Below are 57,671 nucleotides of genomic sequence, written 5' to 3' on the forward strand. Positions count from 1 at the left end.
CGCCAGGTCGTTACCGACCATCGACACCCGGCTCATCGCCTCCGGCCCGTTGCCGATCAGGGTCGCCCCCTTCACCGGCGCGGTAATCTTGCCGTCTTCGATCAGGTAGGCCTCACTGGTCGAGAACACGAACTTGCCGCTGGTAATGTCCACCTGGCCACCGCCGAGGTTGGCGCAGTAGATACCCTTCTTCACCGAAGCGATGATTTCCTGCGGGTCGCTTTCGCCCGCACGCATGTAGGTGTTGGTCATGCGCGGCATCGGCAGGTGCGCGTAGGATTCGCGGCGGCCGTTGCCGGTCACCGCCATGCCCATCAGGCGCGCATTCAGCTTGTCCTGCATGTAGCCCTTGAGCACACCGTTCTCGATCAATGTGGTGCACTCGGTCGGGGTGCCTTCGTCATCCACGCTCAGCGAGCCACGGCGGCCTTCGAGGGTGCCGTCGTCGACAATGGTGCACAGGCTCGACGCCACCTTCTCGCCAATGCGGCCGCTGAACGCCGAACTGCCCTTGCGGTTGAAGTCACCTTCCAGGCCATGGCCGACAGCCTCGTGCAGCAGCACGCCCGACCAGCCCGAACCCAGCACCACCGGCAGGGTACCAGCCGGTGCCGGGATCGCCTCCAGGTTCACCAGGGCCTGGCGCAGCGCTTCGCGGGCATAGCCCATGACCCGTTCTTCGGTGAAGAAGCGGTAGTCGGTACGCCCGCCACCGCCCTGCCCGCCACGCTCGCGGCGGCCGTTCTGCTCGACGATTACGCTGACGTTGAAGCGCACCAGCGGGCGCACGTCGGCGGCCAGGCTGCCATCGGCCGCAGCGATCAGGATGCGTTCCCAGACCCCGGCCATGCTCACACTGACCTGCTGGATACGCGGGTCAAGGGTGCGGGTGGCGGCGTCGACACGCTTGAGCAGTTCGACCTTTTCGGCACGGCTGAGCACATCCAGCGGGTTGTCCGCCGGGTAAAGCGCGGTCACATCCTGGCTGCGGAAGGCCTGCACCTTGCCGTTCTGCCCGGCACGCGAGATCGAACGGGCGGCACGGGCGGCCGAGGTCAGCGCTTCGAGGTTGATTGCGTTGCTGTAGGCAAAGCCGGTCTTTTCACCGGACTGGGCACGCACGCCCACGCCCTGGTCGAGGTTGAAACTGCCCTCTTTGACGATGCCGTCTTCCAGCGCCCAGGTTTCCGAGATCTGGCCCTGGAAATACAGGTCGGCGGCATCGATGCCGGGGCCGGCCAACTCACCCAGCACGCTCTGCAGGCTGTCCAGGGTCAAGCCGCCTGGGGCCAGGAGCTGCTCGCTGACGGTGGATAACATCTGGCTCATAGTCACTCCGAGGTGTGCGCAGGCCGCAACGCGCCCTGCGAGAAAAAGCGCCGGTGCGATACCACCGGCATGCGCGCCCGGATGGACGCTTGTTCGTCAATGTCGCGCTCGGCGAGCAGCACCGCTTCACCTTGCGCCTGTTCCGCGACGATGCGCCCCCAGGGGTCGACGATCGCCGCATGGCCATGGGTTTCCCGTGGCCCCGGGTGGGTGCCGCCCTGTGCCGCAGCCAGCAGGTAGCACTGGGTCTCGATGGCACGGGCGCGCACAAGCACTTCCCAATGTGCCGCGCCCGTTACCGCAGTGAAGGCGGCCGGCGCAGTGATCAGTTCCGCGCCGGCGGCGCGCAGTGCGCTGTACAGTTCGGGGAAGCGCAGGTCGTAGCACACGCTCAGCCCCAGCCGCCCCACCGGCGTATCAGCCACCACTACCTGGGCGCCGTGGGCATAGTCGTCGGACTCGCGGTAACGGCCACGATTGTCGGCAACGTCCACATCGAACAGGTGCAGCTTGTCATAGCGTGCCGCTACCTCACCGTGTTCGTCGATCAGCAGCGAGCAGGCATGGGCCTTGGCTTCAGGTTGGCCGACCGGTGGCAATGGCAAGGTACCGGCGACAATCCATAACTTGAGGTCGCGGGCGGTGCGTTTCAACCATGGCAGGATCGGCCCTTCGCCCAACGCTTCGGCGCGGCCGATGGCAGCGGCGTCCTTGCGGCCCATGGCAGCGAAGTTTTCCGGCAGCACCGCCAGCCGTGCGCCGCCAGAGGCGGCCTGCTCCAACAGGGCACCGGCGCGCTGCAGGTTGGCCAGCACATCGTCCTGGCTGACCATCTGGATTACAGCTGCCTTCATGGGCACTCCTACCGGGATTTCTCGAAAGGTTTCACAAATGTGATTCTAGGCTCTTTCACCGGACCTTCGACACGGTAGTGCACGCTGGCGAAGCGTGACACCCGGTCACCGATCAGCCGGTCCACCAGGAACAGCGCCCCGCCCACGGCCGGCGCGCCGACAATCAAGGCCGCCAGCGGCAAGTTGTTGGTCACTGGCAGGCTCACCTGCAGGTTGGCATCGACCCGGTCGCGTACCAGGTCCAGGGTACCGTCCAGCTCGAAGTTGCTCGACGGGCCGGTCACAGCGATTGGCTCGCGGGTCACATAGACACCGTCACTGGCTACCAGCAAACCTTTGACACGGTCGTAGGCCAGGCCCTTGTCGAACAGGTCGGAGAAGTCCAGGCGCAAGCGCCGACCGATGGAGTTGAAGTTCAGCAGGCCGAACACCCGCAGCGCCTGGGCACTGCCTTCGACCTCTACGAACTGGCCGGTGCGCAGTGCTGCGTCCATGCTGCCAGAGAAGCGCTTGAGGCTCACCGAGGCCGGCGAACCCGGCCAGCGGCCATCCACATCCAGGCGGAAGTCGCGGCTGGTCACGGTCGGTGCAAAGCCCCAGGCCTTGAGCACATCCGCCAGGTTCTTGCCGTCCAGGCGCCCTTTGTACCAGCTGCTGGTGCTGCCCGGTTCGCCTTCCCAGCCACCGCCACCATCGATACGCAGGCCTTTGAAGTCGAGGTCTATATCGCTGGCGGTCACGCCACGCGCGGTCGGCCGCAGCTTGAGCGACGCACTGCCGTACAGGTCGTCACCGCGATAGAGCTTGTCAATGCTCAGGTCCAGCGCCGGAACCTTGCGCGGGTCGAACGAAGCCAGCGGGTCCGGGCCCTCCTCGGCCTGTGCCTCTGCCTGCTTTTCCGCCGCGCTGGCGGCGGGCAGGCGCAAGGTCTGCATGCGCACCACCATTGGCGCGCCCTTGGCATCCGGCACCCGGGCGTTGCCGATGACTTCCTTGCTATCGAAGCGCAGATCCCAGGCGGGGCCGCCACGGGCCAGGCGCACCACGGCCTGGTTCAGGTCCAGGCCAAAGGCTTTCAGCTGGCCGATGCTCAGGTCTACGCCTTGCAGGTTCTGCCTCGCGCTACCGCCCGGGTCATCGCCGGCCAGGCGCGCCGCCTGTTCCTGCCAGGGCCCCAGGTCCAGCGTCTCCAGGTGCCCGCGCACGCGCAGGCCCTGGCCGGCAGGTACCTGGGCGTTACCGGTGCCCAGCAGCAACTCGCCACGGCCCTGCCCCAGCTTCTCGGCCGGCGCGGCGTAGGCAAAGCGGGCAAGGTCGGTGTAGGCGACATCGAAGCGCCGCTCCGGCCCCTGGAGGGTCATGCTGAAGCGTGTGTCACGGGTATCGGCCGCTGCCTTGCCGAACGGTGCCGGCAGGTCTATGGCCAAGCCCCTGAGGCTGGAATCGACACTCAGGCGGTTGTCCCGGCTACCCAGGCTGAGCTGCAACTGGTAAGGCAGGTCGCCGGACGCCGGCAAGGCCTGCTTGAACTGCAGCCAGTCGGTCAGTGCCTTGAGCGACACCTGGCCGCTGGCGTTGACGCGTGTCTGCATCTGCCCGGGCTGGCCTTCGGCGGTGATTTGCGCCGTCACCGGCTTGCCGAAGGCCTGCAGGCTGATGCCCTTGCCGCTCAGGCCCTTGTCCAAATCGAAACTGAAGTCACCCTTCAGGCGGCTCAACTCCAGGCTCGGCGGCGCAACCTTCAATCGCGCATCGTCGGTGGCAAAGTCTACCTGCACTTTCGGCCGCTGCCCGCGAGCCAGCGGAATGTCGAGCTTGACCTTGCCCTTGAGCGGCCCCTCACCCTCCCAGCCGGCAAATATCTCGCCGGTGCCGATTGGAGCCTCCTTGAGGATCTTCAGGCCATCGCCCAAGCTCCCGTCGAAGTCACCATCGAGGTACAGGTGGCTTTGCTGGCCCTCGTCGACATGCGGGATATCGACGCTCACATTACTGACCTTGGTGTCGAGGAGTACGCCACGCTGGGCCTTGACGCGCACACCACTGTCCTCGATGAACACATCGCCATCCACGTGCTGCACCTGCGGCCAGCCCGGCTGGAAGTCCAGGGCTGCATCACGCACCTTGAAGAACAGGCTGATGCTGCGGGCTTCCGGCGCGACACCATGGTTCAGCGAGCCTTGGTACTGGAAGTAGCCTTCGTCCACCGTGCCTTTGACGATCGCACTGCGCAGCCATTCGTCGAGTGCCGGGCTGAGCACCTCGGGCAGGTACTTGGCGGTGTAGCGGCCATCGCCTTCGGTCAGGCCGACGCGCAGGTCCATGTAGTCTTCACGGCCTTCTTCGAACAACAGGCGAATGAGGAAGTCACCGGCGATCTTGCCCTCCTCGCCCAGTACCTTGAGGTAAGGCGCGACCAGGGTGAAACCCTCCTTGTCCAGGGCCCAGGTCAGGCGCGCATTGGCCTTCTGGTAATGCCAGGGTTTGGCGAAGATCGGGTACAGGTGCAGCATGAACGCATCGGTATCAAGGCGCAGTTCGCCATGACCAAGGTCTCCGCTGATGCTGCCGCTGACGTTACCGGCTGCCGGGGCATTGTGATAGGCATCGAAACCGACCTTCTCCAGGTTGGCTTCGAACTGCAGGCGCTGGTCACCCTCTGCCTTGGGCCGGGCTACCAGACGCACATTGCGCAACGCGCCGGTCACATTCAGGCCATCGACCACGGCCATGACCTTGTCCGGCAGTGGCGCCAGGGCATCGACGAGCGGTGTCAACGGCGTGAGGTCGAGGCGGTCGGCCTGCACGTTCCAGCTTTCCGCGGCAGCGTCCTCGCCTGGACGCTGCTGCAATTGCAGGTGCGACTCCCAACGGGTCTTGCCGACGTCCATGGCCAGGGAGTCGACTACCACATCGAAGCCTTGTTCCTGGCGCAGGAACCAGGCACCCAGCGCCAGGTTGTTCAGCCTGGCCGCCTTGCGCCCGGCATAGGCACCGTGCAGCTCCGGTGCATTGAGGCGTACAACGGCCTGCTGCAACTGCCCCTTGCTCCAGTCGACCCAGAACTCGCCGCCCGCCCGCAGGGCGTCGGCATGCCACTGGCCCAGCAGGCGTGGCGGCAGCCAACGCGCCCAGTCACTCTGTGGCAGGCTCAGGTAGGCTTCGACCTTGCCGTCGCGCCAGGCGCTGGGCGTGGCACGACTGCGCAGGTTCAGCGAAAGCGGTTGGCCATCGGGAAGGGTCGCGCGCAGATCCAGGGCATGGCGCGAAGCTCCGGCCTGCAGGCCAACGCTCACATAAGTGAGGGTCAACGGGTCGCGCTGCCAGGGGTGCAGGGTGACCTGACTGTCGAACACATCGATGCGGCCCAACTGGCGCAGGCGCTGCAACAACTCGGCGGGGTCGAGCGGCGCATCGTCCTTCTTCGGCAGGCCTTCGAGGTTCCAGGCGCCCTGCTCGTTCTCGCGCAGGATCAACTGCAGGCCGCCCAACTGAATGCGTGCCAGGCGTACTTCTCGGGCAGTGAGGCTGGCCCAGACATCGGGGACTACCTTGACGTCGTCCAGGCGCAGGGCCGTCGCCCCATCGCCCAGTTGCAGGTCACGCACCCGCAGCACCGGTGCCAGGCCGCTCCAGCGGCCTTCCAGGGCACCAACGTGCACGGGCAGGCCCAAAGCCTGCTCGGCCTTGCTTTCCACATCGGCGCGATACTCGGCCACCAACGGCACCAGTTCGCGGCCGAGGCTGACATACAGTGCCACCAGTACTGCCAGCAGGGCGCAAACGCCCAGCCCCCAGCGGGTCAAGGCGACAAGAACGCGGTTCAGACGTCCCATGGCCATGGCCCTCCAGGTCGTTTATCCATGATGGCCCGTAGCCCCGGATTTTCCAGCCCGGGCCACCTGCGGCGCGTTTCAGAAGGCCTCAGAGCAGCACCACATCGTATTGTTCCTGCGAATACATCGACTCCACCTGGAAACGAATGGTTCGGCCGATAAAGGCTTCCAGCTCCGCGACGTTACCGGATTCTTCATCCAGCAACCGATCGACCACCTTCTGGTTGGCAAGCACGCGGTAGCCTTCGGCCTGATATGCACGGGCCTCGCGCAGGATCTCGCGGAAGATTTCGTAACAGATGGTCTCGGGGGTTTTCAGCTTGCCACGACCCTGACAGGCCAGGCAGGGCTCGCACAGCACCTGTTCCAGGCTTTCGCGTGTGCGCTTGCGGGTCATCTGCACCAGGCCCAGCTCGGTGATGCCGATGATGTTGGTCTTGGCGTGATCGCGCTCCAGCTGCTTTTCCAGCGTTCGCAGCACCTGGCGCTGGTGCTCCTCGTCTTCCATGTCGATGAAGTCGATGATGATGATGCCGCCGATATTGCGCAGGCGCAGTTGCCGGGCGATGGCGGTGGCGGCCTCGAGGTTGGTCTTGAAGATGGTCTCTTCAAGGTTGCGATGGCCGACGAAGGCGCCGGTGTTCACATCGATGGTGGTCATCGCTTCAGCCGGGTCGACCACCAGGTAGCCACCGGACTTCAGCGGCACCTTGCGCTCCAGTGCACGCTGGATCTCGTCCTCGACGCCGTACAGGTCGAAAATCGGCCGTTCGCCCGGGTAGTGTTCGAGGCGGTCGGCGATTTCCGGCATCAGTTCGCCAACGAACTGCGTGGTCTTCTGGAAGGTTTCCCGCGAGTCGATGCGGATCTTCTCGATCTTCGGGTTGACCAGGTCACGCAAGGTACGCAGGGCCAGGCCCAGGTCCTCGTAGATGACCGTGGGCGCACCGCAGGTCTTGATCTGGGTGCCGATCTGCTCCCACAGGCGGCGCAGGTAGCGAATGTCCTGCAGGATCTCTTCAGCGCGTGCGCCTTCGGCGGCGGTGCGCAGGATGAAGCCACCGGCGTCCTTGATGTTCTCGCTTTCCATGCAGTCGCTGACTACCTGCTTGAGGCGCTCGCGCTCGGCTTCGTCTTCGATCTTCAGGGAAATGCCGACATGGCTGCTGCGCGGCATGTACACCAGGTAGCGTGACGGGATCGACAGCTGGGTGGTCAGGCGCGCGCCCTTGGTGCCGATCGGGTCCTTGGTCACCTGTACCACCAGGGCCTGGCCCTCGTGCACCAGGGCGGTGATGTTCTCTACCGCCGAGCCTTCGCGCTGGGATATTTCCGAGGCATGGATGAATGCCGCGCGCTCAAGGCCGATGTCGACGAAGGCCGCCTGCATGCCCGGCAGCACACGCACCACCTTGCCTTTGTAGATATTGCCGACGATGCCCCGGCGCTGGGTGCGCTCGACATGCACTTCCTGCAGCACCCCGTTTTCCACCACCGCCACGCGCGACTCCATCGGGGTGATGTTGATCAGGATCTCTTCACTCATGGCAGGCTCTCGTCAAAGGTCTTGGGTAATGATGGATGGCGTATGCAGTGCTGGCTACCGCTGGTTTGTTACCTCTGGCGTATGCGCGGGCGATTGCCAGCAGGCAATGCCGAATTGGCCAAGCAGTTCGGCCGTTTCGCTGAGGGGCAAGCCGACCACCGCCGAGTAGCTACCGGAAAGGCCGGTGACGAACACCGCGCCCAAGCCCTGGATGGCATAGCCGCCGGCCTTGTCCGCGGGCTCGCCGCTGGCCCAGTAGCGTTGCGCTTCCTCGGCGCTGATTGCACGGAAGCGCACCTTGCTGGTGACGCACAGGCTGTGCACGCGCTGGCCATCGCTCAGGGCGACCGCGGTCAAAACCTGGTGCTCGCGGCCCGACAGGTCGGCCAGCATGGCCAGGGCATCTTCGCGGTTTTCCGGTTTGCCGAGAATACGACCATCGAGCACCACGGCAGTGTCTGCACCCAGCACCACAGCTGGGCCTTCGAGGCAGGCCAGGCCGGCGGCAGCCTTGGCCCGGGCCAGGCGCTCGACGTAGGCCGGGGCGCTTTCATTGGGCAGCGGGGTTTCATCGATGGGGGCACTGACAACGCTGAACGGCACCCCGATCTGGGCCAGCAGTTCACGACGACGGGGCGAGCCGGAGGCCAGGTATAGCGGGTTCATGCAGACATCTCCCTGTCAGTCGCGGCGGCGCCGTCAGTTGATATGCAAGCGTCGGCGCAGGTCGCGCAGGGCGAAACTGATCCACGGCCAGAGCAAGGCACTGATTACCGCTGACCAGACCAGCGCCAGGGTGGGCAGCCGGTTGCCGGTCAGCGCGCTGAGCCACAGCTGGATCAGCTGGGCAATGCCGAAGATCACCAGAATCACAAGGCTCTGCTGCCACATGGGGAACATGCGCAGGCGCTGCTGCAAGGACAGCACCAGGAAGGTGATGAGGGTGAGGATCAGCGCGTTCTGCCCCAGCAAGGTGCCGTACAGCACATCCTCGGCCAGGCCCAGCACGAACGCGGTGGTCATGCCGACCTTGTTCGGTACGGCGAGGGTCCAGAACGACACCAGCAAGGCCAGCCACATGGGCCGGAACACTTCCATGAACTGCGGCATGGGCGAGACGCTGAGCAGCAGGCCGATGGCGAAAGTCAGCCAGATGACCCAGCCGTTGTTGCGGCGTGATGCAGCCATCATTGCCTCCGGGTGTGAGCGGGTGCGGCAGGCGCGGCAGCCGGCGTGGCAGGTGCGGCCACCGGAGCTGCAGGCTGCGCAGCCGGGGCTGTCGGGGCCGCTGGTGTGGCCGGCGTGGCAGGTGCGCTGCCAGCTGGTGCACCCTGCTCGCCCGTCGTGGCCGGCTGGCCTGGGGCCGAGGTGCCCTTGCGGTCAGCCTCTTCCTGGGCAATGGCGGCATCGGTGGCGCGCTGTTCCGGGCTGCGCCGGTCGCTGAACACCAGCAGCATGTAGCGGCTGCGGTTGAGCGCGGCGGTGGGGATGGCACGAACGATGGCGAACGGCTGGCCGGAATCGTGGATCACTTCGTTGACCGTGGCCACCGGGTAGCCGGCCGGGAACCGTTGCCCCATGCCGGAACTGACCAGCAGGTCGCCTTCCTTGATGTCGGCGGTATCGGCCACATGGCGCAGTTCCAGGCGCTCCGGGTTGCCGGTGCCGCTGGCGATGGCGCGCAGGCCGTTGCGGTTGACCTGCACCGGGATGCTATGGGTGGTATCGGTCAGCAACAGTACGCGCGAGGTGTACGGCATCAGCTCGACCACCTGGCCCATGAGGCCACGGGCATCGAGCACCGGCTGGCCAAGGAACACGCCATCACGTTCGCCCTTGTTGATCAGGATGCGGTGGGTGAACGGGTTGGGATCGACACCGATCAGCTCCGCCACTTCGACCTTTTCGTTTACCAGCGCCGAAGAGTTGAGCAACTCGCGCAGGCGCACGTTCTGCTCGGTCAGGGCCGCCAGTTTCTGCAGGCGCCCCTGCAGCAGCAGGGCTTCGGTCTTGAGCTTTTCGTTTTCGGCGATCAGTTCGGTGCGGCTGCCGAACTGGCCGGCCACACCTTGCCACGCACGCTGCGGCAGGTCGGTGATCCAGTACGACTCCATGAGTACCAGGCCCATCTGGCTGCGCACTGGTTTGAGCACGTCGAAGCGCGCGTCGACAACCATCAACGCGACCGACATCACCACCAGGACGAGCAGGCGAACGCCCAGCGAAGGGCCCTTGGAGAAAAGCGGTTTAATGGGCCGTTCCTCGTGGACGACTCAGGAGGTCATTGGACATGGGACAACGCACCAGCCTGGTTGCGGGTTGACGGATACGGCGCCCCGAACGGGCGCCAGCCCAGCACATACAGGTAGCACTGTGCGTACTACCTGTAAACCGGGCGCTCGTGAACAGCGAGCGGAATCACTCGCTGGAGAGCAGGTCCATCGCGTGCTTGTCCATCATCTCCAGGGCGCGACCGCCGCCACGGGCGACACAGGTCAGCGGGTCTTCGGCGACGATCACCGGCAGGCCGGTTTCCTGGGCCAGCAGCTTGTCGAGGTCACGCAGCAGCGCGCCACCACCGGTCAGCACCAGGCCACGCTCGGCGATGTCCGAGGCCAGCTCGGGCGGCGATTGCTCCAGGGCACTCTTGACCGCCTGGACGATGGTCGCCAGGGATTCCTGCAGTGCTTCAAGCACTTCGTTGGAGTTCAGGGTGAAGGCACGCGGTACGCCCTCGGCCAGGTTGCGGCCGCGCACGTCGACTTCACGTACTTCGCCGCCCGGGTAGGCAGTGCCGATTTCCTGCTTGATGCGCTCGGCGGTGGACTCGCCGATCAGGCTGCCGTAGTTGCGGCGCACGTAGGTGACGATGGCTTCGTCGAAGCGGTCGCCGCCAACGCGGACGGATTCGGCATAGACCACGCCGTTCAGGGAGATGAGCGCGATTTCAGTGGTACCACCACCGATATCGACGACCATCGAACCGCGGGCTTCTTCGACTGGCAGGCCGGCACCGATGGCGGCGGCCATCGGCTCTTCGATCAGGAACACTTCACGGGCACCGGCACCCAGCGCCGATTCGCGGATGGCGCGGCGCTCTACCTGGGTCGACTTGCACGGCACGCAGATCAGCACGCGCGGGCTCGGCTGCAGGAAGCTGTTCTCGTGAACCTTGTTGATAAAATATTGCAACATTTTTTCGCAGACGCTGAAGTCGGCGATGACGCCGTCCTTCATCGGACGAATGGCAGCAATGTTGCCAGGCGTACGGCCCAGCATGCGCTTGGCTTCGGTACCGACGGCGACGACGCTTTTCTGATTGCCATGGGTACGGATGGCAACAACCGAGGGCTCATTCAGGACGATACCGCGCTCACGCACGTAAATAAGGGTGTTGGCAGTACCCAGGTCGATGGACAGATCGCTGGAAAACATGCCACGCAGTTTCTTGAACATGGGAAAGTGACCCTGGGGAAAGCGTGGGTAAAAAAGTGCGGCAAACTCTAACAATGGCAGGGATTTTGGGCAAGGAGCCAATATGTTAAATTGGCTGTTTTTCCGAGCACGCCAGCAGAATTTCGCGGCCGTTAGACCGCCAGAAAGCTGACATGTTCCTCACTGCGGACCCGAATTCCGGTCTTTGTTTCCCCTGGAGATCCCCATGGCGCTTGAACGCTGCGACGTGGAAAAGATCGCCCATCTGGCCCGTCTGGGCCTGAATGATGGCGAACTGCCACGCATTACTGACGCACTGAACAGCATTCTCGGGCTGGTCGACCAGATGCAAGCGGTCGACACTACTGGCATCGAGCCACTGGCCCACCCCCTGGAGGCCAGCCAGCGCCTGCGTCCCGACCAGGTCACCGAAAGCAACCAGCGCGACGCCTACCAGGCCATCGCGCCGTCGACCGAAAGCGGTCTGTACCTGGTTCCCAAAGTCATCGAGTAAGGGATAGTGCCTGCCATGCATCAATTGACCCTGGCCGAGATCGCCCGCGGACTCGCCGACAAGTCGTTTTCCTCCGAAGAGCTGACCGGCGCCCTGCTGGCGCGCATCAAGCAGCTCGACCCGCAGATCAACAGCTTCATCAGCATCACCGAAGACCTGGCCCTGGGCCAGGCGCGTGCCGCCGACGCCCGTCGCGCCGCTGGCGAAACCGGCGCGCTGCTGGGTGCCCCCATCGCCCACAAGGACCTGTTCTGCACCAACGGCGTACGCACCAGCTGCGGCTCGAAGATGCTCGACAACTTCAAGGCGCCGTATGACGCCACCGTGGTTGCCAAGCTGGCCGAAGCCGGCATGGTCACCCTGGGCAAGACCAACATGGACGAATTCGCCATGGGTTCGGCCAACGAATCCAGCCACTACGGCGCGGTGAAGAACCCATGGAACCTCGAGCACGTCCCGGGCGGCTCGTCGGGCGGTTCGGCCGCGGCAGTGGCTGCACGCCTGCTGCCAGCCACCACCGGCACCGACACCGGCGGCTCCATCCGCCAACCGGCGGCACTGACCAACCTCACCGGCCTCAAGCCAACCTACGGCCGCGTGTCGCGCTGGGGCATGATCGCCTACGCCTCCAGCCTCGACCAAGGTGGCCCGCTGGCCCGTACCGCCGAAGACTGCGCCCTGCTGCTGCAGGGCATGGCCGGTTTCGACGCCAAGGACTCCACCAGCATCGAAGAACCGGTGCCGGACTACAGCGCCAACCTGAATGCTTCGCTGCAAGGCCTGCGCATCGGCCTGCCGAAGGAGTACTTCGGTGCCGGCCTCGACCCACGCATCGCCGACCTGGTCCAGGCCAGCGTCAAAGAGCTGGAAAAGCTCGGCGCGGTGGTCAAGGAAATCAGCCTGCCGAACATGCAGCACGCCATCCCGGCCTACTACGTGATCGCCCCCGCTGAAGCCTCGTCGAACCTGTCGCGTTTCGATGGCGTGCGCTTCGGCTACCGCTGCGAGAACCCGAAAGACCTGACCGACCTGTACAAGCGTTCGCGTGGCGAAGGCTTCGGTGTCGAAGTGCAGCGCCGCATCATGGTCGGCACCTACGCCCTGTCGGCCGGCTACTACGACGCCTACTACGTGAAGGCGCAGCAGATCCGCCGCCTGATCAAGAACGACTTCATGGCCGCCTTCAACGACGTCGACCTGATCCTCGGCCCGACCACGCCAAACCCGGCCTGGAAGCTCGGCGCCAAGAGCAGCGACCCGGTCGCCGCCTATCTGGAAGACGTCTACACCATCACCGCCAACCTGGCGGGCCTGCCGGGCCTGTCGATGCCGGCCGGCTTCGTCGATGGCCTGCCGGTTGGCGTGCAGCTGCTGGCGCCATACTTCCAGGAAGGCCGCCTGCTCAACGTCGCGCACCGCTACCAGCAAGTGACCGACTGGCACACCCGCGCCCCCAACGGCTTCTGAGGAATTCACACATGCAATGGGAAGTTGTGATCGGGCTGGAAATCCACACTCAGCTCGCCACCCAGTCGAAGATCTTCTCCGGCAGCGCCACCACCTTCGGTTCCGAGCCGAACACCCAGGCCAGCCTGGTTGACCTGGGCATGCCTGGCGTACTGCCGGTGCTGAACCAGGAAGCCGTGCGCATGGCGTGCATGTTCGGCCTGGCCATCGATGCCGAGATCGGCAAGCGCAACGTATTCGCGCGCAAGAACTACTTCTACCCGGACCTGCCAAAGGGCTACCAGATCAGCCAGATGGACTTGCCGATCGTCGGCAAGGGCCACCTCGACATCGCCCTGGAAGACGGCACCATCAAGCGCATCGGGGTAACCCGCGCGCACCTGGAAGAAGATGCCGGCAAGAGCCTGCACGAAGACTTCAGCGGCTCCACCGGCATCGACCTGAACCGTGCCGGCACCCCGCTGCTGGAAATCGTCTCCGAGCCCGACATGCGCAGCGCCAAGGAAGCCGTGGCCTACGTCAAGGCAATCCACGCGCTGGTGCGTTATCTGGGCATCTGCGACGGCAACATGGCCGAAGGCTCGCTGCGTTGCGACTGCAACGTGTCGATCCGCCCGAAAGGCCAGGCCGAATTCGGCACCCGCTGCGAGATCAAGAACGTCAACTCGTTCCGCTTCATCGAGCGCGCGATCAACAGCGAGATCCAGCGCCAGATCGACCTGATCGAGGACGGCGGCAAGGTGGTACAGGAAACCCGTCTGTACGACCCGAACAAGGACGAGACCCGCTCCATGCGCAGCAAGGAGGAAGCCAACGACTACCGTTACTTCCCCGACCCGGACCTGCTGCCGGTGGTGATCGAGGACAGCTTCCTCGAAACCGTCCGCGCCGGCTTGCCGGAACTGCCGACGCAGAAGGTCGAGCGCTTCCAGAACCAGTACGGCCTGTCGGCCTACGACGCCAACGTGCTGGCTTCCAGCCGCGAGCAGGCGGACTACTTCGAGGAAGTGGTGAAGATCGGTGGCGATGCCAAGCTGGCTGCCAACTGGGTCATGGTCGAGCTGGGTAGCCTGCTGAACAAGCTGGGCATCGAGATCGACCAGGCGCCGGTCAGCGCCGCACAGCTGGGCGGCATGCTGCTGCGTATCCGTGACAACACCATCAGCGGCAAGATCGCCAAGACCGTGTTCGAGGCCATGGCCGCCGGTGAAGGCGATGCCGACAGCATCATCGAAAGCAAGGGCCTGAAGCAGGTCACCGATACCGGTGCGATCGACAAGATGCTCGACGAAGTGCTGGCGGCCAACGCCGAGCAGGTCGAACAGTACCGCGCAGCCGACGAGGCCAAGCGTGGCAAGATGTTCGGCTTCTTTGTCGGCCAGGCGATGAAAGCCTCCAAGGGCAAGGCCAACCCGGGGCAAGTGAACCAATTGCTCAAGGCCAAGCTCGAAGGGTGATCTGAATATGCTGCGAGGGCTTTGCCCTCGTTCGCGGGCTTGCCCGCTCCCACAGATACTGCACCGCTTTCACAGGCGGTGATATACCTGTGGGAGCGGGCAAGCCCGCGAATGGCTGCACTGGAGACCTCCTGACTTGCTAAAGCGATCCCTGAGCACCCTCGCCCTCTTCTCCCTGCTGGCCGGCTGCGCCAGCCAGGACATCGACCCCAACGGTTACGACAAGACCGGCACCGCCTCCTATTACGGCTCTCGCCACCATGGCAAACGCACCGCCAGCGGCGAACCGTTCAACCAGCACGGCCTCACCGCCGCCCACCGCAGCCTGCCTTTCGGCAGCCGGGTACGGGTGACCAACCTGGCCAACCAGCGCAGCGTCGTGGTGCGCATCAACGACCGTGGCCCACACACCCGCGGCCGCCTGATCGATCTTTCACGTGCCGCCGCAGAAAAAATCGGCATGATCCGTAGCGGAACCGCGCGCGTGCGAGTACAAGGGCTTAGCGACTGACGCGACAGGAGTCCGACCATTTTCGACCTGGCTACCCTTCCCACCTCCAGCCTCCTGCAACTGGGCATCGCCCTGCTGTTGCTGATCGGCGGCGCCGAACTGCTGGTACGCGCAGCCCTGAGCCTGGCCCAGCGCCTGCACGTACGCCCGCTGATCATCGGCCTGAGCCTGGTGGCCTTCGGCAGCACTGCCCCACAAATGACCGTGAGCCTGCAGGCCGCCTACCAGGGCGCGCCGGATGTGGCGGTGGGCAGCGTCATCGGCAGCAACATCTTCAACGTATTGGTCATTCTCGGCCTGGCCGCATTGATCATCCCGCTGCGCGTGTCGCGGCAACTGGTGCGCATGGACATTCCACTGATGATCGTCGCCAGCGGCCTGGTCTACGCGTTATCCGCCAACGGCCACTTGGGCCGGGTCGAAGGGGTGTTGCTGTTGATCGGCCTGGTCGGCTACCTGGCAATGCTCTGGCACCAGTCGCGCCACTACGCCCGCACCTACCCCGCACCGGCAACCGTCATCAGCAGTACCGGGCGCTTCTGGTCGGGCACGCTGCTGCAGGTGCTGGCCGGCCTGGGCCTGCTGAGCCTGGCGGGTCACTTGTTGCTGGAAGCCGCCGTGGAGGTGGCCACCGACCTGGGCCTGTCCGAGCGCATCATCGGCCTGACCGTCGTTGCCATTTGCACCTCCCTGCCGGAACTGGCCGCTGCACTGATCGCCGCCCTGCGCGGTGAACGGGAAATCGCCGTGGGCACAGTGATCGGCAGCAACCTGTTCAACCTGCTGGCCGTGCTGGGACTGACCGCGCTGGTCACTCCCGAGCCGCTGTCGATCTCGCCCAACGCCTTGGCCTTCGATCTGCCGGTAATGCTGGGTGTTGCTGCGCTGAGCCTGCCGGTGTTCTATTCCGGCTACCGCATCACTCGCGCCGAAGGCCTGGTGTTCCTCTGCCTGTACCTGGCCTATGGGCTGCACGTGGCGGCGTTTACCATGGGCATGCCACTGGCCGGCCGCCTGGAGCGGTTGATGCTGTTCTACGTACTGCCGGTGCTCGCCATGGTGTTGCTGTACACCACCGCACGAGCCTGGCGCCGCCAACACTAAGGAAAACAACATGGCTGATAGCAAGAAAACCGGCGAACAGATTCGGCGCCAGGTGATGGGCGATGCATTCGTCGACCGCGCCCTGGGCAATGCCACCGACTTTACCCAGCCGCTGCAGGACTTCGTCAACGAACATGCCTGGGGCAGCGTGTGGGCCCGCGACGGGCTGCCGTTGAAAACCCGCAGCCTGATTACCCTGGCCACGCTCACGGCACTCAAGTGCCCGCAGGAGCTCAAGGGTCATGTGCGCGGGGCGTTGAACAATGGCTGTACGGTGGAGGAGATTCGCGAAGCGCTGCTGCATTGCGCGGTGTATGCGGGGGTGCCGGCGGCGATTGATGCGTTCCGTGCGGCACAGGAAGTGATCGACAGCTATCAAGGCTGACCCAGCCTTTTTCAGGCCCGGCCTCTTCGCGGGTAAACCCGCTCCCACAGGTACTGCACAGGTCTCAGAGCCTGTGGGATCCCTGTGGGGGCGGGTTTACCCGCGAAAAGGCCGGCACTGTGTTACCTACCTGGCCTGGCGAGCCTTCTTCATCTTGAAGGCCACCCACAGCACCAGGATCCACCCCGGAATCAGCATCACCGAGATGCGAATCGGCGGGGTCAGGTACATCACCACCAGGATCAGCACGATGAACGCCAGGCACAGGTAGTTGGTTACCGGGTGCCCCCAGCTTTTGTAGAACGGGGTAATCCCGGCCGCCAGCTTGGCCTTGCGGAACTTCAGGTGGGTGATGCTGATGCTCGCCCAGTTGATCACCAGCGCCGACACCGCCAGGGCCATCAGCAGACCAAAGGCTTCACCCGGCATCAGGTAGTTGATCAGCACGCACAGCCCGGTGGCAAAAGCCGACACACCCAGCGCGGTCAGCGGCACGCCGCTACGGCTTACCTTCAGCAACTGAAGCGGAGCGTCGCCCTGGCTGGCCAGGCCGAACAGCATGCGGCTGTTGGCGTACACACAGCTGTTGTACACCGACAGTGCGGCCGTCAGCACCACGATATTGAGGATGGTCGCCACCAGGTCACTGTCCAGTTCATGGAAGATCATCACGAACGGGCTGCCACCCTGCACCACCTTCTGCCATGGGTACAGCGACAGCAGCACCGCCAAGGCACCGATATAGAAAATGAGGATACGGTACACCACCTGGTTGGTGGCCTTTGGGATGCTCTGACGCGGGTTGTCAGCCTCAGCGGCGGTGATGCCCACCAGCTCCAGGCCACCGAACGAGAACATGATCACTGCCAGTGCCATCACCAGGCCGGTGACGCCGTTGGGGAAGAAGCCGCCGTACTGCCAGAGGTTGGCCACGCTGGCGTCCGGGCCGCCATGGCCGCTGGTCAGCAGCCAGGCGCCGAAACCGATCATGCTGACGATGGCCACCACCTTGACCAGGGCGAACCAGAACTCCATCTCGCCGTAGACCTTAACCTGGGTGAGGTTGATCAGGTTGATCACCACGAAAAAGATCGCCGCCGTGGCCCAGGTGGGAAAGCCGGGCCACCAGTACTGCACGTAGATGCCCACCGCTGTAAGCTCGGCCATGCCGACCAGTACGTACACCACCCAGTAGTTCCAACCCGAAACAAACCCGGCAAACTCGCTCCAGTACTGGTGGGCGAAGTGGCTGAAGCTGCCGGCCACGGGCTCTTCAACAACCATTTCACCGAGCTGGCGCATGATCAGGAAGGCCATCAGGCCGGCAATGGCGTAGCCCAGCAGGACGGAGGGGCCAGCCAGCTGGATGGTCTGGGCAATGCCCAGGAACAACCCGGTACCGATGGCCCCGCCCAGCGCGATCAGCTGGATATGGCGATTCTTCAGCCCGCGCTGTAACCGCTCGGGCGTGCTCTGGTCTTGCATGAAGTGTCCTTTAGCTCAGTGAGGCTGTGTTTTTGTGTTGTTTGCAGTCAAGGATCTAGATCCATCCGCCCCACTGCAAGATGAAAATACCAATGTTGGTGGTGATCGCCGCCATTAGCGTGGTAATCACGATGATCGATGCAGCCAGCTCATGGTTGCCGTTCGCCGCCCGCGCCATGACGTAGCTGGCAGCTGCAGTCGGGCTGCCGATGTACAGGAACAGGATGCCCAGCTCGGCGCCGCGGAAGCCGCATAGCCAGGCTCCAAGGGTACCCAGCAGCGGCAGCCAGACCATCTTCACCAGGCTGGCGTCGATGGCCAGCCTGCCACTGTCGCGCAGTGCCGCCATCGACAGCGTGCCACCGATGCAGATCAGCGCCAGCGGCAGGGTCATCTGCGCCAGGTAATCGCCCGAGGTCAGCAGCCAGTTGGGCAGCGGCACCTGGCCGTAGGCCATGGGCGTGGCCACCAGCACACTGATGATCAGCGGGTTGCTGAAGATGCTCTTGCAGATGCTCCACGGGTCGGATTTCAGGTCCGGGCTGTAAACCGCCAGCACCACTGCCGACAACGAGTTGTACATGAGGATGACCAGGCCGGCGAGTACCGCCCCCAGGGAGATGCCGTAGTCGCCGTAGAGACTGGCGGCCAGGGCCAGGCCGATCACGCCGTTGTTTCCACGGAATGCGCCCTGGGTATAGATGCCCCGGTCGGCCAGCGGGCTGCGCCAGATGGCCATGCCCCAGGCAATGGCGAAGCCGGCCAGGGTGGCGACGATGAAATAGAGAAGGACGCCGGGTTTGACCGCCGTGGCCAGGTCGGCGTGATAGATGCCGAGGAACAGCAACGCCGGCATGCACACGTTGAACACCAGTTGCGAGGCTACACGGTTGAAATTGTCGTCGATCAGGCGGATACGTTTGAGCAGCACGCCCATGAACAGCATGGCGAAGACCGGGGCCGTGATGTTCAACGTCTGGATAAGAAGGGCGAGCATGCGCAAGCGATCCTGGAGGGGTTGCCGTTAGGGGGCTAATGATACGCCAACGGCCGGGACTTGCGGGGATCGCGGGGTGATAAAGAGAAGTTTCTGGCAGTTACGGCCCTTTCGCGGGTAAACCCGCTCCTACAGGTACTGCACAGGTCTGGAGGCTTGTGAATACCTGTAGGAGCGGGTTTACCCGCGAAGAGGCCGGTACTGCCAGTACTGAATCAGCGCCTAACCGGGCGCTTCTGCAGTTTGCGCTGCAAGGTCCGCCGGTGCATGCCCAGCGCCCGCGCGGTGGCCGAGATATTGCCCTCGTGCTCGTTCAGTACGCGCTGGATATGCTCCCACTGCAGGCGGTCGACCGACATCGGGTTTTCCGGCACCAGGCTGTCCAGGTCGGTGTGCTCTGACAGCAACGCAGCCAGCACATCATCGGCATCGGCCGGCTTGCACAGGTAGTTGCAGGCACCGCGCTTGACCGCTTCCACCGCAGTGGCAATGCTCGAGTAACCGGTCAGGATCACCACGCGCATTTCCGGGTCCAGCTCCAGCAGCTTGGGCAGCAGCACCAGGCCGGAGTCGCCTTCCATCTTCAGGTCCAGCGTGGCGTAGTCCGGCAGGTCCTGCTGGGCAAGGATCAACCCTTCTTCGGCAGAGCTGGCGGTACTGACGCGGAAACCGCGGCGGCTCATGGCCCGGGCCATGACCCGGGTGAAGGTGGCATCGTCATCCACCAGCAACAGGTGCGGCAGCTCTTCGCCTTCGACCTGGTTTTCTTCGCTCATCATTCATCTCCTCGCTTGCCATAGGGCAGGCGCAGTTCGGTCAGGGTGCCACCCTGTTCATGACTATAGAGTTTCACCGAACCGCCCGCACGGGTCACGCTGGCCTTGCTCAAGAACAGGCCCAGGCCGAAGCCTTTGCCCTTGGTGGTAATGAAGGGTTTGCCGATGGCCTCGGCGATTGCCGGCGGTACGCCGGGGCCGTGGTCACGGATGCTGATGACGATGTCATGGGTGTCCCAGTCCAGGCGCACTTCAAGGTCGTCGGGGCAGGCATCGGCGGCATTGTTCAACAGGTTCAACAGCGCCTGGGTCAGGTCCGGCGGCGGGGTCAGGCGCGGCACCTGGCCGTCGCGCAAGCGCTGGAAGCGGTAGCTGGCTTCCGGGCGCATCAGGTGCCAACGGTTGAGCGCTTCGTCCAGCCAGGCCGTGACATCCTGCTCCACCACGGCCAGGCGGCGGTTGGCTTCGGCGGCGCGTACCAGCTGTTGCAGGGTTTCCTTGCACAGCTTCACCTGGTCCTGAAGGATCTGCAGGTCTTCCTGCAGCAAGGGGTCGGCGTGGTCCTGGCGCATTTCGTTCAGCAGCACGCTCATGGTCGCCAACGGTGTGCCCAGCTCATGGGCGGCACCGGCGGCCTGGGTGGCCACGGCCAGCAGCTGCTCGTCGCGCAGGCTTTCTTCACGCCGCTCGGAACGCAGTTGCTCCTGGCGGCGCAGCTCTTCGGCCATGCGTGCGGCAAAGAAGGTGATCACCGCCGCGGCCAGGGCAATACTCAGCCACATGCCATACACCTGCATCTTGTCCCGCGCCATCGGCAGGCCTTCGAGCGGGTAGAACTGCACCAGCAGCAGGCTGTAGGCGGTCAGGGCAATGCCGGACAGGATCAGCGAATACAGCCACGGCAAGGTAACTGCGGCAATCGCCAGCGGCACCAGGTAATACGAAACGAACGGGTTGGTCGAACCGCCGGAGTAGTACAGCAAGGCACTGTGGATCAGCAGGTCGCAGGCCAGTTGCAGGGCATATTCCAGCTCGGTAACAGGCAACGACAGGCGCAGGCGCAGGGCCGTGAAGGCGCACAGCAGCGAAGACAAGGCCAAGGTGCCGGCCAGCGACAGCCAGGGCAAAGGCAGCAGTTCGGTCCAGTAGGCGACGCCCACGGAGCCGGCCTGGGCAGCCAGGACCAGGACCCGAATGACGGTCAGGCGCCAGAGGTTCTGGCGAGTAGCAGACAGCGGTTGTACGGCGGCGAGCATGAGCTCTCCTGATGAGTGCTCCAGAAAAATCGGCTGGAGTATACCGAAGCCAGGCGCCTCGCTGCAGCGATGCGGCAAAGCGCCACACTTTGTCACAGGTTCATGATGGCACTTTTGAACCCACTACACTGTTGCCGGTCTGATGGGCCATGCGTGGAATGGATGGCCACAACCCACGCCTTATATTGCCAAGGAGTATCACATGCAAATCCCACGTCGCGGCACCGCCCTGATCCTGTCCTGCGGCCTGCTCGCCAGCCTGCCGGCGCTGGCTGCCGATGAGCCGCGCTACAATCAGGTCTCGCTGCGTGCCGAGGTCAGCAAGGAAGTGGCGCGCGACCTGATGGTCGTTACCCTGTACAGCGAAGCGCAGAACACCGACCCGGGCAAGCTCGCCAAGCAGATCACCGAAACCATGAACAAGGCCGTACAGCAGTCGCGCCAGGTCAAGGACGTGAAGATCAGCCAGGGTAGCCGCAACAGCTACCCGGTATATGACAGCAAGGGCCAGAAGATCACCGGCTGGCGCGAGCGCGCCGAGTTGCGCCTGGAAAGCGCCAACTTCCCTGCCCTGTCGCAGCTGACCGCCGACTTGCTGCAAGAGCTGAAGATGGGGGGCATGGACTTCTCCATCGCCCCGGCCACGCGCAAGGCCAGCGAGGATGCACTGCTCAAGGATGCGGTGGATGCCTTCAAGGCACGCGCGCAACTGGCTACCGAGGCACTGGGTGGCAAGGGCTACAAGGTGGTCAGCCTGAACCTCAACAGCAGCGGTTACCCGCGCCCTTACCTGCGCAGTGCGCCGATGGCGATGAAGGCAATGGGGGCTGATGAGTCGGCACCGGCGCCGGATATCGAGGCCGGGACCAGTGAAGTGAGCATGAATGCCGATGGCCTGATCGAAGTGCAGATGCCTTGAGTTCGCCGGGGGCGCATTGCGCCCCTATCGCCGGCAAGCCAGCTCCCACAGATACACCACAGGTTTCAGCCCTTGTGTTGTACCTGTGGGAGCTGGCTTGCCGGCGATGAGGTCAGTCGAAAAAGCGCAGATTCAGACATTTCCTACGCACCAATAAGGTGCTTCCTACGCCAACCCCGCCTCGAAATATCCCGCAAAAAGCCATCATTTTGCCTACGCAAACGTTTAACTTCTTCGAAAGTTATATCAATGCGACATCCATGTACGCTCGTACCACTTTTCTGGCGCCAACTATCCCTCCGCATATTGCATTGGGAACACCCCCTGCATAAGTATCCGCAGGTCGGCTCACGAGGCCACCTCAATCGAAAAATGACAACAATGAGGCCACCATGCTCAAACACGCAGTCATTCCGTTCCTGCTAGGCGCAGGCTTGCTCTCCGGCGCACCGTCGGCCCTCGCAGCGTCCAACCTGGTGTTCTGCTCCGAAGGCAGCCCGGCCGGCTTCGACCCGGGCCAATACACCACAGGGACTGACTTTGACGCCTCGGCCGAGACCGTGTTCAACCGCTTGACCCAGTTCGAACGTGGCGGCACGGCAGTCATCCCGGGGCTGGCGACCAAGTGGGAAGTCTCCGACGACGGAAAGACCTACACCTTCCACCTGCGCGAAGGGGTCAAGTTCCACACCACCGACTACTTCAAGCCCACCCGCAACTTCAACGCCGACGACGTGCTGTTCACCTTCAACCGCATGCTCGACAAGGACCACCCGTTCCGCAAGGCCTACCCCACCGAGTTCCCATACTTCACCGACATGGGCATGGACAAGAACATCGCCAGGCTGGAGAAGCTCGACGAACATACCGTCAGGTTCACCCTCAACGAAGTCGACGCCGCATTCATTCAGAACCTGGCCATGAGCTTCGCCTCGATCCAGTCCGCCGAATACGCCGACCAGTTGCTCAAGGACGGCAAGGCCGCCGACATCAACCAGAAGCCGATCGGCACTGGCCCGTTCGTGTTCAGCAAGTACCAGAAGGACGCGCAGATCCGCTTCAAGGGCAACAAGGACTACTGGCAACCTGATGACGTGAAGATCGACAACCTGATCTTCGCCATTACCACCGACGCCTCTGTGCGCATGCAGAAGCTGAAGAAGAACGAGTGCCAGGTCACCCTGTTCCCGCGCCCTGCCGACATCCAGCCGCTGAAACAGGACCCCAAGCTGCAGATGCCGCAGCAAGCCGGCTTCAACCTCGGCTACATCGCCTACAACGTGATGGACAAGGTCAAGGGCAGCAACGAGCCCAACCCGCTGGCCCAGCTGAAGGTCCGCGAGGCGCTGGATATGGCCGTGGACAAGAAAAAGATCATCGAGTCGGTCTACCAGGGCGCCGGCCAACTGGCAGTCAACGCCATGCCCCCGACCCAGTGGTCCTATGACGACAGCATCAAGGACGCGCCATTCGACCCTGAAAAAGCCAAGCAACTGCTCAAGGAAGCCGGCATCAAGGAAGGCACCGAAATCACCCTGTGGGCGATGCCTGTGCAACGCCCGTACAACCCCAATGCCAAGCTGATGGCCGAGATGCTGCAATCCGACTGGGCCAAGGTCGGCATCAAGGCCAAGATCGTCAGCTATGAATGGGGCGAGTACATCAAGCGCTCCAAAGGCGGCGAACAGGGCGCCATGCTGATCGGCTGGAGCGGTGACAACGGTGACCCGGACAACTGGCTGGGCACCCTGTACGGCTGCGACGCCATGAACGGCAACAACTTCTCCAAGTGGTGCTACAAGCCCTACGACGACCTGATCAAGCAGGCCAAGGCCACTTCCGACCAGGCCAAGCGCACCGAGTTGTATCAGCAGGCACAGCACATCCTCAAGGAGCAGGTGCCGATCACCCCGATCGCCCACTCCACCGTGTACCAGCCCATGAGCGCCAAGGTGAAGGACTTCAAGATCAGCCCGTTCGCGCTGAACTCCTTCTACGGCGTCAGCGTGGACAAATAGGCTAGCCAAGGCACCCGCCGAGCTGCGGGTGCCCCGCCAACCTCGTCCCCCTCCATGTCGTCCCGCTGCCATCCGCAGCGGGGTCGGCGACCTGTTGCCGCCATTCGTACCCCGAGGCGGCGCAAACAGACGTAAAAGGACTTGCCATGCGCCATACCACCCGAGTTTCCGCTCTGCTGGCCCTGGGCCTGATCAGCCAATCGCCGGCCCTGCTGGCCAACAACCTAGTGTTCTGTTCCGAAGGCAGCCCCGCCGGCTTCGACACTGCCCAGTACACCAGCGCCACCGACAACGACGCCGCCGAACCGATCTACAACCGCCTGGTCGAGTTCGAACGCGGCGGCACTGCCGTGCACCCTGCCCTGGCGACCCGCTGGGAGGTGTCCGAAGATGGCCTGCGCTACACCTTCCACCTGCGCGAAGGGGTGAAGTTCCACAGCAACAAGGCCTTTGCACCGAGCCGCGACTTCAACGCCGACGACGTGCTGTTCACCTTCAACCGCATGCTCGACAAGAACCACCCGTTCCGCCAGGCCTACCCGACCGAGTTCCCCTATTTCATCAGCATGGGCCTGGACAAGAACATCGCCCGTGTCGAAAAGACCGGTCCACTGACCGTGGTATTCACCCTGAACAAGGTCGATGCCGCGTTCATCCAGAACCTGGCCATGAGCTTCGCCTCGATCCTCTCTGCTGAATACGCCGAACAGTTGATGACCAGCGGGCGCCCCAGCGACATCAACCAGCAACCGATCGGCACCGGCCCGTTCGTGTTCCAGCGTTATCAGAAGGATTCGCAGATCCGCTACAAGGGCAACAAGGCCTATTGGTCACCGCAGGACGTGAAGATCGACAACCTGGTGTTCTCGATCAACATCGACCCTTCGGTGCGCATCCAGAAGCTGCGCCGCAACGAATGCCAGGTCACCCTGAACCCGCGCCCCGCCGACCTGCCGGCGCTCAAGGCCGACAGCAAACTGCAGGTGCTGCAACAGCCTGGCTTCAACCTCGGCTATATCGCCTACAACACTCAACACCCACCGTTCGACCGGTTGGAAGTGCGCCAGGCAATGGATATGGCAGTGAACAAGCAGGCGATCATCCAGGCTGTGTATCAGGATTCCGGCCAGCTGGCAGTCAACGCCATGCCGCCAACCCAGTGGTCCTATGACGACAGCATCAAGGACGCCCCCTTCGATCCGGAAAAGGCCAAACAGCTACTGCAGCAGGCCGGAGTCAAGCCGGGCACCGAGATCACCCTGTGGGCCATGCCGGTGCAGCGCCCGTACAACCCAAACGCCAAGCTGATGGCGGAAATGCTCCAGGCCGACTGGAGCAAGCTCGGCTTCAAGGTGCGCATTGTCAGCTATGAATGGGGCGAGTACCTCAAGCGCATGAAAAGCGGCGAGCACGATATCGCCCTGATCGGCTGGACCGGGGACAACGGCGACCCGGACAACTGGCTGGGCACCCTCTACAACTGCGATGCCATCGGCAGCAACAACTACTCGCTGTGGTGCGATCCGCAGTACGACAGCCTGGTCAAGCAGGCCAAGCAGGTCACCGACCGCGCGCAGCGCACCGCCCTGTACCAGCAGGCCCAGCAGCGGCTCAAGCAGCAGGTGCCGATTACCCCGGTGGCACATTCAACGGTCAACCAACCGCTGAGCATCAAGGTTTCCGAATTCAAGGTCAGCCCTTTCGGGCGCAACGATTTTTCCGGTGTGAGTGTTGATTGAGCATTAGCCGGTACCGGCCTCTTCGCGGGTAAACCCGCTCCCACAGGGTTCTCCTCAGGTTCACGAAACCTGTGGGAGCGGGCGCGCCCGCGAAGAGGCCGGCACAGCCAACACAACGCCCCGATTCTGCCCGGTGACCCCGGGCAACCCTGGCAACACCGCAGCAAGAAGCCCGGCCCACAAGGCCAGGCAATAACTAGAAGAACAGAAAGGGAGCTTTAACCTTGAGACTATTCACCTTGACCGCACTGGCTTTATCCATCAGTGCCTTATCCACCGTGACCCAGGCAGACCCGCAAAGCCAGGAATACGTGCCCATCACCCTCAAAGGCAGCAGCGAGCAGGAGCAGGCCAGCGGCTTCGTCGACGGCCAGAGCCTGTCCGGCAGCACCCGCAACTGGTATGCCCGCGAGCGCGCCGCACGCGCCCCGCTGTGGAAGTACTACAAGAGCGACGGCACCCGCCACGACACCCACAGCCGCGAGAACTGGGTGCAGGGCACCATCCTCAACTACAGTTCCGGTTTCACCCAGGGCACCGTCGGCTTCGCCGTCGAAGCCGCCGGTTACAATGCCATCGCCCTGCTGCAGAACCGCGAGGACGTCGCCGGCCCCAACAACCGCACCCTGACCCACAGCGACGGCGACCCGGTCGGCCAGTGGAGCAAGATGGGCCTGGCCAACGTCAAGGCGCGGGTGTCCAACACCACGCTCACCGTCGGCCGCCAATCGGTGGACACGCCGATGATCGCCTACATCGGCAACCGCGCCCTGCCCTCGAGTTTCCAGGGCGCGTTCCTGCACAGTGCCGAATTCGACAACCTGAGCTTCGACCTGGGCACCTTCGACCGCGTCTCGCCACGTACCGAACAGAGCCTCAGCAAGTTCCGCACCGAGTACAGCGCCACTGGCGTGGAGACCGACCGCGCCAGCACCGCCGGCATCAACTACCAGCCGTTCAAGAGCCTGAGCACCAGCCTGTACGCCACCAAGGTCGACGACTTCTGGAGCCAGTACTACTTCGGCGCCAACCATGTGCTCGGTGATAGTGCAGTGCTAAGCCTGAGCACCGGCCTGAACTACTACAAGACCGTCGACGCCGGCAGCAAGAAGATGGGCGATATCGACAACGACACCTACAGCCTGTCGTTCGGCCTGACCCATCAGGCCCACACCCTCAGCGCCTCCTGGCAGCAGGTCAACGGCAACGAGTACTTCGACTACCTGCACGAAACCAACGGCATCTACCTGGCCAACTCGCTGCTGTCGGACTTCAACGGCCCCAACGAGAAATCGCTGCAGATTTCCTACGTGCTGAACATGGCGCCGTACGGCGTGCCGGGCCTGAAGTTCAACCTGTACAACGCCCGCGGCTGGGGCATCGATGGTACCCATTACCGCGGTACCGCCTACGACGTGAACGGCCTGGATGGCGAAACCCACTACGAGTGGGGCTTCGGCACCAGCTACGCGGTACAGAGCGGGCCATTGAAAGACACCAGCATCCGTGCCACCTACACCGCGCACCGCGCCAGCAAGGCCCAGGGCGATGGCAGCCTGGATGAGTTCCGGGTGGTTACCACCATTCCATTCAACATTCTCTGACCGCCGGCGCCACGGCCTGCTTCGCTGCGGGCCGTGGCGGCTACGCTGGAATCAATGCAAGCAGGGAGTTTCAACCCATGCAGAGAGCTTTCATGAAATCGCGGCCACTGCGCCTGGCCCTGGCCGCACTGCTTCTGGGCGGTGCCACGCAACTGGCGGCCAAACCATTGGTGGTGTGCACCGAAGCCAGCCCGGAAGGGTTCGACATCGTCCAGTACACCACTGCGGTCACCGCCGATGCCTCGGCCGAGACGGTGTTCAATCGCCTGGTCGACTTCAAGCCCGGTACCACCGAAGTACAGCCGGCCCTGGCCGAGCGTTGGGCCATTTCAGCCGATGGCCTGACCTACACCTTCCATCTGCGCCAGGGCGTGAAGTTCCACACTACCGACTACTTCAAGCCGACCCGCGACTTCAACGCCGATGACGTCCTGTGGAGCCTCAATCGCCAGCTCGATCCGAACCATCCATGGCATGACAAGACCAGCGTCGGATACCCGTACTTCGAGAGCATGGGCTTTAAGGACCTGCTCAAGTCGGTCAGCAAGGCCGACGAGCACACCGTGGTGATTACCCTTACCCGACCGGAAGCGCCGTTCCTGCGCGACATGGCCATGGGCTTCACCTCGATCTACTCCGCCGAATACGGCGACCAGTTGCTCAAGGCTGGCAAGGCTGCCGAGTTGAACAGCAAGCCGATCGGCACCGGCCCGTTCATCTTCCAGCGTTACAACAAGGATGCCCAGGTTCGCTTCAAGCCCAACCCGGACTATTTCCGCGGCAAGCCACCGGCCGATGCGCTGGTCTTCGCCATCGCTACCGACAGCAATGTGCGCCTGCAGAAACTGCGCGCCAACGAGTGCCAGGTAGCGCTCTATCCCAAGCCCGATGACGTGCCGTCGATCAAGCAGGACCCGAAACTCAAGGTCGAGGAGATCGAGGCCTTGGTCACCGGTTACATCTCGATGAACACCGAACACAAATACCTGAGCGACGTTCGCGTGCGCAAAGCCATCAACATGGCCTTCGACCGCCAGACCCATGTCGACCAGTTGTTCGGCAAAGGCAACGCATTGGTCGGCGTGAACCCGTACCCGCCGACCATGATCGGCTACAACAACGAGAACAGAAACCCACCCCGCGACCTGGCCAAGGCGCGCGATCTGCTCAAGCAGGCGGGCGTGCCCGAAGGTACGGTAATCACCCTGTTCACGCGCAACGGCGGCGGCCCGACCAACCCCAACCCGCGCTTGTCTGCCGAGATGCTGCAGGCTGACCTCAAGCAGATCGGACTGAAGCTGGACATCCGCGTGATGGAGTGGGCCGAAATGCTGCGCCGGGCCAAGAAGGGCGAGGCCGACCTGGTGTCCACCGGCTGGGCCGGCGACAACGGCGACCCGGACAATTTCCTCAGCCCGCTGCTCAGTTGCGATGCCGCCAAAAGCGGCGAGAACTATGCACGCTGGTGCAACCCCAAGTTCCAGGAGCTGATCAGCCGCGCCCGCGAAGTGATCGACAACGACGAGCGTGCAAGGCTCTATAACGAGGCATTGAAAGTGTACGATGACGAACAACCCTGGATCAGCATGGCCCATCCGAAGATGTTCACCGCCATGCGTGACAACGTGGAGGGCTACGTGATCAACCCTCTGACCAACAACAACTTCGCCACAACCAAGGTGAAGTAGAACAACAACGACCGCCGGCAACCCACACGGGAACCGGCGGCACCACCGTAGCGGGCTGATCGCCCCACGGCCTGATGAGGTAACCCCGACAATGTTGAGCTTTATTGCCCGGCGCCTTGGCCTGCTGATACCGACCTTTTTCGGTATCACCTTGCTGACCTTCGCGCTCATACGCCTGATCCCCGGCGACCCGGTGGAAGTGATGATGGGCGAGCGCAGGGTCGACCCCGAAATGCATGCCCAGGCCATGGAGCGCCTGGGGTTGAACAAGCCGCTGCCGGTCCAGTACCTGGACTACGTCGGCAAGCTGGCCCAGGGTGACCTCGGTGAATCGCTGCGCACCCGCGAGAGCGTTTGGAGCGAGTTCCTCACCCTGTTCCCGGCCACACTCGAACTGGCCTTCGCCGCCCTGTTGTTCGCCGGCATCGTCGGCCTGCTGGCCGGGGTGATCGCCGCGCTCAAGCGCGGTTCGCTGTTCGACCACGGGGTGATGGGCATTTCGCTGGCGGGTTATTCGATGCCGATCTTCTGGTGGGGCCTGATCCTGATCATGTTCTTCTCGGTAAGCCTGGGCTGGACCCCGGTGTCCGGGCGCATCGACCTGCTCTACGACATCGAGCCGAAGACCGGCTTCATGCTCATCGACACCCTGCTCAGCGACGAGGAAGGTGCGTTCAAGGACGCGGTGATGCACCTGATCCTGCCGGCCATCGTGCTCGGCACCATCCCGCTGGCGGTGATTGCCCGCATGACCCGCTCGTCGATGCTCGAAGTGCTGCGCGAGGACTACATCCGCACCGCCCGCGCCAAAGGCCTGTCGCCGGCCCGCGTGGTGTTCGTGCACGGCCTGCGCAACGCGCTGATCCCGGTACTGACCGTATTCGGCCTGCAGGTCGGTACGTTGCTGGCCGGTGCGGTGCTGACCGAAACCATCTTTTCCTGGCCGGGCATCGGCAAGTGGCTGATCGAAGCCATCGGTGCCCGTGACTACCCCGTGGTCCAGAACGGCATCCTGTTGATCGCCTGCCTGGTGATCCTGGTCAACTTCGTCGTGGATATCCTCTACGGCCTGGCCAACCCACGCATCCGTCATCAGCGCTGAGGCCTTCGCCATGACTAGCCCGATTCCGAAATCCGTCACGCCGGCCAGCCCGGTGGACCAGAGCCTGCTCTACCCCTCGCCATACAAAGAATTCTGGCAAGCCTTCGCCCGCAACAAAGGCGCGGTGATGGGCCTGGCCTTCATGTGCCTGGTAGTGTTCTGCGCGCTGTTCGCGCCGTGGGTCGCCCCGCACGACCCGAGCGAGCAGTACCGCGAATTCCTGCTGACCCCACCGGTGTGGCTCGAAGGTGGCAGCTGGCAGTTCATCCTCGGCACCGACGAACTGGGCCGCGACCTGCTTTCGCGGCTGATCCAGGGCGCACGGCTTTCGCTGCTGATCGGCCTGTCGTCGGTGGTGATGTCGCTGATCCCTGGCATCCTGCTGGGCCTGCTGGCCGGTTTCTTCCCGCAACTGCTCGGCCCGTCGATCATGCGCCTGATGGACGTGATGCTCGCCCTGCCCTCGCTGCTGCTGGCGGTGGCCATCGTCGCCATCCTCGGCCCAGGCCTGATCAACACCGTGATCGCCATCGCCATCGTGTCGTTGCCATCCTACGTGCGCCTGACCCGCGCCGCCGTGATGGGCGAGCTGAACCGCGACTACGTCACCGCCGCACGCCTGGCTGGTGCCGGGCTGCCACGGCTGATGTTCGTCACCGTGCTGCCCAACTGCATGGCACCGCTGATCGTGCAGGCCACCCTCAGCTTCTCCTCGGCCATCCTCGACGCCGCCGCCCTGGGCTTCCTTGGCCTTGGCGTACAGCCGCCGACCCCGGAGTGGGGCACCATGCTGGCTTCGGCCCGTGACTACATCGAGCGCGCCTGGTGGGTGGTGAGCCTGCCCGGCCTGACCATTCTGCTCAGTGTGCTGGCAATCAACCTGATGGGCGACGGCCTGCGCGATGCGCTGGACCCGAAACTCAAGAACGCCGCCTGAGGAGAACGCCATGTCACTGTTGCAGATCAACAACCTGAACGTGCGCTTCGGCGACACCAATGCGGTACCGGTAGTCGATGGCCTGGACCTGACGGTGGAAGCCGGCGAGATCCTGGCCATCGTCGGCGAATCCGGCTCGGGCAAGTCCGTGACCATGATGGCCCTGATGGGCCTGATCGACGCCCCCGGGCGCATCACCGCCGACTCGCTCACCTTCGACGGCACCGACATGCTCAAGCTCAGCGGTCGCCAGCGACGCAAGGTAGTGGGCAAGGACATCGCCATGGTTTTCCAGGACCCGATGACCGCGCTCAACCCCAGCTACACCGTGGGTTACCAGATCGAGGAAGTGCTGCGCCAGCACCTGGGCCTGAAGGGCAAGGCCGCGCGCCAGCGTGCCCTGGAGCTGCTGAAGAAGGTCGAGATCCCGGCTGCGGAAAGCCGCCTGGACGCCTACCCGCACCAGCTGTCCGGCGGCATGAGCCAGCGCGTGGCGATTGCCATGGCGATTGCCGGCGAACCCAAGCTGCTGATTGCCGACGAACCCACCACTGCGCTGGACGTGACCATCCAGGCGCAGATCATGGAGCTGCTGGTCAACCTGCAGAAGGAGCGCAACATGGCGCTCATCCTGATCACCCACGACCTCGCCGTGGTCGCCGAAACGGCCAGGCGGGTGTGCGTGATGTACGCCGGCCAGGCCGTGGAAGTGGGCCAGGTGCCGGAGCTGTTCGACGTGCCCGCCCACCCCTACAGCGAAGCGTTGCTGGCGGCGATCCCCGAGCACAGCATCGGTGCCGAACGCCTGGCCACCCTGCCTGGCATCGTCCCCGGCCGCTACGACCGCCCCGTGGGTTGCCTGCTGTCACCGCGCTGCCCGTACGTGCAGGACAACTGCCGGCGCCAGCGCCCGCCCCTCGATCCCCAGGCCCATGGCCTGGTGCGTTGCTTCTACCCGCTGAACCAGGAGGTGGCGTGATGGCCGTCGTTCTATCCGCCCGGGAGCTGACCCGGCATTACGAAGTCTCCCGTGGGCTGTTCAAGGGGCACGCCCTGGTCCGCGCGCTGAATGGCGTGTCGTTCGAACTGGAGGCCGGCAAGACCCTGGCCGTGGTCGGCGAATCCGGCTGCGGCAAGTCGACCCTGGCCCGCGCCCTGACTCTGATCGAAGAGCCGTCGTCCGGCTCGCTGCAAATTGCCGGCACCGAAGTGAAAGGCGCCAGCAAGAGCGAGCGCAAGCAACTGCGCCGCGATGTGCAGATGGTGTTCCAGAGCCCCTACGCCTCGCTCAACCCACGGCAGAAGATTGGTGACCAGCTGGCCGAGCCGCTGCTGATCAACACCTCGCTGAGCAAGGCCGAGCGGCGAGAAAAGGTGCAGAAGATGATGGAACAGGTCGGCCTGCGCCCCGAGCATTACCAGCGTTACCCGCACATGTTCTCCGGTGGCCAGCGCCAACGTATTGCCCTGGCCCGGGCAATGATGCTGCAGCCCAAGGTGCTGGTGGCGGACGAGCCGACCTCGGCGCTGGACGTGTCGATCCAGGCCCAGGTGCTGAACCTGTTCATGGACTTGCAGAATGAGTTCAACACCGCCTACGTGTTTATTTCGCACAACCTTGCGGTGGTGCGGCATGTGGCCGATCAGGTGCTGGTGATGTACCTCGGCCGGCCGGCGGAGATGGGGCCGAAAGAAGATATCTACGAAAGGCCGTTGCACCCATATACCCAGGCGCTGCTGTCGGCGACGCCGGCGATTCACCCGGACCCTTTGAAGCCGAAGATCCGCATTGCCGGGGAGTTGCCCAACCCGCTGAACCCGCCGGAGGGGTGTGCGTTTCACAAGCGCTGCCCGTATGCGACCGAGCGGTGTGCCAAGGAGGTGCCGGCGCTCAGGCAGGTGAGTACCCGGCAGGTGGCTTGTCACTATGCCGAGCAGTTTCTTTAGCCTTTAGATTGCCGGGGCTGCTTTGCAGCTCATCGCGACACAAGGCCGCTCCTACAAGGGACCACGATCTCCTGTAGGAGCGGCCTTGTGTCGCGATGGGCCGCAAAGCGGCCCCAATAATTTCAATGCATAAAGAACCAGATCAGGATAATCACCGGAATCGGCACCCCAATCATCCAGAGCAGTATCGAGCGCATGGCCTTTCTCCTTGTTCGATGTTGAACAGACCGGTGCACTCGCCATGCCATCCCTGTCAAAAAATCACTCTCAACCAAATCAACGGCTTACGCCCCAAGCCGCTTGGCAAAACCGTGCAATATGCCGGATCCGCCCCCTTGCAGCTGGGTGTTCTGCAATGCACTATCAGGCTCATGACCGCCACCACCCTCCCCGACGGCCCCGAGCAGACCCCGCTCACCGCCGACACCGTGCTGCGCTACCACCTGTGCTGGAAGCACCGCGACCTCGACGGCGTCATGTCGCTCTACCACCCCGACATTCAGTACCACGACTTTTTCCAGAACCGCGTGCTCGGCTACCAGGAACTGCGCGACTACGTGCGCGCCTGCCTGCCCCATGAAGCCGGCGAAGATATCGTGCACAGCGACCGCATCCGCGTCGACGGCTGTACCGCGTTCATCCAGTACCAGGTCACGGTCCAGGGCGGCGACGGCCTGGTGGCGTTCCAGTCCAGCGAGGCGATTACCGTCAAGGACGGCCTGATCTGGCAGGTCAACGAATATGCCACGCTGGTCCGCCGCAATGGCAGCGGCCACGCCAGCAGTGGCCCACGCCCGGCCACCAGCCGCCTGGGCCTGTCGCCGAGGCAGTTGTCGACCATGGCCCAGGACCTGGAACACTACTTCCAGCGCCAGCGCCCCTACCTGGACCCGGAGCTGGACCTGCAGCAGGTGGCCGACGCCAGCGGCTACAGCCGCAACCAGATCTCCTACCTGCTCAACCAGGTGCTCGGGCAAAGCTTCTACCGCTACGTCAACCAGGCCCGCCTGCAGCACCTGATGGCCAGCCTTGATAACGACAGCATCGAGGCCACGATCGACGAGCTGGCGTTCAATGCCGGTTTCAACTCGTTGTCGGCGTTCTACAAGTGTTTCCGCGAACACACCGGGCTTACGCCCAAGGCGTACCTGAAGCAAATTTCCCTGCGTGCACGCACGTAGGACAGCCGCCCGCCGACACCACTAGGATCGCCCACAGACCTTGACGGATGTGGAGCCGAACCCGATGCAACCCCTGCGCACGCTCAGCCTGTGGATGGACCAGCTCGACGAGCCGTTGTGCGCCCGCCCGGCCCTGCGTCAGGACCTGGACGCGGATGTGTGCATCATCGGCGCTGGCTACACCGGCCTGTGGACCGCCTACTACCTCAAGCGCCAGGCGCCACAGTTGAACATCGCGGTAATCGACGCCAACATCGCCGGCTTCGGCGCTTCGGGGCGCAACGGCGGCTGGCTGATGGGCAACCTGCTCGGCGAAGACCGCCTGCTGGCCACCCTTTCACCGCAACAACGCCGCGCCAGCATCGACCTGCTGCATGGCATTCCCGATGAAGTACACCGCGTACTGCATCGCGAGAGCATCGACTGCGACTACCGCAAAGGCGGCGTGCTCTACTGCGCCGCGCGCTACCCGGAACAGGAGCGCAGCCTGCGCGCCTACCTAGACGACCTTTATCGCCAAGGCATGACCGAGGACGACTACCGCTGGCTGCGCCCCGAACAGCTTGACGCTCAGTTGCGGGTCAGCAACGCCTATGGCGCCATCTACAGCCCGCACACCGCAACCATCCAACCCGCCAAGCTGGCGCGTGGCCTGGCCCGGGCGGTAGAAGCGCTGGGCGTAACCATCTACGAAAACACCCCAGCCATCGACTGGCAGCCGGGTGAGGTGCGCACCCCGTTGGCGCGCATCCGTTGCCAATGGACGGTACCCGCCGTGGAGGGCTATGCCGTCAGCCTGCCGCCACTGGGTAAACATCAGCTGCCGGTACAGAGCCTGTTGGTGGCCACCGAACCACTGCCGGAGGCCACCTGGCAACAGATCGGCCTGAACCAGGGCCAGGCGTTCAGCGAGAGCAGCCGCCAGGTCACTTACGGCCAGCGCACCGCCGACAACCGCCTGGTATTCGGCGCCCGTGGCGGCTACCGCTTCGGTGGCCGCCTGCGCGAAAACTTCAACCTCGACGAACAGGAAATCGAGCTGCGCCGCTACCTGTTCAGCGAGTTGTTCCCACAGTTGAAGCACGCACGCATCACCCATTCCTGGGGCGGCAACCTGGGCATGGCGCGGCGCTTCCGCCCGCACATGCTCTGCGACCGTCAACGCGGCATCGCCCTGGCGGGCGGCTACGGCGGCGAAGGCGTCGGCGCCACCAACCTGGGCGGGCGCACCCTGGCCGCGCTGATCCTCAACCAGCACAACGAACTGACCGCGCAACCCTGGGTGCTCGACAACCGCCCGCTTTCAAGCCTGGCCAGCTGGCCACCCGAGCCCTGCCGATGGCTGGGCTACAACGCGATCATCCAGAGCTTCGTCCACGAGGACCGGACCCTCGCCAACCCCGCCAGTGCGCCCTGGAGGCGGCGCCTTGCCAGCAATCTTGCGGACTTCATGGAAGGCTTCATGCGCTGATTTTCCCCCTCACTGACACAGGATTTACCGGTCATGAGCATCACCCATTTCAAGAACACCGACAGCGCCGTGCTCGACAGCTCCAACCCGGTCACGGTGCCGCTTGGCGACCCCGTTGCAGTGACTTCGGTCACCTGCGTGGAACGCAGCGACGGCGTCGAAACCGGCATCTGGGAGTGCACCCCCGGGCGCTGGCGGCGGCAGATCGTGCAGCAGGAGTTCTGCCATTTCATCAAGGGCCGCTGCACCTTCACTCCCGACGGTGGCGAGCCCCTGCTCATAGAAGCCGGAGACGCACTGATGCTACCGGCCAACAGCACTGGCACCTGGGACATCCAGGAGACCGTGCGCAAAACCTACGTTCTTGTCTTCTGATCCGCTGATCGCCTGCCTTCGATAACAACACACAAAGCAAGGTAACCCCGACATGCGCACGCTCCTTCTCGCCCCCCTGATGCTGGCCGCCAGCGTGGCCGGCGCCGCCGAAACGGTGAAGATCTACAACTGGTCCAGCTACGTTGCCCCCGACACACTGAAGAACTTCCAGCAAGCCAGCGGTATCGTGCCCACCTACGACGTTTACGACAGCAACGAAACCCTCGACGGCAAGCTGATGACCGGCAACTCCGGCTACGACGTGGTGTTTCCGTCCAACCATTTCATGGCCCGGCAAATCCAGGGCAAGGCCCTCAAGCGCCTGGACAAGTCGCAATTGCCCAACTGGCACAACCTCAACCCGGTGCTGCTCAAGGCGCTCGAAGTGAACGACCCGGGTAACCAGTACGGTTTCCCATACCTGTGGGGCAGCACCGGCATCGGTTACAACATCGACAAGGTCAAGGCAGTGCTGGGCGACGATGCCCCGGTGGACTCCTGGGACCTGATCTTCAAGCCCGAGTACATGAGCAAGCTGAAAAGCTGCGGCGTCGCGGTGTTGGACAACGGCCCTGAACTGCTACCGATCGCCCTGCACTACCTGGGCCTGCCGCACCACAGCCAGGACCCGGCGGACTATGACAAGGCCAAGGCGCTGCTGATGCAGGTGCGACCGTATATCAGCTACTTCCACTCCTCGAAGTACACCGGCGACCTGGCCAATGGCGACATCTGCGTGGTGGTGGGCTTCTCGGGGGATGTGCTGCAAGCGAAGAACCGCGCCGAGGAGGCGAAGAACGGGGTGAAAGTGGGCTACTCGATACCCAGGGAAGGCGCACCGATGTGGTTCGACATGGTTGCCATGCCGGCCGATGCACCGGACGAAAAGGCCGGGTATGCCTACATGAACTACCTGCTGCAGCCAGAGGTGATGGCCAACATCAGCAACCATGTGCAATACGCCAACGGCAACCTCAAGGCGGACGGGCTGGTGGATCCGGCGATGAAGGGTAATACGATGATTTACCCGAGCGAGGAAGTAATGGGCAAGCTGTATGCGCTGGAGGCGATGCCGGCCAAGATCGACCGTATTCGCACGCGGATCTGGACCAGTATCAAGGCCGGGAACTGAATGGGGCCGCTTTGCGGCCCTTCGCGGGCACGCCCGCTCCCACAGGTATCGCGTAACCTTCAGGTGTAGTGATTCCCTGTGGGAGCGGGCGTGCCCGCGAAGGGCTGCAACGCAGCCCCATTTCAATACTTAGTGGTGCTCGCGGGTAGCGCGGAACTTGATGTCCGGCCAACGCTCTTCCATCAGCGACAGGTTGACGCGGGTCGGCGCCAGGTAGGTCAGGTGCCCGCCACCGTCGATGGCCAGGTTCTCCATGGCCTTGTTCTGGAATTCCTCGAGCTTCTTCTTGTCGTCACAGCCGATCCAGCGGGCCGACCACACGGTGATCGGCTCGTAGGCGCACTCGACCTTGTACTCTTCCTTCAGGCGGCTGGCGACCACGTCGAACTGCAGCACACCGACTGCACCGAGGATGATGTCGTTGCTGCGCTCAGGGAAGAACACCTGGGTCGCACCTTCTTCGGCCAGCTGTTGCAGGCCCTGACGCAGCTGCTTGGATTTCAGCGGGTCCTTCAGGCGCACGCGGCGGAACAGCTCCGGAGCGAAGTGCGGAATACCGGTGAAGCCCAGCGCCTCGCCTTCGGTGAAGGTGTCGCCGATCTGGATGGTGCCGTGGTTGTGCAGGCCAATGATATCGCCGGCATAGGCCTCTTCCAGCTGCTCACGCTCGGAGGAGAAGAAAGTCAGCGCGTCGCCGATGCGCAGGTCCTTGTTGATGCGCACGTGGCGCATCTTCATGCCCTTCTCGTACTTGCCCGAGCAGATGCGCATGAAGGCGATGCGGTCGCGGTGTTTCGGGTCCATGTTCGCCTGGATCTTGAACACGAAACCGGTGAACTTCTCTTCCACAGGCTCCACGGTGCGCTCGTGAGCCACACGGCCCAGCGGGCGCGGCGCCCAGTCGACGACGGCGTCAAGCACATGGTCGACACCGAAGTTGCCCAGCGCGGTACCGAAGAACACCGGGGTCAGCTGGCCGTTGATGAACTCTTCCTGGTTGAACTCGTGGCAGGCGCCCTGCACCAGCTCCAGCTGTTCGACGAACGAATCGTACTGGTCGCCCAGGTGGGCACGGGCTTCGTCCGAATCCAGCTTCTGGATGATCTTGGCTTCGGTGCGCTCGTGGCCGTGGCCCGGGGTGTACACCACGATGTAGTCACCGGTCAGGTGGTACACGCCTTTGAAGTCGCGGTAGCAACCGATCGGCCAGGTGATCGGCGCGGCCTTGATCTTCAGCACGGCTTCGATCTCGTCGAGCAGTTCGATAGGGTCGCGGATGTCGCGGTCGAGTTTGTTGATGAAGCTGACGATCGGCGTGTCGCGCAGGCGGCACACGTCCATCAGGGCGATGGTACGTGGCTCTACACCTTTACCGCCGTCGAGCACCATCAGCGCCGAGTCCACCGCGGTCAGGGTGCGGTAGGTGTCTTCCGAGAAGTCTTCGTGGCCGGGGGTGTCGAGCAGGTTGATCATGTGCTCGCGGTACGGGAACTGCATCACCGAGGTGGTGATGGAGATGCCGCGCTGCTTCTCCATTTCCATCCAGTCGGAGGTGGCGTGGCGGTCGGACTTGCGCGACTTCACGGTACCGGCGACGGCAATGGCCTTGCCCATCAGCAGCAGCTTCTCGGTGATGGTGGTCTTACCGGCGTCGGGGTGGGAAATGATTGCGAAAGTGCGGCGCTTCGCGACTTCGGCGGCCTGGTTGGTCATGGGAAATCGCCTGACTGGGGGATTAAAAAGGGGCGATATCATACCTGAAGTTGGGCCGGGACCAAAATTTGCTGAACCGGCGGTGCCTGTTCCGGCCCTTTCGCGGGCACGCCCGCTCCCACAGGTACTGCACAGGCCTGCACAGCAGTGGAGATCCCTGTGGGAGCGGGCGTGCCCGCGAAGAGGCCGGCACTGCCATTACAAATTCAACAACCAGCCGCTTTATCACGACAAATGGCCAAAGGGCAGTTATTTCAACGCCTACAGCGCACCAACCCGTTGCTTTCTCTCGTCAATTTTCCAACCAGCCAGTGATTAACGCTGGCCAAATGCCGCCTCAGATGGGAACCTTTACGCCCACGGAGACGTCCACTCCCCTGCAACCCGCTTCGGTTGGGGAGCTTTTTTCATCAGCATTTTCGGGCCCGACGGGGTTCGGCTCATAGCCTGATCGCAGCCTTCGGCGTGCGTCACGCTGCTACTCGCGAACACACCACCCGCCGCCAGGACTGGTCGGCAACCAAGAAGTGTGCTCGCCGACTACACAAGGAGTCCGCCTGTGGCAAAACGCTACGGAAAAGGGCTGTTGGGATGGGCCTCCGTGCTCGTCATCCTGGCCCTGCTGGTCCACTGGATCGGCATCGACACGATCGCGCGGTATCGCGACGATCTTGGGTTCTACCTGCAAGCGCACCTGGTACTGGTGCTGGCTTCGATGGCGGGGGCGCTGGCCGTGGGCATCCCCGCCGGCATTGCGTTAAGTCGACCGCACCGGGTCGACAAAGCCGAACGCTTCATGCAGTTCTTCAACGTTGGTAACACCATCCCTCCCCTGGCCGTTCTGGCCATCGCCCTGAGTATCCTGGGCATCGGCGCCGGGCCCGCGATCTTCGCGCTGTTCCTCGCCTCCCTCCTGCCCATCGTGCGCAACACCTACGAGGGCCTGAAAAACGTCCCCGCCTCGCTCAAGGAAGCCGCCACCGGCATCGGCATGACTCCGCGCCAGCAACTCTGGCAGGTGGAGCTGCCCAACGCCGTGCCAATCATCGTTGGTGGCGTGCGTGTGGCCCTGGCGCTGAACGTCGGCACCGCACCGCTGGCGTTCCTGATTGGCGCCAACAGCCTGGGCAGCCTGATCTTCCCCGGCATCGCCCTGAACAACCAGCCACAACTGCTGCTGGGGGCTGCCTGCACCGCACTACTGGCGCTGGCGCTGGACGCAGCGGTGAGTTTCTCCAGCAAGCGCTGGCTGGAACGTGGCCTGGCTGGATAACGAGAGGGAACATATGAACAAGAGAATCGCCTTGTTGTTGGGCGCGACCCTGCTGTTCGCAGGATTTGCCCAGGCAGCGGAAAAACCACTTGTCCGTATCGGCGCGCGGGTGTTCACCGAACAGACCGTACTTGCCGAAATCACCGCGCAATACCTGCGCGCCAACGGTTTTGATGTGCGCGTCACCAGCGGCCTTGGCAGCAACATCGCACGCCAGGCCCAGGAAACCGGCCAGCTCGACCTGATGTGGGAATACACCGGCGTGTCACTGGTGTCGTACAACCATATCGACGAGCGCATGCCCAGTGCCGAGGCCACCTACGCCAAGGTCAAGGCACTGGACGCGAAGAAGGACCTGATCTGGCTGACCCCGTCGAAGTTCAGCAACACCTATGCGCTGGGCCTGCCCAAGCAGGTCGCCGAGGCTTATCCGCAGATCAACTCGATCAGCGACCTCAACCAGGTACTACGTGACGAAAGCCACCGCAACCACCTGGTGGCGCTGGACACCGAGTTCGCCAACCGCCCGGACGGCCTGGTAGGCCTGAAAGCGATGTACGACCTGCAAGTGGGCCGCGCCAACATCCGCCAGATGGATGCCGGCCTGGTCTACACCGCCATGCACAACAACCAGGTGTTCGCCGGCCTTGTGTACACCACCGATGGTCGCTTGAACGCGTTCAACCTCAAGCTGCTGGAAGACGACAAGCACTACTTCCCCGACTACACCGCCGCCCCGGTGGTGCGCAAACAGGTGCTCGACGCCAACCCGCAACTGGCCGGCCTGCTCAAGCCTCTGGCCGAGCAACTGGATGACGAAACCATGCGCCAGCTCAATGCCAAGGTCGACGTCGAACACCAGAACCCGACCAAGGTGGCCGCCGCCTTCCTGCGTGACCACCCAATGCCTGGCGAGGTACAACCATGAGCCTGCTCGAAACGTTCGCCCACCTCGACTGGGCCCAGGTACTGCAGCTGACCTGGCAACACATCATGCTGGTCGGCGTCGCCGTGGGCCTGGCGATCATCGTCGGCGTACCGCTGGGCATCCTCATGACCCGCTTCCCGGCCGTCGCCGGCCCATTGCAGGCCAGTGCCACGGTGTTGCTGACCATTCCCTCGATCGCCCTGTTCGGCCTGCTGCTGCCGTTCTACTCCAGGTTCGGCCAGGGCCTGGGGCCGCTGCCGGCGATCACTGCGGTGTTCCTCTACTCACTGCTGCCGATCATGCGCAACACCTACCTGGCTTTGACCAACGTCGAACCCGGCATCCGTGAAGCCGCGCGTGGCATCGGCATGACCTTCGGCCAGCGCCTGCGCATGGTCGAACTGCCCATCGCAGTGCCGGTGATCCTCGCCGGTGTGCGCACCGCCGTGGTGATGAACATCGGCGTGATGACCATCGCCGCCACCATCGGCGCCGGCGGCCTTGGCGTACTCATCCTCACCTCCATCAGCCGCAGCGACATGTCGATGCTGCTGGTCGGCGCCGTGCTGGTCAGCCTGCTGGCGATCATCGCCGACCTGCTCCTGCAAACCCTGCAACGTGCCCTGACTCCAGAAGGACTGCGCTCATGATCGAACTGAAGAACCTCAGCAAAACCTTCAACGTCAACGGCAAGGACGTCAAAGCCGTCGACTCGGTAAGCCTCACCGTCAACGAAGGGGAAATCTGCGTGTTCCTCGGCCCCTCGGGCTGCGGCAAGAGCACTACCCTGAAAATGATCAACCGCCTGATCACGCCCACTTCCGGCCAGGTATTCATCAATGGCGAAGACACCACCGGGCTGGACGAAGTCACCCTGCGCCGGCATATCGGCTATGTCATCCAGCAGATCGGCCTGTTCCCTAACATGACCATCGAGGAGAACATCACCGTGGTGCCGCGCCTGCTCGGCTGGGACAAACAGAAGTGCCATGAACGCGCCCGCGAGCTGATGCACATGATCAAGCTGGAGCCCAAGCAGTACCTGCAGCGCTACCCGCGCGAGCTGTCCGGCGGGCAGCAGCAGCGTATCGGCGTGATCCGCGCCTTGGCGGCGGAAGCGCCGGTGCTGCTGATGGACGAGCCGTTCGGCGCGGTCGACCCGATCAACCGCGAGATGATCCAGAACGAGTTCTTCGAGATGCAGCGGGCCTTGAACAAGACCGTGATCATGGTCAGCCACGACATCGACGAAGCGATCAAGCTGGGCGACAAGATCGCCATCTTCCGCGCCGGCAAGCTGTTGCAGCTGGACCACCCGGACACCTTGCTGGCGCACCCGGCGGACGAGTTCGTCAGCAACTTCGTCGGCCAGGACAGCACCCTCAAGCGCCTGCTGCTGGTACGTGCGGAGGATGCGGCGGACAACGCGCCATCGGTGAGCCCGCAGACGCCGGTGAGCGATGCACTCGAGCTGCTGGACGAGCACGACCGCCGTTACGTGGTGGTGACCGATGCGCAGAACAAGGCACTGGGCTACGTGCGCCGGCGTGACATGCATCGCCAGCAAGGGACTTGTGGCGACTTCCTGCGGCCGTTCAATGCCACGGCGTCGCATGATGAGCATTTGCGCATCCTGCTGTCGCGGATGTACGAGTTCAACCGGGCGTGGCTGCCGGTGCTGGATGCCGAACAGGTGTTCCTGGGCGAGGTGACGCAGGAGTCGATTGCGGCTTACCTGAGTTCGGGGCGCTCGCGGGGGGCCAAGACCAGCATTGTCTCGCCGGCCGAGGCGGTGGTTTCGTAATCGCCGGGGGCGCGCTGCGCCCCTTTCGCGACACAAGGCCGCTCCTACAGCAGATCGCGCTCCTCTGTAGGAGCGGCCTTGTGTCGCGATGGGCCGCAAAGCGGCCCCGGCAATCTCGGCTCAAAACCCAAGTAATGGATTGCCTGTGCCGGCCTCTTCGCGGGTAAACCCGCGAAGCAGGCGACGCGGTGTCAGAACCCTACACTGGCCTGCACGTAAAAGGTCCGTGGCTCACCCACATAGATGCCGGCATTGTTGTCGCTGGAGCGGGTGAAGTACTGCTTGTCGAACAGGTTCTTCACCCCCGCCGCCAGCTTCAGGTTGGACATCTGGGGCCCGAACTCATACCCGCCACGGGCATGCCAGGTCACATAACCCGGGATATCGCCAAACTGCCCGTCCGCACTCGGCTCGGTGATGTAGTCGCCGTTGAAGCTGCCATCGGCATTGATCCCGGTACCCGGCGCGCGCTGCTTGGATTGGGCGTAGGCATCCAGGTTCCAGGTCCAGTGATTGACCGCGTAACGCACGCCGGCAGTGGCCACCTGGCGTGAATAGAACGGCAGGTCACGGCCCTCGAAGCCAGGGATGTCCCCTTCATAAGTAGCGCGGGTATAGGTGTAGCCGCCGCTCACCGACAGCCCTTCCAGGCGCGGGTCCAGACCGTCCAGGTCATAGCGCACCGAGGCCTCGATACCCTGGTGCTTGGTCGCACCGAGGTTGGTCCAGCCCACATCGTTGCTGATGTACTGCAGTTCGTCATCGAAGTCGATGTAGAACGCCGTCAGCTCACCAGCAAAGCCGCCATTGTCATAGCGGGTACCGATTTCGTAGGTCTTGGCCTTTTCCGGCTCCAGGCCATTGGCCGTACTGTTGCCCGTACCACCCTGGCCCAGCTGGAAGTACTGCAGGCTGCCGAACGAGGTCTCGTAGTTGGCGAACACCTTCCACGCATCGGAGATGTGGTACATCACGCTCAGCGCCGGCAGCGGCTCGTTGCTGGTGATGCTGCGCTTCTTCTCCGGTACCGGCTGGCCGTTGGCACCGAGCACCGGGCGGTCGCGCCAGTCGGTGTTGATATGCTCGAAGCGGATACCTGGGGTGATGGTCCAGTTACCCACGTCGATCTTGTCGTCGATGTAGTAGGCACTGGCCTCGGTACCACCGCTGCGGTCCTGGAACACATGGCCGTCGGAGCCCGGGGCGGGCGTCGGCACGTTGTCGATCAGCGCCAGGCGGGTCGATTGCTCACGCATCGCTTCCTTCAGGTAGCGGTAGCCCACGCTGACTTCCTGGGTGGTCGGGCCCGCGAAAAAGATCCGCGACAGCCGTGGTTCGATGGCAAAGGTGTGGTAGTTGCGCGGGTACGACGACAGGGTCTTCATGTCGCGCGAGGCAATGGAGCTGCCGCGGAAGCTGTCGGTGTAGTAGGTCAGCACTTCGAACTGGGTGGCGTCGTCGAGCTGCCGCTGCCACTTGAACGACACGTCCTTGCGCCGGCCGGCGAAGTAGTCGTAGTCGCGCAGCGACTGGTACGGGTTGCTGTCGTACTGCGCCTGGGTCAGGCCGCCAGGCATGTCGGCACGGCCGTCGTAGTAGTGGAAGTTGAGCCAGAACTCGTCAACGTCGGTCGGTGCCCAGTGGGTCTTGAGGATGACGTCGTCGATGTCGTTGCCATTGTTGCTTTCACGGTAGCCGTTGCCATTCACCCCGGTGTACAGCAGCGCCACGCCCATGCCGTTGTCCGCCGTACCGCCGACGAAGGCCGACTCGGTGTGCTTCCAGCCGCCATGCTGGGAGGTTTCCAGGGTGGTGGACAGCTCGGCCGAGGGCTTCTCGGGGATTGCCCGGGTAACGAAGTTGATCACCCCACCGACGTTCTGCGGGCCATAACGCACGGAACCGGCGCCACGCACCACGTCGATGCTGTCGAGGTTGCCCGAGGAAATCGGCGCCATCGACAGCTGCGGCTGGCCATAGGGCGCGAAAGCGGCCGGAATGCCGTCGATCAGCACCGTGGAGCGTGGCGACAGGCGCGAAGTCAGGCCGCGAACGCCCACGTTCAGCGACAGGTCGCTACCGCCGGTACCGTTGGAGTCCTGCACCTGAACGCCGGGGATGCCGCGCAGCACGTCACGCACGTTCATTGCGCCCTTTTCCACCATCGCCTCGCGGCGCACCACGGTGCGCGCGCCGGGGTGGTTCTGCACCACGCTCTGCTGGGCATCGCCCAGCCAGTCACCCACCACCTTGACGTCGGTGGGTGCCAGCTCCAGGCTACCGGTGGTGAGGGTGCCATCGGCCTGGGCCGGCTTGACCACCACGGTGCCCTGGAACATCTCGTAGGTCAGGCCGCTGCCTTGCAACAACTGCTGCAGCGCCTGCTCGGGCGCCAGCTGGCCGGACACCGCCGGGGCCTGCTTGCCGGCCACCAGGTCGGGGCTGAAGAACAGCTGCAGGTTGGTCTGCTGGCCCAGTTGGTTCAGCGCCGATGCCAAGGATTGGGCCTGAATCTGGATAGTGCTGCCGGCGTCTGCGGCCTGGCTGTTGACGGCCACGGCGCTGACCGCCAAGGCCAGCGCCAGGGCGCGGAAGCGTGGGAAGGGCTTGTTGTTGTTCACGTCGTCGAAACTTCCTGGAATACGGAATAAACGCCAACCGCATGCAAATGGAAATGCTTGGCAGTTGCAGCTGGCGGGGAAGACGAACGAGCGGAAAAAAACCTGAATCTATTTCGCGATTATTTCGCGCGAGCCATCTTCGTTGGCCTTGACGGCCACCGGCAGGATGCTCGGCAAGGCACGCAGCAGCGCATCGGTGTCGTCGGTGCTGAAGGTGCTGGACAGCCGCAGCTGGGCGACTTTGCCGGGGGCGACCCGCAGCGGCTGGCTGCGGTAGCGCGAGGCTTCGGCCACCACCTCGGCCAGGGTGGCGTTGTCGAACACCAGCCTGCCTTGGCGCCAGGCAGTCAGGGCGCCGGTATTCACCGCATAGGGCGCAGCCACCTGGCCTTGTTCATCTATATGCGAGCCCTGGCCCGCCGTGAGCTGCGCCAGCGAGGCGCCCTTGCCCTGCACACGCACCGAGCCCTGCTCCACCGCCACGCGGGTGCTGGCCGGGTCCAGGCGGACGTCGAAACGGGTACCGGTGACAGTCACGCTGCCCTGGGCGGTGTCGACCACGAACGGCCTGCCACTGTCGTGGGCGACGGTGAACATCACTTCACCCGCCATCAGCCGGACATGCCGCTGGCCGGCGCTGAAAGCGACCTGCACTTGCGTGCTGCCGTTGAGCTCAAGGTGCGAACCATCCGGCAGTTCGACCTGGCGGCGTTCGTTGAAGGCAGTCTGCAAGCTGCCCTGGTGATTCAGTTGCTGGTAGTGCCAGCCGCCCCAGCCCAGGCCCAACGCCAGTGCGGCCACGCTGGCGGCCAAGGCCTGGCGCACGAAGCGCCGACGTGGCAACTGGCGTACCGGTGCCGGCTGGCACAGCGCTTCCAGGCGCTGGCGCGGGATGAAGTCGGTGGCCTGCCACAGGCGGGCGAGCTGCTGGTACTCATCACGGTGCCGTGCATCACCTTCCAGCCAGGCGTGCAGCTGCGCCTGCAGCCCGGCATCGCGAGGCGCATCCTGCACCCGGGCGAACCACGCGGCCGCCTGCTCGCGGACGGTATCGGTACCGTGCTGTTTCATCGAAAAGGTCTCCTGACTCATCATGCCGACACATCCAGGTGCTCACGCAGATGCCGGAGCGTGCGGATCATATACTTTTCGACCATGTTCTTGCTCAACCCCATGCGCTCGGCGATCTCGGCCTGGGTCAGCCCTTCAAGCTTCTGCCAGATGAACACCTGTCGGCAATTGAGCGGCAGTTCGGCCAGCGCCCGCTCGACACTGTCGGCCAGCTCCAGCGCATGCACGTAGGCCTCGGGGTCGCCACCGACGGCCATGCCTTCGTCGAAGGCTTCCAGCTCCAGTGCCTGGCGGCGGTCCTCGCGACGGAAGCCATCCACGGCAATATTGCGTGCGGTCTGGTGCAGGTAGGCGCGTGGCTGCTCGACCTGCTCGCGCGGGTTTTCCAGTACCCGGACAAAGGCATCGTGGGTGAGGTCCTCGGCCTGCTGTCGACTGCGCAACTTGCGCGTCCAGGTGCCGATCAGCTCATGGTAGTGGTCGAGGAAGCCTTTGGGTCCGGACACGGTCGGGGTCATCAGGGAGGCAGACAAGGGTGCGAATAGTAATGTTTCTCATCAATGGCGGCAATTCCGCCAGTCGGTAACAAAAAATTTATCGTCTTTTTCATGCACGGCAGTGCCAGGGAAATGTGGCCATAAATATGAACACCTGAGGCCCCTTCGCGGGCACGCCCGCTCCCACAGGAACCGCGAGATGCCTGTGGGAGCGGGCGTGCCCGCGAAGGAGCCAGCGCGTTCCATTCCACTATTTTTTACGCTTGAAACACTCCGGGGAACATCAGCCGGTCACATGGGTCGGTTATTCAAATGGCAGGTCGTCGATCCGCGCCGATCACGCCCGGATTGCCTGTTGATTCTGCATTCTTCACGCCCTAAAGTGCGCGCCGAACGTCCATGCTGGAAACGATCCATCCGGCTCAAGTACTGAGTAGGCGAACCAAAGTGGGGATACGGAGGACGTTCAGTTTGCAGCCACTTAAATTTTCAGTTTGCCCATGGAGTCCCTGAGCATGTCGATCCAGGTCGAAGACTATTTCGCGCGTGACACCTTCCAGAAAATGAAGGCGTTTGCCGACAAGCAGGAAACCCCGTTCGTACTCATCGATACCCAGATGATCAGCCAGGCCTACGACGACCTGCGCGCTGGTTTCGAATTCGCCAAGGTGTACTACGCGGTCAAGGCCAACCCAGCCGTGGAAATCATCGACCTGCTCAAAGAGAAAGGTTCGAGCTTCGACATCGCCTCGATCTACGAGCTGGACAAGGTGCTGGGTCGCGGCGTCAGCGCCGACCGTATCAGCTACGGCAACACCATCAAGAAGTCCAAGGACATCCGCTACTTCTACGAGAAGGGCGTGCGCCTGTATGCCACCGACTCGGAAGCCGACCTGCGCAACATCGCCAAGGCCGCACCGGGTTCGAAGGTGTACGTGCGTATTCTCACCGAAGGCTCGACCACCGCCGACTGGCCGCTGTCGCGTAAATTCGGCTGCCAGACCGACATGGCCATGGACCTGCTGATTCTCGCCCGCGACCTGGGCCTGGTGCCTTACGGCATTTCCTTCCATGTCGGCTCGCAACAGCGCGACATCAGCGTGTGGGACGCCGCCATCGCCAAGGTCAAGGTGATCTTCGAGCGCCTGAAGGAAGAAGACGGCATCGAGCTGAAGCTGATCAACATGGGTGGCGGCTTCCCGGCCAACTACATCACCCGGACCAACAGCCTGGAAACCTACGCCGAAGAGATCATCCGCTTCCTGAAGGAAGACTTCGGTGACGACCTGCCGGAAATCATCCTCGAGCCGGGCCGTTCGCTGATTGCCAACGCCGGTATCCTGGTCAGCGAAGTGGTACTGGTTGCACGCAAGTCGCGCACCGCCGTCGAGCGCTGGATCTACACCGACGTGGGCAAGTTCTCCGGCCTGATCGAAACCATGGACGAGTCCATCAAGTTCCCGATCTGGACCGAGAAGAAAGGCGAGACCGAAGAAGTGGTCATCGCCGGCCCGACCTGCGACAGCGCCGACATCATGTACGAGCACTACAAGTACGGCCTGCCGCTGAACCTGGCCATCGGTGACCGCCTGTACTGGCTGTCGACCGGCGCCTACACCACCAGCTACAGCGCAGTGGAATTCAACGGCTTCCCGCCGCTGAAGGCTTACTACCTGTAAAGCAAAACGGGGCCGAAAGGCCCCGTTTTCATTTGTGCTTTCCGCCCTCAGGCCTGTGCAACTCCCTGTAGGAGCAGCCTTGTGCTGCGAAGAGGCCATAACTGCCAAAGGCCATCTTTTGTCTTGCCGGCCTCTTCGCAGCACAAGGCTGCTCCTACAGGCCTTGAGGGAACCTCAAGCTTCGCGCCGTTCGATCTCCTCGGCATACCGCGCCGCAAATGCCATCAACACCGGCCCGGCCTCCTGCAAGGTCACCAGCGCACTGCGCAGAAAATTCATGTTTCCCTCGACCCGCGCCCGTTCCAGCCAAGGCCCGGCTTCCGCCACCTGCCCCCGCTCGACAAGCACCAGCGCCAGGCTGAACATGCCACGGAAATCCCCCGCCTCGGCTGAGCGCCGATACCAGCGCACCGCCCGTGTCGGATTGGGCGCCGTGGCGATGCCTTGTTCCAGGTAACGCCCGTACAGGTTCATCGACTTGGCATGCCCCATGTGCGCGGCCTTCTCGTAGCACATCAGCGCCTGTGCCTGGTTGGCCGGTATGCCGCGCCCGGTGGCCAGCAAGTTGCCCAGGTTGTACAGCCCCCAGTCCAGCCCAGCATCGGCCGCACGCGCATAGTGAATGGCCGCCTGCGCCTGGCTTGGCTCACCGCCCCAGCCATGCTCCAGGCAACGGCCCAGCATGTTGTGCGCCATGGCACTGCCACCCTGCGCGGCGATGCCGAACCAGCGCCTGGCGACGGCGGCATCCGCCTGAATGCCGCGCCCGTCGAGCAGGATCTGCCCCAGCAACAACTGTGCCTCGACCGCGCCCTGCCCTGCCGCCGCCAGGATCGCCTGGGCGGCCTTGCCAGGGCTTTCTTCCAGCATGGCCTGCAAACCGGCCACATCCACCACTTCCTCACGTCGCAACTGATAGGACACGGCTCAGACCTCGGCCCAGCGGCGCAGCAGATTGTGGTAGGTGCCGGTCAACTGCAGCAGTGACGGATGGTCCGGCACATCGGCTGTCAGTTGCTGGATGGCATTGTCCATTTCGAAGAGCAACGCCCGCTGGCTGTCCTCGCGCACCAGGCTCTGGGTCCAGAAGAACGCGGCGTAACGCTGGCCACGGGTCACCGGGTTGACCTTGTGCAGGCTGGTGCCGGGGTACAGCACCAGGTCACCGGCAGCCAGCTTGACCTGCTGCTCGCCGTAGGTGTCCTGGATCACCAGCTCGCCGCCGTCGTAGCTGTCCGGATCGCTGAGGAACAGCGTGGAAGACAGGTCGGTACGCACCCGCTCCGGGCTGCCCTTGGGCTGGCGCAGGGCGTTGTCGATGTGAAAGCCGAAACTGCCGCCTTCGCGGTAGCAGTTGATCAGCGGCGGGAACACCTTGTGCGGCAAGGCTGCAGACATGAAGCGCGGGTTCTGCCACAGGCGGTCGATCAGCGCGCTACCGATTTCCTTGGTCAGCGGATGGCCTTCCGGCAGTTGCAGGTTGTGCTTGGCCTTGGCCGACTGGTAGCCGGCCGTGATCTTGCCGTCGGCCCAATCGGCCTGCTCCAGCGCCTCGCGGATACGGGCCAGTTCATCGGCGTCGAACAGGCCGGGGATATGAAGCAGCATGGCGACAGCACCGTTTGGAAAATGTAAGGCGCCAATGATATTGATTCCCTTTTGCGCTTCACAAGCCCCAATGGCCGCTTAAGACGTTTCAGCTTGATGAAACCGTAAAGGCAAATTGTAAAGATTGTAAATTCTTCACGAATGGTAACGACTCTCAATTGTGACTAACAATTGCTTACATTAAGATCCGCGGCCTTACCACCTTGGGGAAGGTCCTTAGCAATGCGCCAGTACGTACCATCTGCAGTGAGTTCACCACGCCTGATCGTGTCTGCCATCGGCGTAGCCCTCAGCGCTTCGTCGGCCTACGCCGCCGACCCGGTCGCCAGCAGTGCTATCACCCTCGACGCCACCAGCGTCAACGGCAAGGCTGAACAGGCCAGCACCGATTACAAGGTCGACCAGGCATCCTCGCAGAAGTACACCGCGCCGCTGGTGGATACCCCCCGCTCGGTAACCGTGATCCCGCAGCAAGTGATCAAGGACACCAACGCCCTGACCCTGCAGGATGCACTGCGCACTGTGCCGGGCATCACCTTTGGTGCCGGCGAAGGCGGCAACCCACAAGGCGACCGCCCGTTCATCCGCGGCTTCGACGCCCAAGGCGACACCTACCTGGACGGCGTGCGTGACACTGGCGCGCAAACCCGTGAAATCTTCGCCATCGAATCGGTGGAAGTGGCCAAGGGCCCGAACTCGGCCATCGGCGGCCGTGGTGCCGCCGGCGGCACCATCAACCTGGTGAGCAAGCGCGCCCACCTGGGCAACTCGCTCGATGGCGCCTGGACCTGGGGCAGCGACCAGACCCAGCGCTATACCTTCGATGGCAACTACCAGTTCAGCGACTCCGTTGCCGGGCGCCTGAACCTGATGACCCACGAAAGCAACGTCGCCGGCCGCGACAAGGTCAACTACGACCGTTGGGGTATCGCCCCATCGCTGGCCTTCGGCCTGGGTACTCCGACCCGCGTGAACCTCGACTACTACCATCTGGAAAGCGACGACCTGCCGGATTCGGGCATCCCGTACACCATCCCGACCGCTGGTAGTACTGCCCGCACCTCGGCACATCCGAGCAAGCCGTACGACGGCGGTGACAGCGACAACTTCTATGGCCTGACCGGTCGTGACTTCCGCAAAAGCCGCGTGGATATTGCCACCTTTGCCATCGAGCACGACTTGACCGACTCGCTGACCATCAAGAACACCCTGCGCCATGGCAACAGCATGCAGGACTACATCCTGACCCAGCCTGACGACAGCAAGGGTAACGTCAACAACGGCAGCGTCTGGCGCCGCGCCAACACCCGTGTGGGCAACACTGCCACCACCACCAACCAGACCGACCTGTTCGGTGAGTTCTACCTGGGTGGCATGAAGAACAGTTTCTCGACCGGTATCGAGCTGAGCCGAGAAGAGAGCAAGCGCTCGAGCTACACCGTCGATACCGACACCGTCCCAGGCGGCACCGCCAACACCAACTGCACCCCAGGCATGATCGGCGCCACCAGCGGTTACAACTGCACCTCACTGAGCAACCCGAACCCGGACGATCCGTGGAACGGCAGCATCGCACGCAACTACGCGGGCACCGATACCAAGAGCAACACCCGCGCAATTTATGTTTTTGACACACTCGAACTGACGCCCGAGTGGCTGTTGAACATGGGCCTGCGCTACGACCACTTCGACACCCAGTACCGCACCTACGACGCCACAGGCGCCACCGTGGTGAACAGCAAGGGCGTTGTCTCCAAAGGCAAGGATACAAGCGAGTTCATTACCGGCCAGCTGGGCCTTGTATGGAAGCCGGCCGAGAATGGCAGTATCTACGTTTCCTACGCCACCTCCGCAACGCCACCCGGAGCAATGCTGGGCGAAGGTACTGAAGGCAACCCGTTGGGCAACACCACCGACCGCGCCGGCAACTTGCTGAGCAGCGATCTGGAGCCGGAGGAAACCACCAACTACGAAATCGGCACCAAGTGGGACCTGCTCGACCAGCGCCTGTCCCTGGCCGCTGCGCTGTTCCGCACCGAGAAGGAAAACGCCCGCGTCCAGGTTGACACCACTACCTACGAGAACGTCGGCGAAACTCGCGTACAGGGCATCGAACTGTCTGCCAGCGGCAAGATCACCGAAAAATGGCAGGTATTTGCCGGCTACACCTACATGGAAGCTCGCCAGATAGACGGTGGTGCCGTGAACAAGGCCAACGACGGCAACCAGCTGCCAAACACGCCGAACAACAGCGCCAGCCTGTGGACCACCTACTCCATTACGCCGAAGCTGACCGTGGGTGGCGGTGCCTTCTACGTGGATGACGTGTATGGCAGCGTGGCCAATACCACCATGGTCGACAGCTATGTACGCTACGACGCTATGGCCGCCTACAAGCTGACCAAGAACATCGACCTGCAGCTGAACGTGCAGAACCTGACCAACGAGGTGTACTACGACAAGGCCTTCTCTACCCACTTCGCCAACCAGGCGGCGGGGCGGACGGCTCTGTTGACCACCAGCGTCCACTTCTGATGCCGGGATGGGGTTGATCTGTTGAATGGGCTGCGCCTGTGCCGGCCCTTTCGCGGGTGAACCCGCTCCCACAGAAATATCACTGGACCTGAGGTCAGTGCAGTACCTGTGGGAGCGGGTTCACCCGCGAAGAGGCCGGTACAGACAACACAAGCCTGACTGACTAGCCCACCCTGCCCCGTTCATTCCCGTGAGCGGGGCTTTTGCGTATCAAGGCATAATGCACGCCGCGTAGTGTGCGGCAGAAACACAAGGTGATCATGTGGTGAAGAAGACGCTGTTCCAATTGCACTGGTTCTTTGGCATCACCGCTGGCCTGGTGCTGGCCTTGATGGGTATCACCGGGGCCTTGTACTCGTTTCAGGAAGAACTGCTGCGCGCGCTGAATGCCGATGTCCTGAAGGTCCAGGTGCGCCCGGAGGGCGTGCTGCCCCCGGCCGAACTGGTCCAGCGGGTCGAGGCCCAGCAGCACGACAAGGTGGCGATGCTGTGGGTCGATGTACGCGAAGGCAACGCCGCACGCGTCTTCTTTACCCCACCGCCAGGCGAGCGCCGTGGCCAGCTGCGCTATGCCGACCCGTATACCGGCGAACTCAAGGGAGAAGTGGCCGGGCAAGGCTTCTTCAACCTCATGCTCAACCTGCACCGCTTCCTGGCCATGGGAGACAGCGGCCGGCAGATCACCGGTGCCTGCACCCTGATGCTGGTGTTCTTCTGCCTCTCCGGCCTGTACCTGCGCTGGCCGCGCAAGGCGCTGGACTGGCGCACCTGGCTGACCTTCGACTGGGCCAAGAAAGGCCGCGCCTTCAACTGGGACCTGCATGCGGTGGCCGGCACCTGGTGCCTGCTGTTCTACCTGCTGTTCGCCCTGACCGGGCTGTTCTGGTCCTACGAGTGGTACCGCGAGGGCCTGAACAAGCTGCTGGCCGACGCGCCGGCCGCCGGCCAGCAGCAAAAGCGCGGCGAAGGTCGTGGCCGCCACGGGCCGCAGAAAATCGACAAGAACGCCCCGCCGCTGGTGGTCGACTACGACGCAATCTGGGCCAACCTCAAGGACGCTGCCGGCCCGGGCCTGGCCATGTACAACCTGCGCCTGCCACCGGTAGGCGGCCAGCCGGCCAACCTGTTCTACCTGCTGGACAACGCCGACCACCCACGTGCCTTCAACACCCTGGTACTGGACCCGGCCAGCGGCCAGGTGAAAAGACATGACCGCTACACCGACAAGTCCTTCAAGGCCCAGCTGCTCCAGAGCGTCTACGCCCTGCACGTGGGCGAATACTTCGGCCTGCCGGGGCGCATCATCGTCACCATCGCCAGCCTGACCATGCCGCTGTTCTTCGTCACCGGCTGGCTGCTGTACCTCGACCGCCGTCGCAAGAAGCGCCAGGTACGTGCCGCCCGTGGCAACGTCACCAGCAACACTGCCAGCGGCGACAGCTGGCTGATCGGCTTTGCCAGCCAGAGCGGGCTTGCCGAACAACTGGCCTGGCAGAGCGCCGGGCAGCTTCAGGCCGCCGGCCTGCCAGTGCAGGTACGCGCCCTGGCAGAACTGGGTGAAAGCGACCTGCGCCAGGCCCGCCGTGCGCTGTTCGTGGTCAGCACCTTCGGCGACGGCGAAGCCCCCGACAGCGCCCGCGCCTTCGAGCGTAAGGTGCTCGGCCAGCCTTGGGCGCTGGACAACCTCAGCTATGCCCTGCTCGCCCTCGGTGACCGCCAGTATCCGCACTTTTGCGGCTTCGCCCGCCGCCTGCAGGCATGGCTGGGCGAACGCGGGGCCAGCAGCGCATTCAGCCCGGTGGAAGTGGACAACGCCGACCAAGCCGCGCTGCAGCAGTGGCAGCAGGAACTGGCGCAACTGACCGGCGCCCAGCCAGTGGCCGCCTGGCAACCGCCGAGTTTCGGCAACTGGTCGCTGGTGCGCCGCGAACTGCTCAACCCGGGCAGCCAGGGCCAGCCGGTGTACCTGCTGGGCCTGCGACCGGAGCAGCCCGCCAGCTGGGAAGCCGGCGACCTGGTGGAGATCCTGCCGCTCAACGGCCAGCCGAGGATCGACGCCTTCCTCGATGGAATGACGCTGGACGGCGGCGCCAAGGTGCAAGTGAATGGCTTGGCCGAAACCCTCGCCCAGGCCCTGGCCGGCCGCCAGTTGCCGACCCGTCGCGATCACCTGGTCGGTTTGCAGCCGCAGGCGCTGGTCGACGCACTGGTGCCGATCGGCAGCCGCGAATACTCGATTGCCTCGATCGCCAGCGATGGCGTGCTGGAGCTGATCGTGCGCCAGGAACGCCATGCCGATGGCAACCTGGGCCTGGGTTCCGGCTGGCTGACCGAGTACCTGCCGCTTGGCGGTACGTTGAGCCTGCGTTTGCGGCGCAATAGCAGCTTCCACCTGCCGGAAACGGCGGCACCGCTGGTGTTGATTGGCAACGGCACCGGCCTGGCCGGCCTGCGCAGCCTGCTACGCGCGCGGGTGAATGCTGGCGAGCAGCGCAACTGGCTGCTGTTCGGCGAGCGTAACCGGGCGCATGACCTGCTGTGCGGCAACGAGCTGCAAGGCTGGCTGGACAACGGCGACCTGGCACGCCTGGACCTCGCCTTTTCGCGGGATCAGGCCGACAAGGTGTATGTGCAGGATGCGTTGCTGCAGCAGGCTGAAGAGCTCAAGCGCTGGGTCGCGGATGGTGCCTGTGTGTATGTCTGCGGCAGCCTTCAAGGCATGGCTGCCGGGGTGGATGCGGCGCTCAACGGCATCCTCGGGGAAGCGGTTGTGCAACAGCTGATCGAGGATGGGCGGTATCGGCGGGATGTTTACTGAAAAACTGGCCTGAGCTAGCAACGCAGTACCTGTAGGAGCGGCCTTGTGTCGCGAAAGGGCTGCGTAGCAGCCCCGGCAATTCATGCATCGCTGCCAGGATCCTGGGGCCGCTCTGCGGCCCTTTCGCGACACAAGGCCGCTCCTACAGCGGGCCAATTCAAGCCATACAGTTCCGGCCTAGTGCAGCTCGAAGGTGTCAGCATCCAGGTTGGCCGGGAACTTGGCCCGGTAGGCCGCCAGTTCCGCCGCACTCAACACCGCGGTGAACACCCCGTCGGCCTCCCCGGCACTGAGCAGGCTCTCGCCCTGGAAGTCCAGCACCTGGCTGTCACCGGAATAGGCAAAGCCCTTGCCGTCGGTGCCCACCCGGTTCACCGCCGCCACATAGCACAGGTTCTCGATACCCCGCGCCGGCAACAGGCGGTTCCAGTGCTGGCGGCGCGCAGCCGGCCAGTTGGCGGTGTATAGCAACAGGTCGGTGTCCTGGGCATCACGGCTCCACACCGGGAAGCGCAGGTCGTAGCAGATCAGCGGGCGGATCCGCCAGCCCTTGAGCTCGAACTGCACCTGGCGCTCGCCCGGGGTGTAATGCTTGTGCTCACCGGCCATGCGGAACAGGTGGCGCTTGTCGTAGTGCAGGATCTCGCCATCCGGCCGGGCCCACAGCAGGCGGTTGCGGTGGCTGCCATCGGCGGCCTGGATGATCACGCTGCCGGTAATCACCGTGTTGTACTTCTTCGCCTGGGCCTTCAGCCATTTGTAGGTCGGGCCGTTTTCCGGCTCGCACAGGCTTTCCGATTGCATGGAAAAACCGGTAGTGAACATTTCCGGCAGGATCACCAGGTCCACCTCGCCCACCTGCTCCAGCAGCACTTCAAAGTGCGCATAGTTGGCCTCGCGGTCGTGCCAGGCCAGGGTGGTCTGCACCAGGGCGACTTTCAGGTTCGGCAGTGTACTCAGATCGCGCATAGTTTTTCCGCTGCCTGACGCAGCGTCTCCTCTCGTTTGGCAAAGCACAGGCGAACCAGGCGTTGCTCGGGGATGGGTTGCTGGTAGAACACCGACACCGGGATGGTCGCCACGCCGTGCTCACGGGTCAGCCACAGCGACATGTCGACATCGTTCAGGTCCGGGCGGATCTGCGAATAGTCCACCAGCTGGAAATAGGTACCCGCCGTGCGGGTGAAACGGAACCGCGAGCCCTCCAGCAAGCCGCAGAACAAGTCTCGCTTGGCCTGGTAGAAGGCCGGCAGTTCATCGATATGCTCGGGGTGCTCGGCCATGAAATCGGCCAGGGCGCACTGCAGCGGGGTCACACCGCAGAAGTTGACGTACTGGTGCACCTTGCGCAGCTCGGCACTCAGCGCCGGCGGGGCGATCACATAGCCGGTCTTCCAGCCGGTGACGTGATAAGTCTTGCCGAACGAGCTGACAACGAAGGCGCGTTGATACAGTTGCTCATGGGCCAACACGCTGGCATGGCCTACACCGTCATAGACCAGGTGCTCGTAGACCTCGTCGCTGACCAGGTAGATATCGCGGTCAGCGATAAGCCGGGCCAGTTGGCCCAGGTCTTCTTGGGTAATCAGCGCACCGCTGGGGTTGTGCGGCGAATTGAGAATGACCATGCGCGTGCGCGGGCTGAGGGCATCGCTGAACTTCTGCCAGTCGATGCGGAAATCGCCATCGCTCAGCTGTACATGCACGCAGCGCCCACCAGCCAGTTCCACGGACGGCTCGTAGCTGTCGTAGCAAGGGTCGAAGACGATTACCTCGTCACCGGCATGCACTACTGCCTGGATGGCGCAGAAGATCGCCTCGGTGGCGCCAGGGGTGATGGTCACTTCCTGGTCGGCATCCACCTGCGCGCCATACAGCCGCGCGACCTTGGCCGCCACCTGCTGGCGCAGGGCCGGCAGGCCGGTCATCGGCGAATACTGGTTATGCCCGGCGGCCACATGCCGGCCGACTGCATCGAGCAGCGCCTGCGGGCCATTGAAGTCGGGGAAGCCTTGCGACAGGTTGAGCGCGCCGGTCTGCACGGCGAGCTGGGACATGG

The 57,671-nt window shown here is 63.6% G+C and carries 46 protein-coding genes (2 of these 46 only partly in view); 26 read left to right on the top strand and 20 right to left on the bottom strand.

The window, feature by feature from the left end; all coding sequences use genetic code 11:
* The 8 genes from tldD to mreB form a co-directional block, all read right to left on the bottom strand.
* Nucleotides 1–1,329: the 5' portion of a metalloprotease TldD gene (gene tldD / locus IMX18_RS19750; protein ID WP_054573148.1), read on the bottom strand. Its footprint begins 111 nt before the window's first position; only the first 1,329 of its 1,440 coding nucleotides appear in the window; the start codon lies at nt 1,327–1,329; its stop codon lies beyond the left edge, outside the window.
* A gap of 2 nt (nt 1,330–1,331) precedes the next feature.
* Complete coding sequence (locus tag IMX18_RS19755) at nt 1,332–2,183, bottom strand: carbon-nitrogen hydrolase family protein (RefSeq protein WP_015269054.1); 852 nt, start codon at nt 2,181–2,183, stop codon at nt 1,332–1,334.
* 8 nt (nt 2,184–2,191) lie between these two features.
* Entirely contained in the window at nt 2,192–6,025 is a 3,834-nt protein-coding gene (locus IMX18_RS19760) for a YhdP family protein (protein ID WP_217190033.1), read from the bottom strand.
* An 82-nt stretch (nt 6,026–6,107) separates the two neighbouring features.
* The gene (rng, locus tag IMX18_RS19765) at nt 6,108–7,565 is read right to left on the bottom strand and encodes a ribonuclease G (protein WP_013971067.1); all 1,458 of its coding nucleotides are present in this window, start codon (nt 7,563–7,565) and stop codon (nt 6,108–6,110) included.
* Between the two features lie 54 nt (nt 7,566–7,619).
* Nucleotides 7,620–8,231 carry a Maf family protein gene (locus IMX18_RS19770; RefSeq protein WP_015269052.1) on the bottom strand — a complete coding sequence of 204 codons (612 nt, stop codon included), beginning with the start codon at nt 8,229–8,231 and terminating at the stop codon, nt 7,620–7,622.
* Between the two features lie 33 nt (nt 8,232–8,264).
* Entirely contained in the window at nt 8,265–8,753 is a 489-nt protein-coding gene (gene mreD / locus IMX18_RS19775) for a rod shape-determining protein MreD (RefSeq protein ID WP_015269051.1), read from the bottom strand.
* A complete protein-coding gene (mreC, locus tag IMX18_RS19780; RefSeq protein WP_220467601.1) occupies nt 8,753–9,787 on the bottom strand; it encodes a rod shape-determining protein MreC in 1,035 nt (344 codons plus the stop codon). The genes mreD and mreC overlap by 1 nt, the downstream gene beginning before the upstream one ends.
* Nucleotides 9,788–9,983: 196 nt before the next feature.
* Nucleotides 9,984–11,021: a rod shape-determining protein MreB gene (gene mreB / locus IMX18_RS19785; RefSeq protein WP_003255163.1), complete on the bottom strand. Its 1,038-nt coding sequence runs from the start codon at nt 11,019–11,021 to the stop codon at nt 9,984–9,986.
* A 205-nt stretch (nt 11,022–11,226) separates the two neighbouring features.
* Here mreB and gatC point away from each other — a divergent pair, with 205 nt between their 5' ends.
* From gatC to IMX18_RS19815, 6 genes are all read left to right on the top strand, one after another.
* Nucleotides 11,227–11,514 carry an Asp-tRNA(Asn)/Glu-tRNA(Gln) amidotransferase subunit GatC gene (gatC, locus tag IMX18_RS19790; protein ID WP_003255165.1) on the top strand — a complete coding sequence of 96 codons (288 nt, stop codon included), beginning with the start codon at nt 11,227–11,229 and terminating at the stop codon, nt 11,512–11,514.
* A gap of 15 nt (nt 11,515–11,529) precedes the next feature.
* Nucleotides 11,530–12,981 carry an Asp-tRNA(Asn)/Glu-tRNA(Gln) amidotransferase subunit GatA gene (gene gatA, locus IMX18_RS19795; protein ID WP_015269049.1) on the top strand — a complete coding sequence of 484 codons (1,452 nt, stop codon included), beginning with the start codon at nt 11,530–11,532 and terminating at the stop codon, nt 12,979–12,981.
* 11 nt (nt 12,982–12,992) lie between these two features.
* Nucleotides 12,993–14,438, top strand: a complete 1,446-nt coding sequence (gatB, locus tag IMX18_RS19800; protein WP_013971062.1) for an Asp-tRNA(Asn)/Glu-tRNA(Gln) amidotransferase subunit GatB — start codon at nt 12,993–12,995, stop codon at nt 14,436–14,438.
* 136 nt (nt 14,439–14,574) lie between these two features.
* On the top strand, nt 14,575–14,949 hold the full coding sequence (locus IMX18_RS19805; protein ID WP_015269048.1) for a septal ring lytic transglycosylase RlpA family protein: 375 nt from the start codon (nt 14,575–14,577) through the stop codon (nt 14,947–14,949).
* Between the two features lie 60 nt (nt 14,950–15,009).
* Nucleotides 15,010–16,053 (top strand): calcium/sodium antiporter, encoded by a 1,044-nt coding sequence (locus IMX18_RS19810; RefSeq protein ID WP_043935364.1) that lies wholly within the window; start codon nt 15,010–15,012, stop codon nt 16,051–16,053.
* 10 nt (nt 16,054–16,063) lie between these two features.
* Entirely contained in the window at nt 16,064–16,438 is a 375-nt protein-coding gene (locus IMX18_RS19815) for a carboxymuconolactone decarboxylase family protein (RefSeq protein ID WP_013971059.1), read from the top strand.
* A 126-nt stretch (nt 16,439–16,564) separates the two neighbouring features.
* On the opposite strand, the gene IMX18_RS19820 is transcribed toward IMX18_RS19815, so the two are convergent.
* From IMX18_RS19820 to IMX18_RS19835, 4 genes are all read right to left on the bottom strand, one after another.
* On the bottom strand, nt 16,565–17,923 hold the full coding sequence (locus IMX18_RS19820) for an amino acid permease (RefSeq protein ID WP_054573150.1): 1,359 nt from the start codon (nt 17,921–17,923) through the stop codon (nt 16,565–16,567).
* A 55-nt stretch (nt 17,924–17,978) separates the two neighbouring features.
* Nucleotides 17,979–18,920, bottom strand: coding sequence for an AEC family transporter (locus IMX18_RS19825; protein ID WP_015269046.1), 942 nt, complete (start codon nt 18,918–18,920; stop codon nt 17,979–17,981).
* A gap of 215 nt (nt 18,921–19,135) precedes the next feature.
* Nucleotides 19,136–19,696, bottom strand: coding sequence for a response regulator transcription factor (locus IMX18_RS19830; RefSeq protein ID WP_015269045.1), 561 nt, complete (start codon nt 19,694–19,696; stop codon nt 19,136–19,138).
* The gene (locus tag IMX18_RS19835; protein ID WP_003257889.1) at nt 19,696–20,952 is read right to left on the bottom strand and encodes an ATP-binding protein; all 1,257 of its coding nucleotides are present in this window, start codon (nt 20,950–20,952) and stop codon (nt 19,696–19,698) included. The genes IMX18_RS19830 and IMX18_RS19835 overlap by 1 nt, the downstream gene beginning before the upstream one ends.
* 202 nt (nt 20,953–21,154) lie before the next feature.
* Here IMX18_RS19835 and IMX18_RS19840 point away from each other — a divergent pair, with 202 nt between their 5' ends.
* The 13 genes from IMX18_RS19840 to IMX18_RS19900 all read left to right on the top strand — a co-directional run bounded on the left by IMX18_RS19840 (nt 21,155) and on the right by IMX18_RS19900 (nt 37,065).
* A complete protein-coding gene (locus IMX18_RS19840) occupies nt 21,155–21,871 on the top strand; it encodes an SIMPL domain-containing protein (RefSeq protein ID WP_015269044.1) in 717 nt (238 codons plus the stop codon).
* Between the two features lie 392 nt (nt 21,872–22,263).
* Nucleotides 22,264–23,889, top strand: a complete 1,626-nt coding sequence (locus tag IMX18_RS19845) for an ABC transporter substrate-binding protein (protein ID WP_102083572.1) — start codon at nt 22,264–22,266, stop codon at nt 23,887–23,889.
* A 146-nt stretch (nt 23,890–24,035) separates the two neighbouring features.
* Complete coding sequence (locus IMX18_RS19850; RefSeq protein ID WP_054573151.1) at nt 24,036–25,628, top strand: ABC transporter substrate-binding protein; 1,593 nt, start codon at nt 24,036–24,038, stop codon at nt 25,626–25,628.
* A gap of 224 nt (nt 25,629–25,852) precedes the next feature.
* Nucleotides 25,853–27,232, top strand: a complete 1,380-nt coding sequence (locus tag IMX18_RS19855) for an OprD family porin (protein ID WP_096009916.1) — start codon at nt 25,853–25,855, stop codon at nt 27,230–27,232.
* Between the two features lie 77 nt (nt 27,233–27,309).
* Nucleotides 27,310–28,920, top strand: a complete 1,611-nt coding sequence (locus tag IMX18_RS19860) for an ABC transporter substrate-binding protein (protein ID WP_170976269.1) — start codon at nt 27,310–27,312, stop codon at nt 28,918–28,920.
* Nucleotides 28,921–29,011: 91 nt separating this feature from the next.
* Entirely contained in the window at nt 29,012–30,022 is a 1,011-nt protein-coding gene (locus tag IMX18_RS19865) for an ABC transporter permease subunit (protein WP_012316108.1), read from the top strand.
* 10 nt (nt 30,023–30,032) lie between these two features.
* Nucleotides 30,033–30,959: an ABC transporter permease subunit gene (locus IMX18_RS19870; RefSeq protein WP_015269040.1), complete on the top strand. Its 927-nt coding sequence runs from the start codon at nt 30,033–30,035 to the stop codon at nt 30,957–30,959.
* Nucleotides 30,960–30,969: 10 nt separating this feature from the next.
* Nucleotides 30,970–31,938 (top strand): ABC transporter ATP-binding protein, encoded by a 969-nt coding sequence (locus IMX18_RS19875; RefSeq protein ID WP_054573153.1) that lies wholly within the window; start codon nt 30,970–30,972, stop codon nt 31,936–31,938.
* Nucleotides 31,938–32,906, top strand: a complete 969-nt coding sequence (locus tag IMX18_RS19880) for a peptide ABC transporter ATP-binding protein (RefSeq protein WP_015269038.1) — start codon at nt 31,938–31,940, stop codon at nt 32,904–32,906. The genes IMX18_RS19875 and IMX18_RS19880 overlap by 1 nt, the downstream gene beginning before the upstream one ends.
* 371 nt (nt 32,907–33,277) lie before the next feature.
* Complete coding sequence (locus IMX18_RS19885) at nt 33,278–34,087, top strand: AraC family transcriptional regulator (protein ID WP_085720770.1); 810 nt, start codon at nt 33,278–33,280, stop codon at nt 34,085–34,087.
* Nucleotides 34,088–34,151: 64 nt separating this feature from the next.
* Complete coding sequence (locus IMX18_RS19890; RefSeq protein WP_015269036.1) at nt 34,152–35,558, top strand: NAD(P)/FAD-dependent oxidoreductase; 1,407 nt, start codon at nt 34,152–34,154, stop codon at nt 35,556–35,558.
* Between the two features lie 33 nt (nt 35,559–35,591).
* A complete protein-coding gene (locus tag IMX18_RS19895; RefSeq protein ID WP_015269035.1) occupies nt 35,592–35,933 on the top strand; it encodes a cupin domain-containing protein in 342 nt (113 codons plus the stop codon).
* 52 nt (nt 35,934–35,985) lie between these two features.
* On the top strand, nt 35,986–37,065 hold the full coding sequence (locus tag IMX18_RS19900; protein ID WP_015269034.1) for a polyamine ABC transporter substrate-binding protein: 1,080 nt from the start codon (nt 35,986–35,988) through the stop codon (nt 37,063–37,065).
* 129 nt (nt 37,066–37,194) lie between these two features.
* Here IMX18_RS19900 and IMX18_RS19905 read toward each other — a convergent pair whose 3' ends face one another.
* Nucleotides 37,195–38,778, bottom strand: a complete 1,584-nt coding sequence (locus IMX18_RS19905) for a peptide chain release factor 3 (protein ID WP_003257876.1) — start codon at nt 38,776–38,778, stop codon at nt 37,195–37,197.
* A 559-nt stretch (nt 38,779–39,337) separates the two neighbouring features.
* Between IMX18_RS19905 and IMX18_RS19910 the strand changes: the two genes are divergently transcribed.
* The 4 genes from IMX18_RS19910 to IMX18_RS19925 are packed head-to-tail and all read left to right on the top strand — an operon-like array spanning nt 39,338 to nt 42,783.
* Entirely contained in the window at nt 39,338–40,051 is a 714-nt protein-coding gene (locus IMX18_RS19910) for an ABC transporter permease (RefSeq protein ID WP_217190032.1), read from the top strand.
* 13 nt (nt 40,052–40,064) lie between these two features.
* Nucleotides 40,065–40,979 carry a glycine betaine ABC transporter substrate-binding protein gene (locus IMX18_RS19915; RefSeq protein ID WP_013971043.1) on the top strand — a complete coding sequence of 305 codons (915 nt, stop codon included), beginning with the start codon at nt 40,065–40,067 and terminating at the stop codon, nt 40,977–40,979.
* On the top strand, nt 40,976–41,629 hold the full coding sequence (locus IMX18_RS19920; RefSeq protein ID WP_217190031.1) for an ABC transporter permease: 654 nt from the start codon (nt 40,976–40,978) through the stop codon (nt 41,627–41,629). Before IMX18_RS19915 ends, IMX18_RS19920 begins: the two co-directional genes overlap by 4 nt.
* A complete protein-coding gene (locus IMX18_RS19925; protein ID WP_054573159.1) occupies nt 41,626–42,783 on the top strand; it encodes an osmoprotectant ABC transporter ATP-binding protein OsmV in 1,158 nt (385 codons plus the stop codon). The genes IMX18_RS19920 and IMX18_RS19925 overlap by 4 nt, the downstream gene beginning before the upstream one ends.
* 191 nt (nt 42,784–42,974) lie before the next feature.
* Here the strand turns inward: IMX18_RS19925 and IMX18_RS19930 are convergent, their stop codons facing one another.
* The 3 genes from IMX18_RS19930 to IMX18_RS19940 all read right to left on the bottom strand — a co-directional run bounded on the left by IMX18_RS19930 (nt 42,975) and on the right by IMX18_RS19940 (nt 46,993).
* Complete coding sequence (locus tag IMX18_RS19930) at nt 42,975–45,404, bottom strand: TonB-dependent siderophore receptor (protein WP_137137923.1); 2,430 nt, start codon at nt 45,402–45,404, stop codon at nt 42,975–42,977.
* A 108-nt stretch (nt 45,405–45,512) separates the two neighbouring features.
* Nucleotides 45,513–46,475 (bottom strand): FecR family protein, encoded by a 963-nt coding sequence (locus IMX18_RS19935; RefSeq protein WP_217190030.1) that lies wholly within the window; start codon nt 46,473–46,475, stop codon nt 45,513–45,515.
* Nucleotides 46,476–46,495: 20 nt separating this feature from the next.
* A complete protein-coding gene (locus tag IMX18_RS19940; protein ID WP_015269028.1) occupies nt 46,496–46,993 on the bottom strand; it encodes a sigma-70 family RNA polymerase sigma factor in 498 nt (165 codons plus the stop codon).
* A 494-nt stretch (nt 46,994–47,487) separates the two neighbouring features.
* Between IMX18_RS19940 and IMX18_RS19945 the strand changes: the two genes are divergently transcribed.
* Entirely contained in the window at nt 47,488–48,651 is a 1,164-nt protein-coding gene (locus IMX18_RS19945) for a type III PLP-dependent enzyme (RefSeq protein ID WP_015269027.1), read from the top strand.
* Between the two features lie 174 nt (nt 48,652–48,825).
* Here the strand turns inward: IMX18_RS19945 and IMX18_RS19950 are convergent, their stop codons facing one another.
* On the bottom strand, nt 48,826–49,575 hold the full coding sequence (locus IMX18_RS19950) for a tetratricopeptide repeat protein (RefSeq protein WP_043935357.1): 750 nt from the start codon (nt 49,573–49,575) through the stop codon (nt 48,826–48,828).
* 3 nt (nt 49,576–49,578) lie between these two features.
* Nucleotides 49,579–50,259, bottom strand: coding sequence for a Fe2+-dependent dioxygenase (locus IMX18_RS19955; RefSeq protein ID WP_015269025.1), 681 nt, complete (start codon nt 50,257–50,259; stop codon nt 49,579–49,581).
* A 222-nt stretch (nt 50,260–50,481) separates the two neighbouring features.
* On the opposite strand from IMX18_RS19955, the gene IMX18_RS19960 reads away from it, so the two are divergent.
* Nucleotides 50,482–52,794: a TonB-dependent receptor gene (locus IMX18_RS19960; protein ID WP_217190029.1), complete on the top strand. Its 2,313-nt coding sequence runs from the start codon at nt 50,482–50,484 to the stop codon at nt 52,792–52,794.
* 262 nt (nt 52,795–53,056) lie between these two features.
* A complete protein-coding gene (locus IMX18_RS19965) occupies nt 53,057–55,612 on the top strand; it encodes a PepSY domain-containing protein (protein WP_054573163.1) in 2,556 nt (851 codons plus the stop codon).
* A 177-nt stretch (nt 55,613–55,789) separates the two neighbouring features.
* Here IMX18_RS19965 and IMX18_RS19970 read toward each other — a convergent pair whose 3' ends face one another.
* Together IMX18_RS19970 and IMX18_RS19975 are read right to left on the bottom strand one after the other, a co-directional pair.
* Nucleotides 55,790–56,581, bottom strand: coding sequence for an amidohydrolase (locus IMX18_RS19970; protein WP_015269022.1), 792 nt, complete (start codon nt 56,579–56,581; stop codon nt 55,790–55,792).
* On the bottom strand, nt 56,569–57,671 hold the 3' portion of the coding sequence (locus IMX18_RS19975) for a pyridoxal phosphate-dependent aminotransferase (protein ID WP_217190028.1). 46 nt of this gene lie beyond the right edge of the window; the window shows 1,103 of its 1,149 coding nt (coding positions 47–1,149); its start codon lies beyond the right edge, outside the window; the stop codon is at nt 56,569–56,571. Before IMX18_RS19975 ends, IMX18_RS19970 begins: the two co-directional genes overlap by 13 nt.

Source organism: Pseudomonas shirazica, assembly GCF_015168335.1.
Classification (GTDB): Bacteria; Pseudomonadota; Gammaproteobacteria; order Pseudomonadales; family Pseudomonadaceae; genus Aquipseudomonas; species Aquipseudomonas asiatica.

What these genes read in the sequence shown, in the direction of transcription:
- IMX18_RS19955 (WP_015269025.1), bottom strand. Translation starts at nt 50,259, where the DNA reads ATGCTGCTTCATATCCCCGGCCTGTTCGACGCCGATGAACTGGCCCGT.
- rng (WP_013971067.1), bottom strand. Translation starts at nt 7,565, where the DNA reads ATGAGTGAAGAGATCCTGATCAACATCACCCCGATGGAGTCGCGCGTG.
- IMX18_RS19770 (WP_015269052.1), bottom strand. Translation starts at nt 8,231, where the DNA reads ATGAACCCGCTATACCTGGCCTCCGGCTCGCCCCGTCGTCGTGAACTG.
- IMX18_RS19920 (WP_217190031.1), top strand. Translation starts at nt 40,976, where the DNA reads ATGAGCCTGCTCGAAACGTTCGCCCACCTCGACTGGGCCCAGGTACTG.
- IMX18_RS19935 (WP_217190030.1), bottom strand. Translation starts at nt 46,475, where the DNA reads ATGAAACAGCACGGTACCGATACCGTCCGCGAGCAGGCGGCCGCGTGG.
- IMX18_RS19860 (WP_170976269.1), top strand. Translation starts at nt 27,310, where the DNA reads ATGCAGAGAGCTTTCATGAAATCGCGGCCACTGCGCCTGGCCCTGGCC.
- mreD (WP_015269051.1), bottom strand. Translation starts at nt 8,753, where the DNA reads ATGGCTGCATCACGCCGCAACAACGGCTGGGTCATCTGGCTGACTTTC.
- IMX18_RS19870 (WP_015269040.1), top strand. Translation starts at nt 30,033, where the DNA reads ATGACTAGCCCGATTCCGAAATCCGTCACGCCGGCCAGCCCGGTGGAC.
- IMX18_RS19840 (WP_015269044.1), top strand. Translation starts at nt 21,155, where the DNA reads ATGCAAATCCCACGTCGCGGCACCGCCCTGATCCTGTCCTGCGGCCTG.
- gatA (WP_015269049.1), top strand. Translation starts at nt 11,530, where the DNA reads ATGCATCAATTGACCCTGGCCGAGATCGCCCGCGGACTCGCCGACAAG.
- IMX18_RS19970 (WP_015269022.1), bottom strand. Translation starts at nt 56,581, where the DNA reads ATGCGCGATCTGAGTACACTGCCGAACCTGAAAGTCGCCCTGGTGCAG.
- IMX18_RS19830 (WP_015269045.1), bottom strand. Translation starts at nt 19,696, where the DNA reads ATGAGCGAAGAAAACCAGGTCGAAGGCGAAGAGCTGCCGCACCTGTTG.
- IMX18_RS19755 (WP_015269054.1), bottom strand. Translation starts at nt 2,183, where the DNA reads ATGAAGGCAGCTGTAATCCAGATGGTCAGCCAGGACGATGTGCTGGCC.
- IMX18_RS19760 (WP_217190033.1), bottom strand. Translation starts at nt 6,025, where the DNA reads ATGGCCATGGGACGTCTGAACCGCGTTCTTGTCGCCTTGACCCGCTGG.
- IMX18_RS19905 (WP_003257876.1), bottom strand. Translation starts at nt 38,778, where the DNA reads ATGACCAACCAGGCCGCCGAAGTCGCGAAGCGCCGCACTTTCGCAATC.
- IMX18_RS19940 (WP_015269028.1), bottom strand. Translation starts at nt 46,993, where the DNA reads ATGACCCCGACCGTGTCCGGACCCAAAGGCTTCCTCGACCACTACCAT.
- IMX18_RS19835 (WP_003257889.1), bottom strand. Translation starts at nt 20,952, where the DNA reads ATGCTCGCCGCCGTACAACCGCTGTCTGCTACTCGCCAGAACCTCTGG.
- IMX18_RS19945 (WP_015269027.1), top strand. Translation starts at nt 47,488, where the DNA reads ATGTCGATCCAGGTCGAAGACTATTTCGCGCGTGACACCTTCCAGAAA.
- IMX18_RS19900 (WP_015269034.1), top strand. Translation starts at nt 35,986, where the DNA reads ATGCGCACGCTCCTTCTCGCCCCCCTGATGCTGGCCGCCAGCGTGGCC.
- IMX18_RS19825 (WP_015269046.1), bottom strand. Translation starts at nt 18,920, where the DNA reads ATGCTCGCCCTTCTTATCCAGACGTTGAACATCACGGCCCCGGTCTTC.
- IMX18_RS19885 (WP_085720770.1), top strand. Translation starts at nt 33,278, where the DNA reads ATGACCGCCACCACCCTCCCCGACGGCCCCGAGCAGACCCCGCTCACC.
- IMX18_RS19865 (WP_012316108.1), top strand. Translation starts at nt 29,012, where the DNA reads ATGTTGAGCTTTATTGCCCGGCGCCTTGGCCTGCTGATACCGACCTTT.
- gatC (WP_003255165.1), top strand. Translation starts at nt 11,227, where the DNA reads ATGGCGCTTGAACGCTGCGACGTGGAAAAGATCGCCCATCTGGCCCGT.
- IMX18_RS19925 (WP_054573159.1), top strand. Translation starts at nt 41,626, where the DNA reads ATGATCGAACTGAAGAACCTCAGCAAAACCTTCAACGTCAACGGCAAG.
- IMX18_RS19820 (WP_054573150.1), bottom strand. Translation starts at nt 17,923, where the DNA reads ATGCAAGACCAGAGCACGCCCGAGCGGTTACAGCGCGGGCTGAAGAAT.
- IMX18_RS19815 (WP_013971059.1), top strand. Translation starts at nt 16,064, where the DNA reads ATGGCTGATAGCAAGAAAACCGGCGAACAGATTCGGCGCCAGGTGATG.
- IMX18_RS19915 (WP_013971043.1), top strand. Translation starts at nt 40,065, where the DNA reads ATGAACAAGAGAATCGCCTTGTTGTTGGGCGCGACCCTGCTGTTCGCA.
- IMX18_RS19880 (WP_015269038.1), top strand. Translation starts at nt 31,938, where the DNA reads ATGGCCGTCGTTCTATCCGCCCGGGAGCTGACCCGGCATTACGAAGTC.
- IMX18_RS19895 (WP_015269035.1), top strand. Translation starts at nt 35,592, where the DNA reads ATGAGCATCACCCATTTCAAGAACACCGACAGCGCCGTGCTCGACAGC.
- IMX18_RS19890 (WP_015269036.1), top strand. Translation starts at nt 34,152, where the DNA reads ATGCAACCCCTGCGCACGCTCAGCCTGTGGATGGACCAGCTCGACGAG.
- mreB (WP_003255163.1), bottom strand. Translation starts at nt 11,021, where the DNA reads ATGTTCAAGAAACTGCGTGGCATGTTTTCCAGCGATCTGTCCATCGAC.
- IMX18_RS19845 (WP_102083572.1), top strand. Translation starts at nt 22,264, where the DNA reads ATGCTCAAACACGCAGTCATTCCGTTCCTGCTAGGCGCAGGCTTGCTC.
- IMX18_RS19875 (WP_054573153.1), top strand. Translation starts at nt 30,970, where the DNA reads ATGTCACTGTTGCAGATCAACAACCTGAACGTGCGCTTCGGCGACACC.
- IMX18_RS19850 (WP_054573151.1), top strand. Translation starts at nt 24,036, where the DNA reads ATGCGCCATACCACCCGAGTTTCCGCTCTGCTGGCCCTGGGCCTGATC.
- gatB (WP_013971062.1), top strand. Translation starts at nt 12,993, where the DNA reads ATGCAATGGGAAGTTGTGATCGGGCTGGAAATCCACACTCAGCTCGCC.
- IMX18_RS19960 (WP_217190029.1), top strand. Translation starts at nt 50,482, where the DNA reads ATGCGCCAGTACGTACCATCTGCAGTGAGTTCACCACGCCTGATCGTG.